52 protein-coding genes and 2 tRNA genes (2 of these 54 only partly in view) are annotated in these 57193 nt (G+C 58.1%); 30 read left to right on the forward strand and 24 right to left on the reverse strand.

Annotation, left to right across the window (positions count from 1 at the left end; all coding sequences use genetic code 11):
- From GOW09_RS15375 to GOW09_RS15415, 9 genes are all read left to right on the forward strand, one after another.
- Positions 1-742: the 3' portion of an aldehyde dehydrogenase family protein gene (locus GOW09_RS15375; protein WP_171119488.1), read on the forward strand. 638 nt of this gene lie to the left of the window's left edge; the window shows 742 of its 1380 coding nt (coding positions 639-1380); its start codon lies beyond the left edge, outside the window; the stop codon is at positions 740-742.
- A complete protein-coding gene (locus tag GOW09_RS15380; RefSeq protein WP_171119489.1) occupies positions 739-1362 on the forward strand; it encodes a BMC domain-containing protein in 624 nt (207 codons plus the stop codon). Before GOW09_RS15375 ends, GOW09_RS15380 begins: the two co-directional genes overlap by 4 nt.
- Positions 1362-2543, forward strand: a complete 1182-nt coding sequence (locus tag GOW09_RS15385; RefSeq protein ID WP_171119490.1) for a malate dehydrogenase — start codon at positions 1362-1364, stop codon at positions 2541-2543. Before GOW09_RS15380 ends, GOW09_RS15385 begins: the two co-directional genes overlap by 1 nt.
- Positions 2540-2950 (forward strand): Rid family hydrolase, encoded by a 411-nt coding sequence (locus GOW09_RS15390; protein ID WP_171119491.1) that lies wholly within the window; start codon positions 2540-2542, stop codon positions 2948-2950. The genes GOW09_RS15385 and GOW09_RS15390 overlap by 4 nt, the downstream gene beginning before the upstream one ends.
- 95 nt (positions 2951-3045) lie before the next feature.
- Entirely contained in the window at positions 3046-4326 is a 1281-nt protein-coding gene (locus GOW09_RS15395; RefSeq protein WP_171119492.1) for an ABC transporter substrate-binding protein, read from the forward strand.
- A gap of 65 nt (positions 4327-4391) precedes the next feature.
- On the forward strand, positions 4392-5243 hold the full coding sequence (locus GOW09_RS15400; protein WP_171119493.1) for a branched-chain amino acid ABC transporter permease: 852 nt from the start codon (positions 4392-4394) through the stop codon (positions 5241-5243).
- A gap of 1 nt (position 5244) precedes the next feature.
- On the forward strand, positions 5245-6192 hold the full coding sequence (locus tag GOW09_RS15405) for a branched-chain amino acid ABC transporter permease (protein WP_171119494.1): 948 nt from the start codon (positions 5245-5247) through the stop codon (positions 6190-6192).
- Positions 6189-6920, forward strand: coding sequence for an ABC transporter ATP-binding protein (locus tag GOW09_RS15410; protein ID WP_171119617.1), 732 nt, complete (start codon positions 6189-6191; stop codon positions 6918-6920). The genes GOW09_RS15405 and GOW09_RS15410 overlap by 4 nt, the downstream gene beginning before the upstream one ends.
- On the forward strand, positions 6920-7627 hold the full coding sequence (locus GOW09_RS15415) for an ABC transporter ATP-binding protein (protein WP_171119495.1): 708 nt from the start codon (positions 6920-6922) through the stop codon (positions 7625-7627). The genes GOW09_RS15410 and GOW09_RS15415 overlap by 1 nt, the downstream gene beginning before the upstream one ends.
- A gap of 62 nt (positions 7628-7689) precedes the next feature.
- Here the strand turns inward: GOW09_RS15415 and GOW09_RS15420 are convergent, their stop codons facing one another.
- Together GOW09_RS15420 and GOW09_RS15425 are read right to left on the reverse strand one after the other, a co-directional pair.
- Positions 7690-8694 (reverse strand): Ldh family oxidoreductase, encoded by a 1005-nt coding sequence (locus tag GOW09_RS15420; protein WP_171119496.1) that lies wholly within the window; start codon positions 8692-8694, stop codon positions 7690-7692.
- 31 nt (positions 8695-8725) lie between these two features.
- Positions 8726-11155, reverse strand: a complete 2430-nt coding sequence (locus tag GOW09_RS15425; protein WP_171119497.1) for an FAD-dependent oxidoreductase — start codon at positions 11153-11155, stop codon at positions 8726-8728.
- Positions 11156-11473: 318 nt separating this feature from the next.
- Between GOW09_RS15425 and xylB the strand changes: the two genes are divergently transcribed.
- From xylB to GOW09_RS15440, 3 genes are read left to right on the forward strand one after another with little or no spacing between them, the layout of a single operon-like run.
- Positions 11474-12931 carry a xylulokinase gene (xylB, locus tag GOW09_RS15430; protein ID WP_171119498.1) on the forward strand — a complete coding sequence of 486 codons (1458 nt, stop codon included), beginning with the start codon at positions 11474-11476 and terminating at the stop codon, positions 12929-12931.
- On the forward strand, positions 12931-13878 hold the full coding sequence (locus GOW09_RS15435; RefSeq protein ID WP_171119499.1) for an aldose epimerase family protein: 948 nt from the start codon (positions 12931-12933) through the stop codon (positions 13876-13878). The genes xylB and GOW09_RS15435 overlap by 1 nt, the downstream gene beginning before the upstream one ends.
- Complete coding sequence (locus GOW09_RS15440; protein WP_171119500.1) at positions 13875-15173, forward strand: cytochrome-c peroxidase; 1299 nt, start codon at positions 13875-13877, stop codon at positions 15171-15173. Before GOW09_RS15435 ends, GOW09_RS15440 begins: the two co-directional genes overlap by 4 nt.
- On the opposite strand, the gene GOW09_RS15445 is transcribed toward GOW09_RS15440, so the two are convergent.
- Together GOW09_RS15445 and GOW09_RS15450 are read right to left on the reverse strand one after the other, a co-directional pair.
- Complete coding sequence (locus GOW09_RS15445) at positions 15174-16673, reverse strand: CRTAC1 family protein (protein ID WP_253284284.1); 1500 nt, start codon at positions 16671-16673, stop codon at positions 15174-15176.
- Between the two features lies 1 nt (position 16674).
- Positions 16675-17892 carry an ROK family transcriptional regulator gene (locus tag GOW09_RS15450; RefSeq protein ID WP_171119502.1) on the reverse strand — a complete coding sequence of 406 codons (1218 nt, stop codon included), beginning with the start codon at positions 17890-17892 and terminating at the stop codon, positions 16675-16677.
- 153 nt (positions 17893-18045) lie between these two features.
- Here GOW09_RS15450 and xylF point away from each other — a divergent pair, with 153 nt between their 5' ends.
- The 5 genes from xylF to GOW09_RS15475 all read left to right on the forward strand — a co-directional run bounded on the left by xylF (position 18046) and on the right by GOW09_RS15475 (position 24108).
- Entirely contained in the window at positions 18046-19065 is a 1020-nt protein-coding gene (gene xylF / locus GOW09_RS15455) for a D-xylose ABC transporter substrate-binding protein (RefSeq protein ID WP_152457515.1), read from the forward strand.
- Between the two features lie 74 nt (positions 19066-19139).
- Complete coding sequence (locus GOW09_RS15460) at positions 19140-20438, forward strand: sugar ABC transporter permease (protein ID WP_171119503.1); 1299 nt, start codon at positions 19140-19142, stop codon at positions 20436-20438.
- Entirely contained in the window at positions 20438-21235 is a 798-nt protein-coding gene (locus tag GOW09_RS15465) for an ATP-binding cassette domain-containing protein (RefSeq protein WP_171119504.1), read from the forward strand. The genes GOW09_RS15460 and GOW09_RS15465 overlap by 1 nt, the downstream gene beginning before the upstream one ends.
- A gap of 10 nt (positions 21236-21245) precedes the next feature.
- Positions 21246-22553, forward strand: a complete 1308-nt coding sequence (xylA, locus tag GOW09_RS15470) for a xylose isomerase (RefSeq protein ID WP_171119505.1) — start codon at positions 21246-21248, stop codon at positions 22551-22553.
- 199 nt (positions 22554-22752) lie between these two features.
- Complete coding sequence (locus tag GOW09_RS15475; protein WP_171119618.1) at positions 22753-24108, forward strand: MATE family efflux transporter; 1356 nt, start codon at positions 22753-22755, stop codon at positions 24106-24108.
- Between the two features lie 10 nt (positions 24109-24118).
- Here the strand turns inward: GOW09_RS15475 and GOW09_RS15480 are convergent, their stop codons facing one another.
- The 8 genes from GOW09_RS15480 to GOW09_RS15515 all read right to left on the reverse strand — a co-directional run bounded on the left by GOW09_RS15480 (position 24119) and on the right by GOW09_RS15515 (position 31677).
- Positions 24119-25216, reverse strand: coding sequence for a M56 family metallopeptidase (locus GOW09_RS15480; protein ID WP_171119506.1), 1098 nt, complete (start codon positions 25214-25216; stop codon positions 24119-24121).
- On the reverse strand, positions 25203-25598 hold the full coding sequence (locus tag GOW09_RS15485; RefSeq protein WP_170346648.1) for a BlaI/MecI/CopY family transcriptional regulator: 396 nt from the start codon (positions 25596-25598) through the stop codon (positions 25203-25205). The genes GOW09_RS15480 and GOW09_RS15485 overlap by 14 nt, the downstream gene beginning before the upstream one ends.
- Before the next feature lie 65 nt (positions 25599-25663).
- Positions 25664-26065 carry a DUF2160 domain-containing protein gene (locus GOW09_RS15490; protein ID WP_171119507.1) on the reverse strand — a complete coding sequence of 134 codons (402 nt, stop codon included), beginning with the start codon at positions 26063-26065 and terminating at the stop codon, positions 25664-25666.
- 8 nt (positions 26066-26073) lie between these two features.
- Complete coding sequence (locus GOW09_RS15495; protein WP_152457520.1) at positions 26074-26871, reverse strand: carbohydrate ABC transporter permease; 798 nt, start codon at positions 26869-26871, stop codon at positions 26074-26076.
- A complete protein-coding gene (locus GOW09_RS15500) occupies positions 26868-27731 on the reverse strand; it encodes a carbohydrate ABC transporter permease (protein WP_152457521.1) in 864 nt (287 codons plus the stop codon). The genes GOW09_RS15495 and GOW09_RS15500 overlap by 4 nt, the downstream gene beginning before the upstream one ends.
- A complete protein-coding gene (locus GOW09_RS15505) occupies positions 27728-28804 on the reverse strand; it encodes an ABC transporter ATP-binding protein (protein WP_171119508.1) in 1077 nt (358 codons plus the stop codon). The genes GOW09_RS15500 and GOW09_RS15505 overlap by 4 nt, the downstream gene beginning before the upstream one ends.
- Before the next feature lies 1 nt (position 28805).
- Positions 28806-29855, reverse strand: a complete 1050-nt coding sequence (locus GOW09_RS15510) for an ABC transporter ATP-binding protein (RefSeq protein WP_171119509.1) — start codon at positions 29853-29855, stop codon at positions 28806-28808.
- 82 nt (positions 29856-29937) lie between these two features.
- Positions 29938-31677 carry an ABC transporter substrate-binding protein gene (locus GOW09_RS15515; protein WP_152457524.1) on the reverse strand — a complete coding sequence of 580 codons (1740 nt, stop codon included), beginning with the start codon at positions 31675-31677 and terminating at the stop codon, positions 29938-29940.
- Between the two features lie 244 nt (positions 31678-31921).
- Here GOW09_RS15515 and GOW09_RS15520 point away from each other — a divergent pair, with 244 nt between their 5' ends.
- From GOW09_RS15520 to GOW09_RS15550, 7 genes are read left to right on the forward strand one after another with little or no spacing between them, the layout of a single operon-like run.
- Positions 31922-33283 (forward strand): V-type ATP synthase subunit B, encoded by a 1362-nt coding sequence (locus tag GOW09_RS15520; RefSeq protein WP_171119510.1) that lies wholly within the window; start codon positions 31922-31924, stop codon positions 33281-33283.
- Positions 33261-33866: a V-type ATP synthase subunit D gene (locus GOW09_RS15525; RefSeq protein WP_171119511.1), complete on the forward strand. Its 606-nt coding sequence runs from the start codon at positions 33261-33263 to the stop codon at positions 33864-33866. Before GOW09_RS15520 ends, GOW09_RS15525 begins: the two co-directional genes overlap by 23 nt.
- Positions 33863-35659: a V-type ATP synthase subunit I gene (locus GOW09_RS15530; protein ID WP_171119512.1), complete on the forward strand. Its 1797-nt coding sequence runs from the start codon at positions 33863-33865 to the stop codon at positions 35657-35659. The genes GOW09_RS15525 and GOW09_RS15530 overlap by 4 nt, the downstream gene beginning before the upstream one ends.
- Complete coding sequence (locus GOW09_RS15535; protein ID WP_152457528.1) at positions 35656-36099, forward strand: ATP synthase subunit C; 444 nt, start codon at positions 35656-35658, stop codon at positions 36097-36099. The genes GOW09_RS15530 and GOW09_RS15535 overlap by 4 nt, the downstream gene beginning before the upstream one ends.
- Positions 36099-36776, forward strand: a complete 678-nt coding sequence (locus GOW09_RS15540) for a hypothetical protein (protein WP_171119513.1) — start codon at positions 36099-36101, stop codon at positions 36774-36776. Before GOW09_RS15535 ends, GOW09_RS15540 begins: the two co-directional genes overlap by 1 nt.
- 1 nt (position 36777) lies before the next feature.
- Positions 36778-37470 carry a hypothetical protein gene (locus tag GOW09_RS15545; RefSeq protein WP_171119514.1) on the forward strand — a complete coding sequence of 231 codons (693 nt, stop codon included), beginning with the start codon at positions 36778-36780 and terminating at the stop codon, positions 37468-37470.
- Entirely contained in the window at positions 37467-39308 is a 1842-nt protein-coding gene (locus GOW09_RS15550) for a V-type ATP synthase subunit A (protein ID WP_171119515.1), read from the forward strand. The genes GOW09_RS15545 and GOW09_RS15550 overlap by 4 nt, the downstream gene beginning before the upstream one ends.
- A 100-nt stretch (positions 39309-39408) precedes the next feature.
- On the opposite strand, the gene GOW09_RS15555 is transcribed toward GOW09_RS15550, so the two are convergent.
- The 7 genes from GOW09_RS15555 to GOW09_RS15585 all read right to left on the reverse strand — a co-directional run bounded on the left by GOW09_RS15555 (position 39409) and on the right by GOW09_RS15585 (position 45171).
- The gene (locus tag GOW09_RS15555; RefSeq protein WP_171119516.1) at positions 39409-39792 is read right to left on the reverse strand and encodes a hypothetical protein; all 384 of its coding nucleotides are present in this window, start codon (positions 39790-39792) and stop codon (positions 39409-39411) included.
- A 555-nt stretch (positions 39793-40347) separates the two neighbouring features.
- Positions 40348-40422: transfer RNA gene (locus GOW09_RS15560), tRNA-Glu, on the reverse strand.
- A 24-nt stretch (positions 40423-40446) separates the two neighbouring features.
- Positions 40447-40521 (reverse strand) — tRNA-Glu (locus tag GOW09_RS15565).
- 98 nt (positions 40522-40619) lie between these two features.
- Complete coding sequence (gene recJ, locus GOW09_RS15570) at positions 40620-42362, reverse strand: single-stranded-DNA-specific exonuclease RecJ (RefSeq protein ID WP_171119517.1); 1743 nt, start codon at positions 42360-42362, stop codon at positions 40620-40622.
- A gap of 93 nt (positions 42363-42455) precedes the next feature.
- A complete protein-coding gene (glpX, locus tag GOW09_RS15575; protein WP_171119518.1) occupies positions 42456-43439 on the reverse strand; it encodes a class II fructose-bisphosphatase in 984 nt (327 codons plus the stop codon).
- Positions 43440-43508: 69 nt separating this feature from the next.
- Positions 43509-44795, reverse strand: a complete 1287-nt coding sequence (locus tag GOW09_RS15580; protein ID WP_171119519.1) for a homoserine dehydrogenase — start codon at positions 44793-44795, stop codon at positions 43509-43511.
- A 127-nt stretch (positions 44796-44922) separates the two neighbouring features.
- Positions 44923-45171 (reverse strand): hypothetical protein, encoded by a 249-nt coding sequence (locus GOW09_RS15585; protein WP_171119520.1) that lies wholly within the window; start codon positions 45169-45171, stop codon positions 44923-44925.
- 102 nt (positions 45172-45273) lie between these two features.
- On the opposite strand from GOW09_RS15585, the gene GOW09_RS15590 reads away from it, so the two are divergent.
- Entirely contained in the window at positions 45274-45861 is a 588-nt protein-coding gene (locus tag GOW09_RS15590; protein ID WP_171119521.1) for a TetR/AcrR family transcriptional regulator, read from the forward strand.
- Between the two features lie 21 nt (positions 45862-45882).
- Here GOW09_RS15590 and GOW09_RS15595 read toward each other — a convergent pair whose 3' ends face one another.
- Positions 45883-46794 (reverse strand): pirin family protein, encoded by a 912-nt coding sequence (locus GOW09_RS15595; RefSeq protein ID WP_171119522.1) that lies wholly within the window; start codon positions 46792-46794, stop codon positions 45883-45885.
- Between the two features lie 157 nt (positions 46795-46951).
- Between GOW09_RS15595 and GOW09_RS15600 the strand changes: the two genes are divergently transcribed.
- The gene (locus GOW09_RS15600) at positions 46952-47434 is read left to right on the forward strand and encodes a hypothetical protein (protein ID WP_152457539.1); all 483 of its coding nucleotides are present in this window, start codon (positions 46952-46954) and stop codon (positions 47432-47434) included.
- Here GOW09_RS15600 and GOW09_RS15605 read toward each other — a convergent pair.
- Genes GOW09_RS15605 through GOW09_RS15615 form a run of 3 tightly spaced genes read right to left on the reverse strand, consistent with a single transcriptional unit; the run spans position 47393 to position 50152 of the window.
- Complete coding sequence (locus GOW09_RS15605; RefSeq protein WP_152457540.1) at positions 47393-47992, reverse strand: TadE/TadG family type IV pilus assembly protein; 600 nt, start codon at positions 47990-47992, stop codon at positions 47393-47395. The genes GOW09_RS15600 and GOW09_RS15605 overlap by 42 nt on opposite strands.
- Before the next feature lie 4 nt (positions 47993-47996).
- Positions 47997-48527 (reverse strand): TadE/TadG family type IV pilus assembly protein, encoded by a 531-nt coding sequence (locus GOW09_RS15610; protein ID WP_171119523.1) that lies wholly within the window; start codon positions 48525-48527, stop codon positions 47997-47999.
- Positions 48524-50152 carry a Tad domain-containing protein gene (locus GOW09_RS15615; RefSeq protein ID WP_253282461.1) on the reverse strand — a complete coding sequence of 543 codons (1629 nt, stop codon included), beginning with the start codon at positions 50150-50152 and terminating at the stop codon, positions 48524-48526. Before GOW09_RS15615 ends, GOW09_RS15610 begins: the two co-directional genes overlap by 4 nt.
- 390 nt (positions 50153-50542) lie before the next feature.
- On the opposite strand from GOW09_RS15615, the gene GOW09_RS15620 reads away from it, so the two are divergent.
- The 4 genes from GOW09_RS15620 to rpoD all read left to right on the forward strand — a co-directional run bounded on the left by GOW09_RS15620 (position 50543) and on the right by rpoD (position 56518).
- On the forward strand, positions 50543-51973 hold the full coding sequence (locus tag GOW09_RS15620; RefSeq protein WP_152457543.1) for a Glu/Leu/Phe/Val dehydrogenase: 1431 nt from the start codon (positions 50543-50545) through the stop codon (positions 51971-51973).
- A gap of 119 nt (positions 51974-52092) precedes the next feature.
- Entirely contained in the window at positions 52093-52389 is a 297-nt protein-coding gene (locus GOW09_RS15625; RefSeq protein WP_152457544.1) for a hypothetical protein, read from the forward strand.
- Between the two features lie 80 nt (positions 52390-52469).
- The gene (gene dnaG, locus GOW09_RS15630) at positions 52470-54416 is read left to right on the forward strand and encodes a DNA primase (RefSeq protein ID WP_171119525.1); all 1947 of its coding nucleotides are present in this window, start codon (positions 52470-52472) and stop codon (positions 54414-54416) included.
- Between the two features lie 113 nt (positions 54417-54529).
- Positions 54530-56518, forward strand: a complete 1989-nt coding sequence (gene rpoD / locus GOW09_RS15635) for an RNA polymerase sigma factor RpoD (protein ID WP_171119526.1) — start codon at positions 54530-54532, stop codon at positions 56516-56518.
- Positions 56519-56678: 160 nt separating this feature from the next.
- Here rpoD and GOW09_RS15640 read toward each other — a convergent pair whose 3' ends face one another.
- Positions 56679-57193 carry the 3' end of an AraC family transcriptional regulator gene (locus tag GOW09_RS15640; RefSeq protein ID WP_171119527.1) on the reverse strand. 526 nt of this gene lie beyond the right edge of the window, so the window shows 515 of its 1041 coding nt (coding positions 527-1041); its start codon lies beyond the right edge, outside the window; the stop codon is at positions 56679-56681.

Raw genomic sequence — 57193 nt, forward strand, 5'->3', positions numbered from 1 at the left:
AGTCGGGGCGGGGAACGTGCCGTGTTACGTGCACAAGTCCAAGGCGCGCGATCTGTCCGAAGTTGCCGAGATGATCGTGACGTCAAAAAGCTTCGACTATGGCACGGCCTGTGTCAGTGAGCAGGCCGTGGTCGCCGATCCTGAAATTGTACGCGATCTGCGCCATGAACTGAAACTCAAAGGCGCCTATTTCTGCACCCCGGCCGAGGCTGATCGGCTGGCTCGGGTCATCTTCAAGGGTGTTCAGGCAATGGATCCCGAACGCGTCGGCCAAAGCCCTCAGGCGCTGGCCGATGCTGCGGGGTTCTCGATTCCGCCGCGCACGCGCTGTCTGGTGTCGGAAGAAACCGAAGTGGGGTGGCAACGCCCGCTTTCGGCCGAAAAGCTGAACCCGGTGCTGGCCTTTTACGAGGCGAAGTCCACCGATCACGGCATCGAACTGGCGCAATCCATTGCCAAATTCGAAGGTTGGGGACATTCCTCGGTCATCCATTCCGATGATCCCGAGGTGGTCGCTCGGTTTTCCACAGTGCCCACTGGGCGGGTCCTGGTGAATACGCCGGGGATCATGGGCGGCATGGGGTATTCCACCGACCTTGAACCATCCTTCATGCTGGGTACCGGTACGTGGTCGGGGTCGATCACCTCGGACAATGTCACCGCCTTGCATCTCATCAACATCAAGCGGGTCGCGTATGAAAGCAGACCCTGGCGCGACATTTACGAGGAGTATGGCGCATGAGCGAGATCACGATCCGGGCGCTGATGCAGATCGACAACCTGCAACCGAAATTCGCTGCCTACAACGGCGCGACGGTGCAAGGGTCAGTGCCTTTGTCCGGTGACACCGTGCTGATCGGAGAGTTCGCGCCGGGCAATGGCGTGTTCTCGCTGATCGACCGGGCGCTCAAGGCGTCTTCGGTCGAAGCGACGACGCAGATGGTCGAGCGCGAATTCGGCTTCTTCATCCTCCGCTCACCTTCAAACGCCGAAGTATCCACTGCACGGGACGCGATGCTGGCCGAACTTGGGGCTTCCATGACAGACCGGTTGAAGCCTGCCATCAGTTCCACGCAGATCATCACAAGTGTCGAACCCTATCAGGCGCAGCTTTTGAACAAATGGCGCAAGGGCGCGTTGATCGTGCCGGGGCAGACGTTGGGGATCGTGGAATGCGCGCCGGCCGCCTATATCTCGATTGCCGCGAACGAGGCCGAAAAGGCCGCCGAGATTGACATCGTCGAAGTGCGCGCGGTGGGGCGGTTTGGTCGCTTGTTCATCTCGGGGTCTGAAAATTCGGTCAAAACCGCCGTCGAGGCCGCGACGCGTGCAATCGAGGCGGTGGACGGGCAGGACGGCTGATGGCAACCCCTCGCGTCATAGGCTCGGATGCGGTCGAGGATGCGCGCCGCCGTGGCAGGATCGTGTTCGAGGTTTTGCCGGGTGACATCGTGACGGCCCTTGCGCGTGAAACCGCAGAGCGTGTTGGTATCGCCTTGGTGGATGGCCCGCTGGAGAGACCGAAACCGCCGCGTACGGATGGTGCTGTTTCCATGCGCCGGGTGCTGTACCGCCGTTCACCCAAATGGGTTGCCCCTTCGCGTGTGCCGCGCAAAGCCCGCAGGCTGGGCAAACTTGCCTTGATCGGGGCAGGGGGTGTTGGCGGCAATGTCGCGCATCTGGCGGCGATGGCGGACATGGCGGATGAAATCGCGCTGATCGACATCACTCCGGGATTGGCGGCTTCGACTGCGCTGGATCTCAATCATACGTCCGGGATCACCGGTGCGCGGGCCCGATGTGTCGGTGGCGAAGCGATGGATCTGGTGGCCGGGGCGGATGTGGTCGTCGTTACTGCCGGACGAGCCCGCCGTCCGGGCATGACACGTGCCGATCTGATCGATGTGAATGCCCGCGTGATCCGACAGTCGGCCGAAGCGATCCGGTCGGCCGCGCCAAATGCCATCGTGATCGTGGTGACCAACCCGCTGGACGAAATGACGGTCGAGATGCTGCGTGCAACAGGTTTCCCCCGCGAACAGGTTTTGGGTATGGCAGGAACTTTGGACAGCAGCCGGTTTCGCAACGCGCTGGCGATGGCCGCGGGTGTCACGCCTGCGGACGTCGAAGCCTTCACGCTTGGCAGCCATGGGGACGAAATGGCCCCGATCCCCAGCCGTGCCAGGATCAAAGGCCGTCCGCTGGATGTATTTCTGTCCCGCGAACAGATCGAAGCCTGTGTTCAGGATGCGATCACCGGGGGCGGTCAGGTGGTTGCGCTTCGGAAGTCAGGCTCTGCAACGATAGCTCCGGCTCATGCCTCGATCGAATTGATTGATCACATTCGGGGCGCGCGCACGGGCCCGGTTCCGGTTTCGGTCATGCTGCACGGGGAATACGGCATCGACGGTGTCGTGCTGGGCGTGCCAGCCCATCTGGGTGCAGGCGGATTGGTTGAGGTCGAGGAGTTGCGGCTGACCGCCGAAGAAAACGCGGCATTGCAAAACGCGGCTGAAGCGATCCGGGTGAGGCTGGGCCTGTGACCCTGCGTTTTTGGAAATCCGGCGGACGGTTTGAAGAGGTGGCCTCGTACTCTCGGGCCAAGCGCATCGGCGCCTTTGTCTGGGTTGCGGGAACAACGGCCATCGAGCCGACGGGCCGCATCCACGCACCCGGGGACGTTGGTGCGCAGACCTTTTACATCCTGTCACGCATCGAGGACGCACTGAAAGAGGTTGGCGCCGAACTGCGACACGTGGGGCGGGTGCGCGCCTACCTGACCGATCTGTCCCAAGCAGGCGCGTTTGCGCAGGCGCATGGCGAAGTTTTCAAGGGGATCGATCCGGTTCTGACCGCCGTTCAGGCTGGGCTGACGCAGCCGGGGCTGATGGTGGAAATCGACGTGGATGCCGTGATCCACGATGAAAACGGCGAAATCAGCGGATTCTGAACATGAGTCTTCAAGAAAGGAATTGATCGAACCATCTTCTTGTGTACTGTATACAGAATACAAGAAGGCATAATGAGACACAGGGAGCTAATGTAATGATCAAGACAGCGCTGCTCAGCGGAACATGCATCGCGCTCATGGCCTCGGCGGCCGGAGCGGAAATCAAGGTAGGATTCATTGGGTCGCTTTCCTCGGACACCGGATTGTCGACGCTGCGCGGGGCCGAGATTGCGATTGAAGAGCTCAACGCAAATGGCGGCGTGATGGGCGAACAGATCACCCTGGTCTCGGCGGATACCGGACAGGACCCGACCGAGGGCATCCGGGCCTATGAATATCTTGCGGAAACGGAAGAGGTTGATTTCATCATCTCGGGCTCGATTGACGATGTGTCTCTGGGATGGCTGCCCCGAATGCAGGAGTACCGGATTCCGACGCTGGACACCTGGACATCCTATATCGGCATCATCGACATGGTGGTCGAAGACCCTGAAAGCATGGCGCCCTATTTCATGAACATCGCCTCGGATGAGGCGCTGGCCACGTTGTACATCAACTTTGGCGCGGATGTTCTGAAGGAGAAAATGGGGTGGGATTCTGTCGTCATTCTGGCGGAAGATACGGCCTTTGGCGAGGCGATCACCGGCCTTGTCACCGAAGCGCTTGCGCCGGTTGCGGGTATCGAGGTCAAGGACATCATCACTTATGACGTCGCCACCGTCGATTTCGCTCCGATCTTCAGCCGCGCGCAGGATACCGGGGCGGACTTCATCTATCAGGTCTCGTCGGTGAATTCGCAGGTTGTGTCATCGCAATACGTGAAACTTCAGGTGCCGATGGCGATGACGGGCGTGAACGTCGCTGCACTGGGTATGGAGTATTGGGAAGATACGGGCGGTGCCGGTGGCGGTATCTCGACCCTGTCTCCGATCCCTTCGGTCGGGTTTCGGCTCGATCCGGCCAGCAAGGAGTTTGTCGATACCTATCAGGCGAAGTATGACAGCCGCCCGCTGCTGCCGCATTTCAACGGGTTCAATGCCTATCATGGGCTGAAACAGGCGATGGCCGCAGCCGAAGAGGCCGGCGGTTTCGACAATGTCGAAGGCTGGGCCGATGCGATGAAGAAACAGGATCTGGTTCTGGAACTGGATGGCCAGCTGTGGCTGCGTTACGCCTTCTGGGGCGATGACGAGGTAGAGCCCGTGACAGGCCGGACTTATCCGCACAATATCCGTTTTGATCTGTCCGAGCCGTTCGACGATGCCGCGCCGTCAATGGTCGTGGTCCAATGGTACGAGGACGGCACCGCCGCCGTTGTCTATCCCGAGAAATACGCGACGGGTGAATTCACCTTGCCAAGCTGGGTCAAACAGTAACCTGTCCGTTCGCTTAGCTTGAAATGGGTGCGCGGGTGCGCGCACCCGCAGCCAGGGATCCTTACATGTTGCAAATACTGATCCAGGGGCTTTTGCTCAGCGGTCTCTATGCGCTTATCGCAATGGGTTTCACGCTGATCTTCAGCATCGGTCGGGTCCTGAACCTGGCCTACGGTGCCTATCTGATGGTCGGCGGGTACATGTATTTCTGGGTGTCCCAGACGCTGGGAATGCCAAAGCTGATGGGCGTTGCGGTGGCCGTGGTTCTGGGCGTTCTGATGGGGGTTCTGAAATACCGCCTGGTCGTCAAGACCCTGAAAGGAGATCACGTAGCCGTCGAAATATCGACGCTGATCCTGGCGGTCGTGATTCAGGCCGGGATCGTTCTTGTCTTTGGCGACAGCAGCAAGATCCTGCTGCCGATCGTGCCGGGCGTGATCAACGTGGCCGGAGCGTCCGTCACCTATAATATCCTGATCGCAACGATGATCAGTTGGGCCGTTTTGCTGGGCCTGTATGCTTTTGTCCGCCTGACACATACAGGGCGGGCGATGCAGGCGGTGTCGATGGACGCCAAGGGGGCCGCGATTTCAGGGATCGACCCGGATCGGATCAACCTGATCACATGGGGTATCTCAGGGGCACTGGGTGCGCTGGGCGGCGTGTTTTTCGCCAGCTATACGCAGCTTTCGCCGTCAATGTGGGTTGCACCTTTGATCATCTCGGTGGCCGTCGTCATTGTGGGCGGTATCGGATCGATCATCGGCACGCTGGTCGTTGCTCATATCGTCGGCTTTCTCGAAGTCATCGTTGTCGCCACCCTGGCGCCGGAACTGCGCGGTGTCTTCACCATGCTGCTGATCATCGGCGTGCTGGTGACGCGACCGCAGGGCCTGTTCGGCCGCGAGGAGTTGTAACATGGGTCTGCGCTGGTTTCACTTTGTCCTTTGGGGCGGCCTGATTGCGGGGATGCTGCTGCTGCCCCAGGTCGTTTCGAACGGGACGCTGCGCACGATGATCTTTGCCAACTATCTGGCCATCTTCGCCATCAGCTGGGATGTGCTGTCGGGCAGGACCGGGTATGTGAGTTTCGGGCATCCCTTCCTGATCGGTATCGGGGCCTATACGACTGCCATCCTGACCAAACGGTTTGACGTGCCGGTCGAAATCTCAATCCCTGTGGCCGTATTGGTCACAATGATCGCAGGCCTAATTGTGTTGTTGCCCGCTCTGCGCATTCGCGGTAGCTACTTCGCGCTGGTCACACTGGCTTTCATGGAACTGCTCTATCAGCTGGTTCAGGTGATCCGCCCGGATCTGACCGGCGGCACACGCGGGATGTCGGGAATTCAAACTCTGACACGCGGCGCTGCAAACGGCTACTACCTGTCCACGGCCCTGATGCTCAGCGTGGCGGTCAGCATGTGGCTGCTGATGAAAACCCGGCTGGGCACTGCACTGGCCGCCATTGGAATGAATGAAGAAAGCGTGCGCGGTTCGGGGCTCAGCACCACGCGGTTGAAGGCCTTTGCGTTTCTGACCAGCGCGTTCATCGCCGGTCTTGGCGGGGCGTTCTATGTCCATTATCTGGGCTCACTCGCGCCCCGCGCGCTGTTTGACATCAACTTTCTTTTCACCATCATCGTAGCGGCATTGCTGGGCGGAACATCGACCATCATCGGCCCCATGATCGGTGCGTTCTTCATGACGTTCCTTCTGGAATACCTGCGCCCCGTGCTTCCCGGGGCTGAACGGTATTTCGTCTACGGTGCCATCGCACTGCTTCTCTACATGTATCAGCCAAAGGGATTGGTTGAACTTGTGCAACGCGGCTTTCAAAGACTGCGGAAAGGGGGGCTGGCATGACCGTTGCGCTGAAAGTTTCCGGTCTCGTCAAACGGTTCGGCGGGCTGGTGGCCACGAATGATCTGTCCTTTTCCCTGCAAGAAGGAGAGTCGCTGGGCCTGATCGGTCCGAATGGCGCGGGAAAGACGACGGTATTCAGCCAGATCATGGGCGAATTGCGGCAGAACAGCGGTACGATCGAGCTGTTCGGCAATGAGATTTCGGCACTGTCGACGCCTCAGCGTATCCGGGCCGGGGTCAGTAGAACCTATCAGATACCTCGGCCGTTCGGCGACATGAGTGTTGCAGAAAACATCAGAGTGGGTCTGATGCCGGACGACATATGGCGCATGATCGTTTCGCCGCCGGATACGGACAGGGAAAAAGAGCTCGCGCTGAGTGTCGGGTTCACGGAAACGGATCTGAGCCGCTCACCCGCCGAACTGGCAATGGGTGATCTGCGCAAGCTCGAAATGGCCCGAACCATGGCCACGGCACCGCGAGTCATGTTGCTGGACGAGGTGTTTGCAGGTTTGACAGTCGGTGAAATCGCGCAGATTTCCGATCTCATACAATCCATGCGCAAGGACGGGATGACCTTTTTGATCGTCAGCCATGATTTGCCGGCGCTGGAACCGCTGATCGACCGCGCCATCGCCATCGAGCGGGGCACTATGATTGCCGAAGGCGCGTTCAGCGACGTGATGAACGACACGGCCGTTCAGGCCTCGTATCTGGGGAGCGTTTGATGTCCTATCTGGAAATCGAGAAGCTGTCCGCGTTTTACGGCAAGGCCCGGGCGTTGACCGATATTTCGATCACGGTGCAGCCCGGTGAGATTGTCGCCGTGGTCGGCCCGAACGGTGCAGGTAAATCCACCCTGTTGGACAGCATCATGGGTCTTGTGAAAATCGAAGGCGACATCCGCTTGCGCGGGCACAGCCTTGCCGGTCGAAGCCCTTCGGAAATCGTGCGTCACGGGGTGGGCTATGCGCCCGAGCGGTTCAACCTGTTTCCCTATATGTCCGTGCGCGACAACCTGATGGTGGGGGCCTTCACCGCACGAGACGATATCGAAAACAACCTTGAGATGGTGCACAGTCTTTTCCCGCGTCTGCAAGAACGGGAAGGGCAGGAGACGTCGACCCAATCCGGCGGGGAAAGGCAGATGGTGTCCTTTGGCAGGGCTTTGATGACCAGCCCGGAACTGCTGCTTGTCGATGAGCCGACGATCGGTCTTGCCCCGAAGATCTGTCACGAGATTGCCGAAGTCGTCCGTCAGCTGAACAAGGAATACGGGCTGACCGTCGTCATCACGGAACAGAATGCCAATTTTGCCCTGTCGCTTGCCAGCCGCATCTATGTGCTGGAGTCCGGGCGGATGCAGACGTCGGGTACAGCTGACGAACTGAGAAATGACAAACGCTTGCTCGAGGCCTATTTCGGCGGCCATTGAGTGGCTTGGTTGGCAAGCCGGGCAGGTGCTGTCCGGCCATTCGATGGCGGGTGATTTCAGTTTCAGCCAAGTGCGGCCAGAACCTCGGTGCTCACGTCGATGCCATGGGCTTCGGCGGCTGCCCGTTTTGCAAGGCGACCGTCCCCCGGAACCCGGGCGGATCCGTTGCCGGAAATCTCGGCGCAGATGCGGGCGACATATTCGTTGAAGGCCGCGTTGCCGAACCGGGTGGGATCGATGGCAATCAGGGTCGCACCACCTTTGATGTTCAGGGCGCCGAAGGATTCGCGTTCTTCGTTGTCCATGGACAGGGTCCCACCGGCCAGCGCGGCGCCCACCACCTCAACCATGAAGGCGATCGCGGCTCCCTTATGCTCTCCGAACGGCAATAGGCTGCGGGTTTCAAGGATGGCATTCGGGTCTGTTGAGGGCTCGCCTTGGGGATCAAGACCGGCAGGGCGGGGCAGGTCGTGCCCCTCGGCAGCGGCCATGCGGATATCCATGAGGGCCACCATGGACGAGGCCTGATCCCAGACCACGGGCGCGTCGCCGTCACGCGGGCAGGCAAAAGACATGGGGTTGGTGCCAAAAACCGGGCGAACCCCACCTTGCGGAACCACCATGGACAACGAGTTGATCACGGCAAAGGCCACCAATCCGGCTTCGGCCAAAGGTTCGGTGTCAAACCGTAACGCACCCAGATGGTGGCAGTTCGCACAGGTGAACGCGGCAATCCCGTTCTCCCGGGCCATCGCGATCAGATCCTCGCGGGCTTCTGCCGCTGCAACCTGATAATACCCGTTGTCGGCGTCATAGCGCAAAACGCCCGGGGCAACCTTTTCGGTCTTGGGCTTCGCGTGCCCGTTGGCATAGCCGGACGTGAAGCTTTGGACATAGACCGGCAACATGCGCAACCCGTGACTGCGCGGGCCGTCCCGTTCAGACCGGGTGACGATATCGGCAAGTACATCACTGCTGCGCGAGTCCGCTCCGGCAGAAACAAGAACCGATTTGGCCAAGTCCCGAACTTCGGCAAGAGAAAGCGTTTTTGTCGGTTGTTCGGTCATCCGTTCGAGTCCAGTCTTTCTGTTTTCGCACTCATGCGCGCGGGCGTGTGTTTGCGGGATCGACAGCACATGTGTCGATGACCACGGCGTCGCGCATCTCATTGTGGACCAGCACCTGCATTTTCGTTCCGGGCGCCGTCATGTTCTGTGGCACTAGTGCCATCGCAATGTCGTGGTTGCAATAATAAGAGAACCCGCCCGAGGTGACACGGCCGATCAGCTTGCCCCGAGCGTAGACACCCTCGTCAAACATCACCGATGTTTCGCCAAAGGGCAGTTTCAGCGTGACCAGCCGCCGGTACGTGCCTTCCTTTTTCTGTTTCAAAAGAGCGGCCTTGCCTGTGAAGTCGCGACCTTCGGTTACCACGAACCGATCAAGGCCGGCCTCGTATGGGGTCATGTCCTTGCAAATCTCGCGATTGATGGCACGATATGATTTTTCAAGGCGCATGGATTCCAGTGCCTCAAGCCCGAAAGGTTTTACACCGGCCTTCAACAGCAGGTCGACAAGATGGCGGTTGTAACCGACCGGGTGATGAAGTTCCCACCCCAGCTCGCCGGTATAGGACACTCGAAGCAGATGAACGCCCTTGGCGTACCCCACTTCACCCATTTGCGCAGAAAGCCAGGGGAAGGTTCCGTTCGACAGATCATTGTCGGTCAGCGGTTGCAGGATCTCTCGTGCCATGGGGCCTGCCAGAGCGATCACGCCCAGTTGTTCTGAAACATCTTCAAGTATGACAGAGCTGTCATCGGGCAGCAAACGTCGCAGTTGATCCCAGTTGTAGGCGCGCCAGTTCGGGGTGGAGACCAGGTAAAAATCATTCTCGGCATAGCGGACGACCGTGTATTCAGCATCCATGCCGCCCTTTGGGTTCAACAAAAGCGACAGGGTCATTCGCCCCACTTTGGGCAGCCTGTTCGCCATAAGGCCATCCAGCCATTTGGCGGCCCCCGGTCCGCGCACGGTGAACTTGGTCATCGGCGACATCTCGATGAACCCGGCCACGTCACGGGTGGTGCGCACCTCTTCCTGAACGCGTTCCATGTGGTTGGTGCGTCGGAAGGAATGTTCCGGAACAGCTTCCTTGCGCGATTTGGCGAACCAGCGCGGAAACTCATATCCGTTGAAGCTGGTCCAGACGGCGCCATGCGCGCTCAGCAGATCGTAGGACCCCATCGTTTTCATCGGGCGCGCGCCGGGAAAATCTTCTCCGGGGATGTGCGCGTTCATGTGGGTGCCCCACGTTTCGCGCACCTTGTCCATGGTCCACCGCTTGGACGCGTAATCCGAAAAACGGCGGGGGTCGAGTTCGGACATGTCCATGCCCGGATCCCCATCGACAATCCAGCGGGCCAGACGTTCACCAACGGTTCCACCCCACAATATGCCGCCGGGCATGCCTTCGGCCAGCCACAGGTTTTCATGCCCCGGTGCGGGTCCCGCAAGCGGCAACTCGTCCGGTGTCATCTGGAACGGACCTCGGGTGTTGGCCTTGATACCCACCTCACCAAGTGTTGGAACCCGCTCGATGGCACGCTCCCACTGCGTTTGGACCGCGTCGAAATCTTCGGGCAAGAGGTCGGCACCAAAGTCAGGCGGCACGTGATCTTCGGCGAATAGCTTGAGGTCTTTGGTGAACTCATAAGGGCCGAACTGAATGCCGCCCACATCTTCGCGCAGATAGGCGCCGTAATCTTCATCCCGCAGGATCGGGAACTCGGGCAACCCTTGTGCACGGCGTTCTTTCAGCAGCGGAACGGTGTCCGTTGTCCAGTATTGGTGAACGATTGGAATGCAAGGCAGATCCAGGCCAACACGGCGCGCGTTTTCGCGGGCATAGTTTCCGGTCGCGAAGGCAAGATGTTCGCAAGTGATCTCACCCTGATTGGTTGTCACCTTCCAAAGACCGTTTTCCAGTTTTTCATAGGCCAGCGCTTCGGTGTTCTGAAACACTTTGGCGCCTTTCTCGCGCGCCAGCCTGGCCATTGCCATGGTAATGTCGGCAGGGTTCACATAGCCGTCCTCGGTATGCAGGATGCCGCCGCGAATATGTTCCGATTGGTTGAGCAGAGGGTGCAGTTCGGCGATTTCCTCTGGTGTCAGCAGTTTGCAGGGTACACCGGCAGCTTCGGCAATCGAGACATAGGACAGGAACTCGTCCCAGCGTTCCTGCGTATTGGCGACGCGCAACTGACCCACCTGGCGCAGCCCGACCGAAGCGCCGATCTTCTTTTCGACTTCGGAATAGATGCGGATGGTCTCCATCGTCATCTTCGAAACGTTGTGGGACCGCACAAAGGTGACCAGCAGACCTGCCGCATGCCAGGTGGAACCGGAGGTCAACGTGGTTCTCTCAAGCATGACCGCATCGGTGCAGCCGTGCTGCGTCAATCCATAAAGAACCGAAGCCCCGACGCATCCGCCGCCAACGACAACAACTCTGGCATGTGACTGCATTCGCTGAATTCCTTCTTGCGACTGATTTCGTTTTCAGACGGATCGTCAGCATGAAATCAGTAAACCCAGAACTGCTTGAACTGTTTACGTGAAGTCAGCGTCAGACAATTCGAAAAATTTTCGGGCCCAGCTTAGTTCAATTAAACCTTGGTCGTGTGTGCTGATGATTCCACGCGTTCTGTGAGGGTTTTCATAAAATTAAGTGCCATCTCTTGCTTGGCCTTGTTATGTTAGCGCAAACTGTGCTGATAAGGTCTGACATGGGTTCAAAGTGCTTGGTGGCACCATCAGCCTGTGCTGCATTTAGGGGGAAAACGCGTGTATCTCGGTCTGGATTTGGGGACGTCAGGTCTTCGGGGAATTGTGGTCAGCGAAGAGGGCAACGTCGTTGCCGAAGCCGAAGCAGGTGTCGTGACATCCACGCCACGCCCCGGTTGGTCAGAACAAGATCCGTCCGATTGGGTAGAAGCCTGTCAAAACGTCGTTGCCCAATTGCGTGCGTTGAACGGTTCCGCATTTTCCGCGGTGCGTGGCGTCGGTCTGAGCGGCCACATGCATGGTGCCACGTTGCTGGATCGGGATGGCAATGTGCTGAGGCCCTGTATCCTTTGGAACGACACGAGGTCAGCGCAGGAAGCTGCCGAGCTGGATGGTCTGCCATCGATGCGCGCGATCACCGGGAACATCGTTTTTCCGGGCTTCACCGCACCCAAGCTGGAATGGGTGCGCAGACACGAGCGCGACGTGTTTAAAAAGACATCCAAAGTGTTGCTTCCGAAGGATTATCTGCGTTTCTGGCTCACCGGTTCCTATGTCAGCGACATGTCCGACAGCGCCGGTACGGCGTGGCTGGACGTTGGAAAACGTGAATGGTCAGACACCGCGCTGGATCTAAGCCACATGCGCTGGGACCAAATGCCAGAGCTGGTAGAAGGCAGTGCGGCAGGCGGAGAACTGCGGTCAGAGATCCTTAGGCAATGGGGCCTGACCGGGCCCGTCGTGGTTGCCGGTGGGGCCGGTGACAATGCGGCGGCGGCCTGCGGTATCGGAAGTATTGGCGAGGGCAGCGGATTTCTATCCTTGGGCACTTCGGGGGTGTTGCTGGTCGCAAAGGAAAGCTATGCGCCCGCGCCGGAAACAGCCGTTCATTGTTTTTGTCACGCGGTTCCGGATCGCTGGATTCAAATGGGTGTGATCCTGTCGGCCACCAACAGTCTCAACTGGCTGTCGCGCCATCTCGGTCAACCCGTCGGTGCGCTGGCGTCGACCCTGCCGGATTCGGTGAAGGGGCCTTCAAAGATTACATTCCTTCCGTACCTGTCCGGTGAACGGACGCCTCACAACGACAGCGACATACGCGGGGCATTCCTGGGGCTGGATATCGCATCGGAACCCGCTGATCTGACGCAATCCGTGACAGAAGGGGTTTCCTTTGCCATGCGCGATTGTTTGGAGGCGCTCAAAAGCACGGGCACCAATCCCGAAAGTCTGCTGGTCGTCGGTGGCGGGGCGCGGTCGCGGTTTTGGCTGGAAACGCTGGCCACGGTTCTGAACACGCCGCTTGCTGTGCCCGATGGAAGTGGGTTCGGCGCAGCCATAGGCGCAGCGCGTCTTGCTGCATGTGCGGTGGACGGCACCGACCCCAGGGATGTCATGCTGGCCCCGGAAGTCGCTGAGCGTGTTGAACCACGTGTCGAGCTGTCCGGCGCATATGAGGCGGAATATCAGCGGTATCGCGAATACTATGCTGCTTTGTCCCCTTTGGCCGCGCGCTGATGGCTGATCCCAAACCCAGGCCTGTCGAGCAGGTCCTTCTGGAAGACGGCAACATGTCCGTTTCCCTGTTGAACTATGGCGCAATCACGCGAGGCTGGTGGCTTGGCAAAACGCCTTTGATATTGGGCTACGATAATCCGCAGGATTACCTGTCGGACCCGTTTTACCTTGGCGCGATAGTTGGGCGAGTGGCCAACCGCATCGGCGGGGCGCAGTTTGCATTGCAAGGGCACGTTCATCATCTGACAGCAAATGAAGGACCAACCACGCTGCATGGTGGTCCGGGCGGGCTGTCGCGCAAACACTGGGAAATCGTGAAAACCACTCTGAATCAGGCGGTTCTGTCTTTGACTTCGCCTGACGGTGAAGGTGGGTTTCCCGGAGAAGTCGAATTCGAGGTGCACGTCAAACTGACCTATCCGCGCCTGACTTACACGATCACGGCGCGACCGGATCGCCCCACGCCGATCAGCATCGCACAGCACAATTATTACTCTCTGGGCTGTCCAGGGGATATCCTGGGCTGCCGGCTCAAGCTAAGATCGAACCGGGTGCTGGAGTTGGACGCGCGTTCCGTTCCTTCCGGAGATATCTCCGCTGCCGGCGAAAATGTGCCAAATTTCGCGTTGTCCCGCACCGTCGGGGCAGAGGGGCGCGAGCTGGACCATTATTTTGTATTTGAGGAAAGTGGAAACCATGATCATCCGGTCGCAGAGGTCAGGGCACCTTCGGGATTGAGGATGAATGTGAATTCAGATCAACCCGGGGCGCAGGTCTATACCGGGGCACATCTGTCAGGCCGATTTAGCCCGGGTGCGGGGCTGTGTATTGAACCGTCAGGATATCCAAACGCCGTGAATATCCCTGCGTTCCCATCCGTCATCCATACGCCGGACAGCCCGTATCGACAAACACTGACACTTGAGATTTCCGAGGGACGATCATGAGATTTCAGATCGCAGCAACTGCCGTGGGCATCTGGATGTCTCTTTCAGTTGCTCAGGCGCAAGACCTTGGTCCGCGCCCTGAATTCATCGAACCTGACCTTTCCAGCGTAGAGTTGGGGCAACTGCTGTTTTATGATCCGATCCTGTCGGGGAACAGGAACATCAGTTGCGCAACCTGTCATCATCCGAAACTGGGAACGTCCGACGGTCTTTCGCTGGGTATCGGCGAAGGTGGGGTCGGGCTGGGTGGTCAGCGCAAGGTCACACAAGACAACGGGCCCGAGCAGCGCATTCCCCGGAACTCGCCCGCGATGTGGAACCTCGGGGCGCTGGAATTCACGACGTTTTTCCATGACGGCCGCCTCGAGGCGGACCCGTCACAGCCCAATGGCATCAGAACCCCGTTGGGGACGCATATGAGGCCGGGGTTCAAATCGGCTTTGGCGGCGCAGGCGATGTTTCCGGTGCTGTCACCTGACGAAATGGCGGGGCACTATTCCGAAAACGAGGTGAGCAAGGCCGTACGTCTCGGCCTGCTGACCCAAGTGGGTGGCGCCTGGGATCTGATCGCCGCGCGTGTGGCGGCGATACCAGAGTATCAAAGGCGATTTGATGACATCGCGCCCGGAGAAGGCATCTCCTTTACCGCAATCGCCAATGTCATTGCCGATTTCATCGCGTTTGAGTGGCGGGCTGACAACAGCCTGTTTGATCGTGCGATGAGAGGCGAAGACAGGCTGCCCGAACAAGCGCAGCTGGGGATGGAGCTGTTCTACGGAAAGGCTGGATGCAGCGCCTGCCATTCCGGCTGGTTCCAGACCGATCACGGGTTCCATTCCATCGCCATGCCTCAGATCGGCCCCGGAAAATCAGCCCGTTTCGAAAATCATGTGCGGGATGACGGGCGATTGCGCGTCACGGGCGACAAGGATGATGCGTTCGCATTCCGCACGCCGTCGCTGCGCAACGTGACCCTGACGGCGCCATATGGCCACAGCGGTGCCTACACACGGCTTGAGGATGTCGTGCGTCATCATCTGGATCCGGTTTCCGCCTTGCGGAACTACGCCATCGAAATGGCTGATCTGCCAGAGTTTTTCGGGGCAGAGGATCAAAAAGCTTTGCTTGATCCCCGGCATGTCGAAGCCATAGCTGCGTCAAACGATCTGGCGCCCATCGACCTGAGTGATGACGAGGTCGATGCCATCCTGAGTTTTCTGGGCACGCTGGAAGATCCGGCAGTTCGGCTGGGTGTTCCCCAAACGGTTCCCAGCGGATTGCCCGTCGATCAGTGATCAACGGCCGAGGCGGATCACCTGATTGGCATCTACCTTCTGCCAATCTCCATGTTCACCATCAGGCCAGATCACCCGTACTTCTGCGGTTTCGAGGTCTCCTAAACCAAAGTGGTGGAACCCGGCAATTCCGCTGGCGTGCCCCCCGCCAATGGTCACTTCACGGGTTTGAATGCCCTCGGGCGTCCTGACCTCGATAAAACTGCCGACTGCCTGTCTGTTGGGGTGGCTCTGGCCGAGATCAATCATGAGCCAGTTGCCGGTCGTCGGTTCATTCTGAAAAACCTCTAGGTCCGAGCCACGATTGACCACCACCAAATCCAGCCACCCATCCCCGTTGAAATCCGCCAGGGCCCCGCCGCGGGACTTTGCCATGGACGCGACACCAGCCTCTGATGCTGTTTCGACAAACTGACCGGTGAAGGTCTGCATCAACAGATTGTTGGGGTCGTTCTGCGCCGCGTCGGGCATCTGCTCGACATTGCCTTTGGCGACGAAAATGTCGTCCAGCCCATCATTGTTGACGTCCCCGAACTGTGCATGCCAGCCGGTCGAGGGGCGGCCGTCTCCTCCTGCATGTGGCCTGTGTGCCGTTGTTCCACGGTCGTAAGTCGCATCCCGCCATGTCGGCCCATCTGATGCAGGGTCAAAAACCTGGTATTTCTGGTCCCCCATGGACGTCAGATAAACATCGGAAAACCCGTCACCGGTCAGATCCCGCGAGGCGATCCCCATGCCCCAGATCGAATAGGGTAGCCATCCATCGGCCTCGCTGTACAGGCGCGGGGTGTCTTCCATGGCCCACAATTGCTCTTGCCCGCCACGCACATAGTAGTGGCGGTCATTGCTGACACGCAGATCCGCGCGACCCGTGCGCGCCCAGTCGGAAAACAGGATCGACAGGGAACAGTGACCGGGTTCCAAACGGACAGGATCGCCGTACTTTTCGCCTTGGGGTCGGTACAGAAGCGTCGGCCCGCAAGCCTCAAAAGGTCCATCCGGATTGCTTCGGTCGACATAGGTTCCAAAGGCCAGCGTTGGCAGGGTTTCCCCGCGTTCCCAAGTGGCGGAAAAGCCGGTTGTCCAATGGTCCTGAGATTGAAAACCCAGTGCCGTGAACGGTTCGAACGCACAGTTCGGTTTGCCGCGCAGCAACAGGTCTTTGCCTACGCGCAAAACCGCAAGATCCAGGAACCCATCGCCGTCAATGTCCACCGGATATGCGCCGGTCACACGGGTCAAGGATAGCTGGTCAGGTGTTTCTGAGCGAAAACTGACCTTTGTGTCGGATGTGTTGATGAACAATTGCGCTGGGTTTGATCCGCCTGCCACATAAAATTCAGGGCGGTCGTCATCATTGCAGTCGAAGACCGCGACACCCCCGCCGACGAAATGTTCCCAGCCGCCATCGTAAACATGGCCGGGGGTTTCCACCTTTTGAAAGCGGGGTGGAACGGTGTCCGCAGCGGCAGCGGAACCTGCCGCAAGCAAGATTGCCATCTTAGTTCGCATGAGCCGCCAGTTCCCTGACCTTCAGGATAGAAACTTGTTCAATTCCATAAGCCGCTGCCCCTTTTGCCCACATTGAATCGCCCCAGTGGTTGACCTTGATTTCCGGCAACGGCGCGTCGACGCTGACGACGCCGTTTTGGACACGTGCCATCACCTCGTCTGAATGCAGATAATCAAATCGGCCTCTGGCGCCGGACAGGATAATGCACTCGGGGTCGAACAGATTGATCAGGTTCGAAACTCCCATCCCGAACATTTGGCCCGCGCGAGCCAGAACGGAGATGGATCGGGCGTCGCCGGCTTTTGCTGCTGCAACTATATCGACAAGAGTGCGGGGATCCGTTGCTTCACTGGCGATCGTGGCTTCGCGGATCAGGGCGTATTCCCCCACATAGGCCTCGAGGCATCCGCGCTGGCCGCACTGGCACAAGGCACCGTCCAACTGAACTTTGAGGTGCCCAAATTCTGCGCCGCATCCGCGTTCACCGCGATAAAGCTTGCCATCTAGAACGATGCCCAGGCCGATGCCGTGTTCGATCGTAACAACCAAAAAATTCTTCAGCCCTTTTCCCAATCCAAAAAGCTGTTCCGCCTTTGCGACCAGGTTGGCGTCGTTTTCGATGAAGGCGGGGCAGGGGAGCACCTTGGACAACAGCGGGCTCAAATCCACATTTCGTTCTGTCAGCGAAGATGACCAATGCACGAAGTTCCGATTTGCATCGATAAGGCCAGCGATGCCGATGCAGACACCTGACAAATCGGCAAGGGATCGGTTTGCCGAGGCGCAGGCCTGATCAAGCACGGCGCGGATCTTCTTGGCAAACGCATCCGGGGCCATGCGGGCTTGGTCCAGCGGATGCGTATACGAAGTGATTTCGGTTCCTTCAAAATCCACGAGTATGACTGAAACCTGCTGGCGGGCGACTTTCACGCCCGCGATCAGATGTGACGCGCCATTTAGTTTCAGCTGTACCCGCGGTCTGCCGCGGCGCGCTGATTTGGAAGGTGTTTCGCTTTCTATTTCCGCAATCAGACCGGCAGACAGCAGATCGGCAGTGGCGGACGTGATGGTCGCTGGGCTGGTCTCCAACGCGGTGGCGATGTCGATTCGCGAAATGGTTCCTGTGGCCCGGATTTTTTCCAGAACGCGCAGGCGAGTGACGTTCCTTTGGTCCGTGGCATTTGAAGAAGCTTTGCTTTTCAGCATCTTGCCCTCGCGAATCTGATCCCTGTTTCAACCTAGGTGGTTTTTTCAGTTACCGATAGCATAAATATTTTACCGACTGAAATAAATATGCTACTCAGAATTATCGGGGCCACGAATCATGAAACGATGGCTCAATGAAACCGGGAGGAAATCATGAAACGAATTCTCAGCGCCTCTGTCGTGGCGGTCCTGATGGGGACAGCTGCATTCGCAGAGCCCACGGTCGGCGTAAGCTGGTCGAATTTCCAGGAAGAGCGTTGGAAGACCGACGAAGCGGCGATCAAGGCTGCACTGGAAGCGGGCGGTGCGGAATACATCTCGTCGGATGCCCAATCTTCTTCTGCCAAGCAATTGTCGGATATTGAAAGTCTGATCGCCCAGGGCGTTGATGCGCTGATCATCCTGGCGCAGGATTCCCAGGCCATCGGCCCGGCAGTGCAGGCGGCGGCTGACGAAGGCATTCCGGTCATCGCGTATGACCGTCTGATCGAAGATGACCGTGCCTTCTATCTGACATTCGATAACGTTGAAGTCGGCCGCATGCAGGCCCGCGCGGTGTTCGAGGCGATGCCGAAAGGCAACTATGTGATGATCAAGGGCTCGCCCACGGATCCGAACGCGGATTTCCTGCGCGGCGGTCAGCAAGAGATCATCCAGGCCGCCGTTGACAGCGGCGATATCGTCATCGTGGGTGAAGCTTATACCGACGGTTGGTTGCCTGCGAACGCACAGCGCAACATGGAACAGATCCTGACCGCGAATGAAAACAACGTCGATGCCGTCGTGGCCTCGAATGACGGTACTGCCGGCGGCGTTGTTGCAGCACTGACCGCGCAGGGCATGGAAGGCATTCCGGTCTCGGGTCAGGATGGCGATCACGCGGCGCTGAACCGGGTTGCCAAGGGTACGCAGACCGTTTCTGTCTGGAAAGATGCGCGTGAGCTTGGCAAAGCTGCCGGTGAAATTGCAGTTGCGTTGAGCAATGGAACAAGCCCCGAGGACATTGAAGGTGCCATCAAATGGACTTCGCCCGGCGGAACCGAGATGAACTCGGTCTTCCTTGCGCCTGTACCGATCACCAAAGACAACCTGTCCGTCGTGGTCGATGCTGGCTGGATTCCGTTGGAAGACCTGTGTCAGGGCGTCGAAAACGGCCCTGCACCCTGTAACTAAACCAAGTTCCAACCAAAATATCTCTGGCCCGCAAGGGTGGGCCAGAGATCATAGCTGAACATGAAAGATCGGATATGACCGAAACTTCGTCTCAGCCGGTACCCCAAAAAGCGAAGGCCAACCTGTTTCAGCAACTGGAACTGGATATGCGGCTATTGGGCATGATCGGCGCCTTCATCATCCTGTGCATTGGCTTCAACATCGTGACAGATGGCCGCTTTCTGACGCCCAGAAACCTGTTCAACCTGTCGATCCAGACCGTCTCGGTTGCGATCATGGCCTGCGGCATGGTGTTCATTATCGTCATGCGCCACATTGACCTGTCGGTTGGGGCGCTGCTGGCGACCACATCTGCCGTGATGGCGATGACCCAGACCGAGCTGTTGCCCAACGTACTGGGAATGGGTTTGAACCACCCGGCGACCTGGGCGATCACATTGGTGGTTGGCCTTGTGGTGGGCACATTGATCGGTGCATTCCACGGTTGGATGGTAGGGTATCTGACCATCCCAGCTTTTATCGTGACGCTTGGCGGTTTTCTGGTCTGGCGCAACGTTGCCTGGTACATGACCGACGGACAGACGATCGGCCCGCTGGACAGCACGTTTCTGATGTTTGGGGGGACAAACGGAACCTTGGGAACAACCGTCAGCCTCCTGTTCGGCCTTGCCGCCACGGCTGTTGCGATCTGGGCGTTGTGGAGCGGCCGCCGGTCCAAAGCCGCTCATGGATTCCCTGTAAAGCCGGTCTGGGCTGAAACAACGCTGGCCGGGATCATTGGCACCGCCATTATGGGTTATGTCTTGATCGTCAACAGCTATGCCATCCCGACGCGCCGTCTGGAACGTATGTTCGAAGCGCGCGGCGAGACCATGCCGGAAGGGCTGGTTGTGGGATACGGTATCCCGATTTCGGTCCTGATCCTGATCATTGTGGCGGTGACGCTGACCGTCGTGGCCCGCAAAACCCGCTTTGGACGCTATATCTTTGCAACTGGCGGCAACCCGGATGCAGCCGAATTGTCTGGCATCAACACCCGTTTGATGACCGTCAAGATCTTTGCCCTGATGGGGTTTCTCTGTGCACTGTCGGCGGTTGTGGCCTCGGCCCGTCTGGCCAACCACTCGAACGATATCGGAACGCTGGATGAACTGCGCGTGATTGCCGCCGCCGTGATCGGTGGAACGGCGCTGTCCGGCGGCATCGGAACGATCTACGGCGCAATCCTCGGCGCGCTGATCATGCAGGCGCTGCAATCGGGCATGGCCATGGTCGGCGTTGACGCGCCGTTTCAGAACATCGTCGTCGGCACCGTCCTGGTTCTGGCCGTCTATATCGACATCGTCTATCGCAAACGTCTGGGGGCGAAATGATGCAAGCACAAGAAACACAAAACCGGGCTTCGGGTCGCGGATCGGGCCAGCCTCCGCTGGTGGAAATGCGCGATATCTCGATTTCTTTCGGGGGTATCAAGGCGGTAGACCATGTGTCGGTCGATCTCTACCCGGGCGAGGTCGTGGGCCTTCTGGGCCACAACGGGGCCGGCAAATCCACCCTGATCAAGGTTCTTTCGGGCGCCTATCAGATGGACCATGGCGAAATCCTGATCGACGGCAAGAAGGTCGAGATCAACAACCCCCGCGACGCGCGCGCCAACAATATCGAGACGATCTATCAGACGCTGGCACTGGCGGACAACCTGGATGCAAGTTCGAACCTGTTTCTGGGCCGCGAAATGGTGACGCCCTTTGGCCTGGTCAACGACGCCGCGATGGAGGCGGAATGCCGCAAGATCATGGCGCAACTGAACCCGAACTTTCAGAAGTTCAATGATCCGGTCTCGGCCCTGTCGGGCGGTCAGCGGCAATCGGTGGCCATTGCACGGGCGGTGTATTTCAACGCGCGTATCCTGATCATGGACGAGCCCACGGCCGCACTTGGCCCGCACGAGACACAGATGGTGGCGGACCTGATCCAACAGCTCAAGGCGCAGGGGATCGGGATTTTCCTGATCGACCATGATGTACACGCGGTGATGGAGCTGTGTGATCGGGCCTCGGTCATGAAGAACGGGCAATTGGTTGGAACAGTCGATATCGCAGACGTCACCGATGACGATCTGTTGTCGATGATCATTCTGGGCAAAAAGCCCGGCGAAAAGACGGAATGAGGTAAGCGAAATGACGAGCGGTTTTTTTCAGGGAATTGAAGAAGTCCAATTTGAAGGCGAGGACAGCAAGAACCCGCTCGCATTCCGTCACTACAACCCGGACGAGATTATCTTGGGCAAGCGCATGGAGGATCACCTGCGTTTTGCCGTGGCGTGGTGGCATTCCTTCGCGTGGGAGGGCGGAGATCCGTTTGGCGGCCCCACTTTCGAGCGCCCCTGGCACCCACAGGATGACATGGGCCGCGCCAAGATGAAGGCCGATATCGCGTTCGAGATGTTCCAGATTCTGGGACAGCCCTATTTCTGCTGGCATGATGCCGATATCCGTCCAGAGCAGGGGAACTTCGCCGACAATCTGCGCACGTTGAACGAGATCACCGACTATATTGGTGAAAAGATGCAGGCATCCGGCACCAAGCTGTTGTGGGGTACGGCCAACATGTTCAGCCATCGCCGCTGGATGGGCGGTGCCAGCACCAACTCCGACCCCGACGTCTTTGCCTTTGCTGCCGCCACGGTGAAATCCTGCATGGATGCCACCCACAAGCTGGGCGGAGAAAACTATGTGCTGTGGGGTGGGCGCGAAGGGTACGAGACGCTGCTCAACACCGACATGAAAACCGAGCTGGATCATATGGGCCGGTTTCTGAACATGGTGGTCGAGTACAAGCACAAGATCGGGTTCAAAGGTGCGATCCTCGTCGAACCCAAACCGCAGGAGCCATCAAAGCACCAATATGATTTCGATGCCGCGACCTGCATTGGTTTCCTGCGCAAATATGGGCTTGAGAATGAGGTCAAACTGAACCTCGAACAGGGGCACGCGATCCTGGCGGGGCACAGTTTTGAACATGAGATTGCCGTAGCCGCGGCCGAGGGGATGCTGGGCTCCATCGACATGAACCGAAACGATTATCAATCGGGTTGGGATACGGATCAGTTCCCCAACAACACCCCCGAGGTTGCGCTGGCCTATTACCACATCCTGAAGGCGGGTGGGTTTACCACTGGCGGCACCAATTTCGACGCCAAGCTGCGCAGGCAGTCGATCGATGCCGAAGATCTGATCGCCGCGCATGTGGGCGGTATGGATATCTGTGCCCGGGGCCTGAAAGCAGCGGCAGCGATGATCGAAGATGGTGGATTGGAACAGGCGCTGGCTGATCGGTACGCGGGCTGGAATACGCCCGAGGCGCAGGCAATGCTGACCTCTGGTCTTGATGAGATTGCAGCGCGGGTGCTGGCCGAGGGTCTCAATCCAGATCCGCGCTCGGGGCGTCAGGAAATCCTCGAGAACTACGTGAACCGTTTTGTCTGATCCCCGTGGGTTCTAGCCGGTCCTGAAAATAACTTGTGTAAAATGCCCCGGAAACGCGTGAGTTTGCTTCAGCGTTGGCCGGGGCTTTCCTTTGCTGGGCGCAACGGCATCAAAGGCCCGTCGGGGTCGAACAAGTGGGGCGAGCAGGGTTTTGGCGGATCAATCGGCAAGCAAAGCGGTGTTTCTGAGCGGCAGTCTGATGCTGCATGTGACACGCATGTCATTGACCACCAGCATTGGCCTGATGGCCATTTTTGCCGTCGACTTTGTCGATATGATCTTCATCTCGATGTTGGGCAACGATGCGCTTGCGGCGGCGGTGGGCTATGCCGGTACGCTGCTGTTTTTCACCAACGCGATTAATATCGGATTGTCGATTTCCGCCGGGGCGCTGGTTGCGCGCGAACTCGGGGCCGGGCGGGCTGAACAGGCAAGACACTACGCGTCCAGCGTGGCCGTTATTGGTCTGATTGCCGGGCTGACGACCTCGGGACTGGTCTTGTTTAACCTCAGCTACCTGCTGTCCTTGCTTGGTGCGGAAGGAGAGGTTCTGAGGCTGGCGACGCGTTATGTGTCGATCATCCTTCCCACCATGTGCGTGATGTCGATTGCGATGGCGGCAATGGCGGTGCTGCGCGCCCACGGCGATGCGCGACGGTCGATGATGGCAACGATTTATGGCGGTGTGGTGAATGCTGTTCTGGATCCGATCTTGATCTTTGCTGTCGGGTTGGGGCTGGATGGGGCCGCAATCGCCTCGGTCCTGGCGCGGCTGTGCATGTTGGGGGCGGCATTGTGGCCCGCGCTGCGGGTGCATCGGGGATTTGCACGCCCTTCACTGAAGCAAGTGGGACAGGATTTGCGCCCCGTGCGGGCAATAGCAATTCCTGCTGTTCTGACGAATGTCGCCACGCCGATCGGGAATGCCATCGTGGTGCGGGAAATCGCGCAATATGGAACGGACGCGGTTGCGGGCATGGCGGTGATCGGGCGCCTTTTGCCGGTGGCGTTTTCGGTTATCTTCGCTCTGTCCGGCGCGATAGGGCCAATCATCGGGCAGAATTTCGGGGCCGAAAAGTTCGATCGCGTGCGTGCTGCCTTTCTGGCAGGGATCAAGTTCACGGCCCTTTATGTCGTTTGCATGTCGGCCATTTTGTTTTTGCTGCGCGCACCGATTGCGGATCTGTTTGCTGCCGAGGGCGAAACCCGCAGTCTGATCTATCTGTTCTGCGGCCCGTTGGCTTTGGCTTCGTTCTTCAATGGCGTGATCTTCGTGACAAATGCCAGCTTCAACAATCTGGGGCATCCGGTCTATTCCACATGGATAAACTGGGGTCGTCACACTATCGGCACTTGGGTTTTCGCGACGATTGGTTCACAGATCGCCGGCGCATCCGGCGTTCTGCTTGGGCAGGCGTTTGGAGGCGTCATCTTTGCAGTCATAGGCTGGGTTATGGTCGCGCGGGTCGTGGCGCGGTTGGAGCGCTCGCAAGCGCTCGAGCCTTTTTCAGATCAGGGTCGGCTTCATTCGCTGTTCGGGCGTCGCGGCTGGTGATCAGGTCGGATCAGTTCCCCTGATTGCGCGCTTCCAGCCGTTCCAGATTGACCACGGTTGACAGCATCAGGCGGTCATGGCTCCAATCTTGCGTTTGCTGGATCGACGCAGACCCCAACGCAAGAAGGGTGGCGAAGGTCAATGCCATCCCCAGGAACAGAGCGGGCAGGGTAGGCACCGCCGGCTGTGCATCGGTCAATGCAAGCACGCGCTGACGCAGCACGCGCTTGGCCTTGCCGCCCGTCACAAACGCAACATTCAGAACGCGAGGATTGTTTGCCGAGATCGTACGCGCGCAATAATCCAGCAGGCAAGCCGTGTATTCGCGCGCATCGATCCGTTTGCGGGCCACCACGGACTGGTCACATGCCAGTTCACGCAAGCGGCCGAACTGATATTTGAGCATCAAATAGGCTGGGTTCCAGAACAACAGCGGGCGCAGCATTTCAAAGCCCAGTTCCCATTCCACGTCACCCGCGCGAACATGCTGAAGCTCGTGCGCCAACGCAAAGCGCAGTTCGTGCGGGGTATCCAGCAGGTGGCTTGGCAGAACGACATGGCGACGGCGCAATCCGCGCACGGCGAACGGAACGGTGATGCGATCCGAAAGACGGATGTCAACCTTGGCCGACTGCCGCCAAAGAAAGCTGGATTTGACTGTCTGACGGATCATCGCCGCGTCCCGCAGAGCACGGGCCGCAAACACGGCGGCGACCAAAACAAGCAGCGTCACAAGGGCAGTGATCACCGGCTGTTGCCCCGACAACGCAAGATCCACCCACCGTTCACGGGTGTTCAGCAAGGCCTCGAACTGGGTGGCGGGCATGGCGATATCGCCGCGCAGATAGGCGGCAACGGCGATGTCGCCAAGCGCCATGGCGCTGCCCGGCCATGCATAAGAGGCGAATGATGACACGCCGAACGCAAGAAACGGGCTGATCAGTACGCACACGCACAGCGCCTTGAGCGCACGCAACTGCGCGACATAGCTGTGGCGCAGGGCTGTTCGGGTCAGGGCTGCGCGGGCCGCCAGCCAGATGACGGCTGACAAGGCCAGCACGATGTTGAGTTCGATAAATGTGTCGAGAACCGGTCTAACCGCTGTCATTTTGCAGTCTCCTTTCTACCAGTGCTCGAATTTCCTCCAGGTCGGCTTCGCTCAGCCCCGCATCATCGACAAGCCGGGCCACCAGTGTGGCGGGTGTGTCGTCAAACAGAGTGCGGGACAGGTTTTGCAGAGACCGGGCCTGATACCTGTCCTTTTCCAGAAGCGGCGTATAGATCAGGGTCTTTCCTGTCTTGCGGCTTTCCACAAAACCTTTCTCGTCTAGGATACGCAGGATCGTGGCACCGGATGTATAGGCCAGATTGCGTTCCGAAGGCAGGCGGTCCAGGACATCTCGCACCGAGCCTTGCCCGAGGGCCCAGAGCTCGTTCATGAACTCCAGTTCAACCTCGGTCAGCAGATTTGTTGTCTTTTTCTTTCGCATCGATCTCGGTGTTGTCATGTTTAGTATGCCTGCCAGACAAGCATCCTTTCGCGATTTCTCAAAGTCTAAACTTTCCAGAACACAAAAACGCCCCAGCCGATAGACAGGAAAAGAGGTGTCCATACCGGCTGCCCGACAATGCCCAGCCATGCGAGGAAGATATAGGCGGACCCCAGAAGGGTGATGAAAAGCCGATCGCCCAATGTGGTTGTCAGCCCCAGTACACCGCGCCGTTCTATGCCATCGCGATACTTGAAGCCCTCAAGAACGCCAATCAGCGCGATGGCCGAAAAGATGCCGACAAATACGGCAAGTGTCGCCGGGGTCCAGGCCATCCAGAAATCGGGCCAGAGTGGCGCAGTCCAGGAAAAACCTTTTTCCTCTTGCTGGCCGACACTGCCCCATCCGGCCTGCTGGGCAAAGGTCGTGGAAGGCAGGAAAAGAAGGGTGAGAAGAAGTTTACGCATATCGAACCTCACACACGTCCCATCGCGAAACCACGCGCGATGTAGTTGCGGACAAACCAGATGACGATGGCGCCGGGGATGATGGTCAGGGTGCCGGCGGCGGCCAGCAGGCCCAATTCATAGCCCGCGCTGGATGCGGTGCGGGTCATCACGGCGGCGATGGGTTTGGCCTCGACCGCGGTCAGGGTCTTGGCCAGCAGCATTTCCACCCACGAGAACATGAAGCAGAAGAAAGCCGCCACGCCGACGCCCGCTTTGATATTGGGCAGGAAGATCGTCACGAAGAAACGCGGGAAGGAATAGCCGTCGACATAGGCGGTTTCATCCAGCTCTTTTGGAATGCCGCGCATGAAGCCTTCCAAAATCCAAACTGCCAGCGGCACGTTGAACAATGTATGCGCCAGTGCCACAGCCAGATGCGTGTCGAACAGGCCGATCGAAGAATACAGCTGAAAGAACGGCAAGGCGAAGACCGCTGCCGGGGCCATCCGGTTGGTCAGCAGCCAGAAGAACAGCTGCTTGTCGCCCAAAAACCGATAGCGAGAGAACGCATAGGCAGCGGGCAAGGCGACGCTGACCGACAGCACCGTGTTCAACGTCACATAGGTGATCGAGTTGATATAGCCCCAATACCACGTCGGGTCCGTGAAGATGGTGATGTAATTCTCCAGCGTAAAAGTCTGGGGGAACAGGGAAAAACCCGACAGGATCTCGTTCGTTGTCTTGAAGGACATCGCCACCAGCCAATAGATCGGCAGCATCAGGAACGCGATATAGAGGATCGGGATGAGAGACCGCTTCTTCATTGCGCGTCATCCTTTGTCATGAGGGTGTAGAAGAGCCACGAAACCAGCAGCGTGATGGCGAAATAGATCAGGCTCATCGCAGCCGCAGGGCCAAGGTCGAACTGCCCCAGCGCGATTTTCACAAGGTCGATCGACAGCAGGGTGGTCGAGTTGCCGGGCCCACCGCCGGTCAGCACGAACGGCTCGGTATAGATGTTGAAACTGTCCATGAACCGCAGCAGGACCGCGATCGTCAGAACCGTCTTCATCTTGGGCAGCTGGATGTAGCGGAACACCGACCATGGGCTTGCGCCGTCGATCTTGGCCGCCTGATAGTAGGCGTCCGGGATCGACACGAGGCCTGCATAGCACAGCAACACGACCAGCGACGTCCAGTGCCAGACATCCATAACGATGACGGTGATCCAGGCCGAAAGCGGCTGTTGCGTCATGTCATAGTTGATGCCCAGAACGTCATTCAGGAAATATCCCAACAGACCGATTTTGGGCAGGGTGAAGATGTTCCACATGGACCCAACGACGTTCCACGGGATCAGCATCGGCAGGGCCATCAGCACCAGGCAGACAGGCACCCAGAAACCTTTGCGCGGCATCGACAGGGCCACGATGATGCCAAGAGGCACTTCGATGATCAGGATCAGGAAAGTAAACAGGAACTGTCGTCCAAGTGCGGCCTGAAACCGGTCCGACCGCAGGATCTGTTCGAACCAACCCAGGCCTTCCCAGAAAAACTGGTTGTTGCCAAAGGTTTCCTGCACCGAATAGTTGACTACCGTCATCATCGGCACCAGCGCGTTGAACGCGACCAGTGCCAGCACGGGCAGGACAAAGAACCACGCTTTTTGATTTTCTGTTCTCATTGGGCCCGCTCCTCGGTTGCGATCCAGCCGTCGCGGTAGACGCGGGATTGTTCGGGTTTGAATTGCAGGAAAACCTGTGATCCGGGTTCGGGCACGCTGTGTTCGGTCACGGCCTTGAGGGCGGTATTGCCGACCATCGCGCTGACCACAAAGTGGCGACCGATGTCGGAAACCTTGGTCACATGCGCCGGGATGCCGGTCTCGCCCAAGCCGACATATTCCGGGCGAATGCCCAGATCGGTACGGCCGCCATCACCGTGAATGGGACCTTCCAGCATGATTTCGTGCCCTTCGAACAGGGCGCGGTCGCCGCGCGCCTCGCAAGGCAGCACGTTCATACCGGGCGAGCCGATGAAATGGCCCACGAACGTGTGCTGCGGGCGCTCGAATAATTCGACCGGGGTGCCGATCTGCACCACTTCGCCCTCTTGCATCACCACGACCTCGTCCGCGAAGGTCAGGGCCTCGGTCTGGTCGTGGGTGACGTAGATCATCGTCGCCTTGACGCGCTGGTGCAGTTCTTTCAGCTTGGACCGCAGCTTCCATTTCAGATGCGGGTCAATCACGGTCAGAGGTTCATCGAACATCACCGCGTTTACGTCGTCGCGGACCAGGCCGCGACCCATCGAGATTTTCTGCTTGTTGTCCGGGCTGAGGCCGCTGGCACGGGTGTTCAGCATGTCGGTGACATCCAGCATCTCGGCGATCGCATCGACGCGGCGCTTGATCGTCGCCGGATCGACGCCGCGGTTCTTCAACGGAAAGGCCAGGTTTTCGCCCACGGTCATCGTGTCGTAAATCACCGGAAACTGGAACACCTGTGCGATGTTGCGCTGATCAGGGGGCAGAGCGGTCACGTCACGGTCGTCGAACAGGATCTGCCCTTCGGACGGGGTCAGCAGGCCCGAGATGATGTTCAGCAGCGTGGACTTGCCGCAGCCCGACGGGCCCAGCAGGGCATAGGCCCCGCCATCACGCCAGGTCACGTCGATTTCCTTCAGCGCATAATCCTCGGGGCCTTTTGGCGACGGCATGTAGCTGTGGCGGAGGTTCGAAAGTTTGATCTGTGCCATGTCAGGCCACCCTTTTGCCGTCTTGGCCGAAATACCGGCAATGGACCGGGTTCATGAAGAATGTGTGGTCCTCGCCCACCTGATAGGGATGGACTCCGGCGGCCAGCGACACCCAGGCGTCCTCGCCATGCTGGAAATGCGCGCTGGAATCCGAACCCGAAAGCTCGGTCACGATCACGCGGCCGGTCAGTTCCACGTCCGCGTCAGACGTACGGAACGGCGTCACACGATGCGGCCGCACCGCGACCATGTAATCTCCGTCGGCCATGTCGGTGACGGCCCAGCCACCTCCACCGGCCAGTTGCGCCTGGGCAGCGGAAACGGTGATGCGTGCGACATTGATCGGGGGGTCTGAAAAGACCCGCGCGGCGGCGATGTTCTCGGGGTTGCGATAGATGTCAGCGGTTGGCCCGAACTGGGTCACGCGGCCATCTTCCATCAGGGCGGTGTAGCCGCCCAGCAGCAGCGCCTCTTCAGGCTCGGACGTGGCATAGACCACCACGGCCCCGCGACCTGCGAACAGGTCGGGCAGCTGCTCGCGCAGTTCTTCACGCAGTTTGTAGTCGAGGTTGGCCAGCGGTTCGTCAAGGAACACGGCGCGGCTTTCTTTGGCAATGGCACGCGCCAGCGCGGTACGTTGTTGTTGCCCCCCCGACAGTTCGTGCGGGCGGCGGTGCAGCATCGGGCGCAGTTGCAGCAGGTCGGCGGCCTCTTCTACGCGGCCTTCGATCTCGGATTGCGCCATGCCTGCCACGCGCAGGGGCGAGGCGATGTTGTCGAATACGGTCATATGCGGGTAGTTCACGAAGAACTGGTGCACGAGGCTGATTTTTCGCTTCTGCGTATTCAGCCGCGTGACGTCCTGCCCATCCATCAGGACCTTGCCCGAGGCGATCGGGTCCAGCCCGGCCATTATCTTGATCAGAGAGGTCTTGCCCGAGCCCGTCGCGCCCAGCAGCACGTTGAAGTGGCCTGTCTGAAGGGTCAGGTTTGTGGGCTTGATATGGATGACGTTGCCGACCCTTTTAGTCGCGTCTTGAAGTTCGATCATGTCCGTGGGTTCCGGTCCTTCAGTGCAATGCACTGGTCTTGAGGTGGGGGTGCCTGACGCGGCACCCCCGGGTTTCAACGGCTTACTTTGACTGCCAGCGCTGAACCAGTTCGTCATAGTTGACGGTCTGGCCCTGCGGCTTTTCGTTCTCAAGCTTGGCCTTGGGCGAGCCCGGCTTTTCCAGCCAGAAAGATGGGTCCTGCGGCTCGTTCAGGCGCGGACCACAGCCGCCGTAGACACCGGCGCTTTCATCAGCGGCCTGCATCCGGGCCATAGTGATGTCCATCTCTTCGGCCAGACGATCCATCGCCTCTTGTGGGGTGAAGGCGCCCGAGTTCACGTCACCGATCTGCTGCCACCAGATCTGGGCCAGCTTCGGATAGTCCGGCACGTTGATGCCGGTCGGCGACCATGCCACGCGGTCAGGTGAGCGGTAGAACTCGACCAGACCACCCAGCTTGGGCGCGCGTTCGGTGAACGACTCGTGGTTGACCGAGCTGTCGCGGATGAAGGTCAGACCCACATGGGACTTCTTCACGTCGACAGTTTTGGAGGTCACGAACTGGGCATAAAGCCAGGCTGCCTGGGCACGATCCGAGGGGGTCGATTTGAGGAACGTCCAGGAGCCCACGTCTTGGTAGCCAACCTTCTGGCCTTCTTCCCAATAGGGGCCGTGCGGGCTGGGCGCCATCCGCCACAGCGGCGTGCCTTCGTCATCCACGGTGTTGTTGCCTTCGGACTTCGGCTTGACCATGTCGGCGGTGAAGGCCGTGTACCAGAAGATCTGCTGGGCCACGTTGCCCTGGCTAAGTGCCGGCAGTGACTGGTAGAAGTCATAAGACGCGGCACCCGGAGGCGCATAGGCCCGCAGCCATTCGTCCCATTTCCGGATCGCATAGACCGCGGCCGGACCGTTTGCAGCACCACCGCGCGACACCGAAGCGCCAACAGGGTTACAGGTGCCCGCTTCCATGCGGATGCCCCATTCGTCGACAGGCACACCGTTCGGTTCGCCCTTGTCGCCGGCACCGGCCATCGACAGCCAGGCATCGGTCATGCGCCATCCGAGGTCGGGCGCGCGCTTGCCGTAATCCATGTGGCCGTAGATCGTGGTACCATCGACTTCTTTCACATCATTGGTGAAGAACTCGGCGATATCTTCATACGCGGACCAGTTGACCGGAACGCCCAGATCATAGCCGTACTTTTCTTTGAACGCGGCTTTGTTCGCCTCATCATCAAACCAGTCCTTGCGGAACCAGTAAAGGTTCGCAAACTGCTGATCGGGCAGCTGATACAGCTTGCCGTCCGGTCCGGTGGTGAACTGAATGCCCATGAAGTCATCCAGATCCAGCGTCGGCGAAGTCGTCGCGGCCCAGTCACCGCCCATCATGTCCGTCAGCGGATAGGCCAGCTGCAAACGCGAATGGGTGCCGATCAGGTCACTGTCGTTGACATAGCCGTCATACAGGTTCCGACCCGTTTGCATTTGGGTTTGAACGGCCTGAACCACCTCACCTTCACCCAGAATCTGGTGGTTGACCTTGATGCCGGTGATTTCCTCGAACGCCTTGGTCAGCACCTCGGATTCGTAGGAATGTGTCGGGATACCTTCGGACAGGACGTTGATTTCCATACCTGCGTAAGGCTGTGCAGCTTCGATGAACCACTGCATCTCGGCCATCTGTTCGTCTTTCGACAAGGTCGATGGCTGGAATTCGTCGTCGATCCAACGTTGTGCTGCGGCTTCGTCGGCCCAAGCAGGACCGTGCCCCGCAATGACGGCAGCCGCCGCCACTGCGGAAAGTAGATGTCTCCGCATCTGTCTCCTCCCAAAAATTATGGTTCTCCGGCGGAAACCGGATGACGGACAGCATCAGCGATTTCTTGCGTATGTGTCAAACTAAAAATTTAGTAATTGACGTTCAGGCATCCCGGAAGAGGTGGCGCTGAACTCGTTTGCCAATTTGTGAATTCGTTGTAAGCTAGGATTGTCATTGCAAAAATTACCGCTGAGACGTGCGGCGCGAATTACGAAAAACGACTTGGAACAGTGAGGATAGGCAATGTCCCGAAGTCTGTTGAAGTACACGCGTGTTCTGGAAATCGTCGGGGACACAATCAAGGTTCGGGTTCCGATCCAGAACAAAGGAGAGCCGGCTGTCCGGTTCAACGACCTCGCCGTGATCGAGACGGTGGATGGCCGAAAAACACTGGCCCAGACGATCTTCATCGACCGGGATGTCGTCACGTTGCAGGTGTTTTCCGGCACCAAGGGCATATCGACCGAAGCAACGGCAACCTTTCTCGGTCACCCGATGCAGACACCTTATTCGGCCAACATTCTGGGCCGCGTTTTTGATGGTGCCGGTGTGGCCATTGATGGAGGCCCCGACCTGTCTGCGGAACCGCATATCGATATTGGCGGACCCACTGTCAATCCGGCGGAACGCGCGGTTCCAAACAGAATGATCCGCACGGATGTGCCGATGATCGACGTGTTCAACACATTGGTCGAGAGCCAGAAAATTCCGATCTTCTCGGTTTCAGGCGAGCCATTCAACGCTTTCCTCAGCCGAATCGGTATTCAGGCCGATGCAGATATCGTGATCTTTGGCGGGCTGGGGCTGATTTTTGACGACTACCACACGTTTCGCACCTCGTTCGAAGATGCGGGTGTGTTTTCGCGTACCGTCATGTTCGTCAATCAGGCGATGGATCCTTTGGTGGAACGTCTTCTGGTGCCGGACATGGCATTGGCAGTGGCCGAGAAGTTTGCTGTGGAAGAGGGCAAACGCGTGCTGGTCCTGCTGACGGACATGACCGCCTATGCTGACGCGATGAAAGAGGTTGGCATCAGTCAGGAGAGGGTGCCATCTCAGCGCGGCTATATGGGGGACCTGTATTCGCAGCTTGCGCGCCGATACGAAAAAGCCTGTGACTATGCCAAAGGCGGGTCGGTCACGGTTCTGACCGTCACGACCATGCCCGGAAACGACGTGACCCACCCGGTGCCTGACAACACCGGCTATATCACTGAAGGGCAGTTCTATCTGCATTCCGGCGTGATCGATCCGTTCGGCAGCCTGTCGCGCCTCAAGCAGAACGTGATCGGCAAGACCACCCGCGAAGATCATGGGCAGATCATGAACACGATGATCCGTTTCTATTCTGAAAGCCGCGATGCCGCGCAAAAACAGGCGATGGCCTTCGACCTGTCAGACTATGATCACCAATTGCTGAAATTCGGCGGCCTGTTCCGCTCGCGGTTCATGGACATCAATGTTTCGATCCCGCTGGAAGAGGCGCTGGATCTGGGTTGGAAGACACTTGCAGAGTGCTTTGCGCCGGAACAGTTGCTGATGAAGCAGGCATTGATCGACAAGTATTTCCCGAAGGATGCCAATGGCGCGGTTGCAGCTGAATAAATCGTCGCTTGCGCGCGAGCAGACACAGCTGAAAAGCTACGAGCGGTTCCTGCCGTCGCTGGACCTGAAGCGACAACAGTTGATGGCTGAACGGGTCCGGGCCCGGGAAGAGGTCGACCGCCTCGAGCAAAAGGTGCAGGCGCTGGTGCGGCAGGTTGGTGAAAAGCTGCCGATGCTGGCCCAGCAGGGTGTCGCTCTGGATGGGCTGGTCACGCTCAAGGACTACAAGGTCAAAGAGGTCAATGTGGTGGGGGTCAAACTGCCTGACCTTGATCGGATCGAAGTGGCGGTGCGCCCATATTCCGTTTTGGCCAAGCCCCATTGGGTCGATGCCGCTGCGCTTTTGCTGCACGACGTCATCGAAGCGCGGGTGCGGGTGAAGATTGCCGAAGAACGCGTTCGCATCTTCGACAAGGCGGTGGCCACCATCACCCAGCGGGTCAACTTGTTCGAAAAGGTTCTGATCCCGCGCGCCAAGGCCAACATCAAGAAGATCCGCATCTACCTGAGCGACGAACAGATGCAGGCCGTCGTGCGGTCGAAGATCTCGAAACGCAAACACGCGCAGGAGGCTTTGACATGAGCGTTGCGCGACTGAAAAAGATGTCTCTGATCGGGCCTGCTGCCCGAAAGGCGGAATCGCTTGAGGCGCTTCAGGCCCTAGGCTGCATGCATGTTTTGCCGCTTGTTCCCACACCGAAAGAGCCGGAAAAGATCAGTGAGCGCGGTGCAAGAGAGGCGTATAAGGCATTGCGTTTCCTTGCAGAAGTGCCTGACCCGCGTCGCCAGGTCCAGCGTGCGTCTGATTTCGACATGGATCGTTTCGTGCGCGAGGTGACCGACCTCATGCAGCGCGTTCGGGATACAATGGACCGGCGTGACTTTCTGGCGCATCGCATCGCCCAGGTGCGACCTTGGGGGGATTTGGATTTTCCGCCGACCGATGCGCTGGCTGGCAACAGGCTGTGGTTCTATCAGCTGCCGCTGAAGCACCGGGATGCATTGTCCGAGGTCAGATTCCCCTGGGCGATATTGGAGGAAGACCACCGGTACCTGTATGCCGTTCTGATTTCACCTGACGAACCCGATGATGGTGTTCTTCCTGTTCCGCGAACCCATGTCGGTTCGCTGCCGGTACACGAGCTTGTGGCCCAGTTGGAAGAGGCCGAGATCGCCCTCGAGGCGTTGGAAGCCGAACGCGTGGCGCTGACGCGCTATCTGACATTGATGCGCCGGAACCTGTCCGTCGCCGAAAGTGCCGCCGAGCTTGCCCATGCAACGCAGAAAGTGCGCGACGAAGAGGCAGTGTTTGCTTTGCAGGGGTGGGTTCCCGTGGATCAGGTGGATGCTGTTCTTGCCATGGCAAACGCCAAGGGTTCAGCCGTCCTGATTGAAGATCCGGGGTCGGGCGACGCGCCTCCGACCTTGCTGGAGCAGCCCGAGAACCGCAGGGCCGCTGTCGATCTGGCGCTGTTCTATCAGGTGCCCGGATATCAGGACTGGGACCCCAGCGTCATCGTCTCGGCGTCCTTCGCAATCTTCTTTGCCATGATCGTGGCGGATGCCGGGTACGGCGCCGTCATCCTGCTGGCGGTGCTGGCCTTTTGGAGACGGATGGACCGCACCGCTGGTCAAAGATCCTGGCGTCTGTTCGGCCTGATCATCTCGGCTGTTACGATATTTTACGGGGTCATGGTGGGCAGCTATTTTGGGGTATCACCGGCTGCGGGCTCGATTTGGGCAAGGCTCAAGGTGCTGGATTTGAACGATTTCGGCGCGATGATGATGGTCTCGATCGTCGTTGGCGTTATACACCTTGTCCTGGCCAACGCACTTGCGGCTCGCGCAGCGTGGGGGCAACGCATGGCGGTTGCCAATTTGGGCTGGATTGCGGCCCTGATCGGCGGGTTTGCCCTTTGGCTCGGCTACATGAACGGCAAGTCGCCGGTGCCGGGCGCAGCTATCCTGAGCGCCGGCATCGTGCCGATTGTCCTGTTTTCCAGCGAGCGGGTCATCCAGCGGCCGATGGACTGGATCTGGCGTTTGCTCGAAGGGTTTCAAAGCCTTGCCGGGGCGATGGGCGCGTTTGGGGATGTTCTCAGCTACATGCGTCTTTTCGCGTTGGGCCTTGCTTCGGCCTCGCTGGCGATCACGTTCAATGATCTGGCGGTGTCGGTCATGCAGGCCCTTAGGGGGCCGGGCATTCTGTTTGGGCTGCTGATATTGATCATAGGTCATGTTTTGAACTTCGCGCTCGCGATGATGAGCGGCGTCGTGCACGGCTTGCGTCTCAATTACATCGAATTCTTTAAATGGGGTCTGCCGGATGAAGGCATCATCTTTCGTCCATTTGCCCGCAAGGAGGTTCAGGAATGAATGAGCTTGTTCTTACACTGGGTTGGCTGGGTATTTATGCGCCAATGGCGTTGGGGGCTGCAGCCAGCGCTATTGGGTGTTCGATCGCCGGTATGGCCAGTATCGGGGCCATGACGGAAACCGAGGGCGGCTATGGCCGTTTCGTGGGTGTATCCGCGTTTCCCTCAACGATGGTCATCTATGGGATCGTCATCATGTTTACCCTGAACCGCGACGTGACACCTGAAAACGCGGGCGGTCTGTTCGGGATCGGCATCCTGTCGGGTATCGCGCTGATGTATTGCGGCATCTGGCAGGGTCGGGCCTGTGCGGCTGCGATCAATGCGACCAAGGAAAAGCCCGAGATTTTTGGCCTTGCTCTGGCCCCTGCCGCAATCATCGAAGGGTTTGGTGTTTTTGCCTTCGTGTTTGCGTTGGTCATCAGTGCGGGGATCAGCTGATGGCACAAGACAGAACGATTGCGCATGGGGTTGACGCGCTGATCGACAAATTGCGCAACGATGGGGTTGCCGCTGGTCAGGCCGAAGCCGAGAAGTTGCGCGCAGAAGCAAAAACCGAAGCCGCGCGCATCGTGGCAGAGGCAAAGCGCGAAGCCGAGGAGTTGAAAAAGAAAGCCCGCACGGAGACAGACAATTACAGGGCTGCCGGCGAAGAAGCATTGAACACCGCGATGCGGGATGCCGTGCTGACCATGAAGGCGGGTCTGACGGATCGCTTCAAGGCAGATGTCGAACGCCTTGTAACCAAAGAGATGTCCGATCCCGAGCTTCTGAGGCAGATGATCCTCGAGGTGGTAGGCCGGGCCGGGGAAGGTGCAAATTTGAATGGCAGGGTTTCCGTCGTTCTTCCTGCCCGGGTCGCCACGCAGGAAGACATCAAGCAAAACGCCGATGACATTCAATCCGGCAAGCTGACAAAATATGTTCTTGGGCTGACTGCGAAGATGCTGCGCGAGAATGTCGAGTTGCACGCAGCCGATGACGTGCAGGAAGGCATCCGCGTTCGCGCAGAAGATCAGGGTGTTGTTCTGGACCTTACGGATAAGGCGGTGGCATCGCTGTTGATGGAGCATTTGCAGCCCCGGTTCCGTGCCGTTCTGGAAGGGGTCATCCGCTGAGATGTCAAAGCAGGACGCCTATATCGCGTTGATGTGCAGCCTTCCGGGTTCGGAACGGTTGTTCGTTGCCAAGCAGCCGCCCCTGTCACGTATCAGGCTGGACCGTCGATTGACGGCTTTGACACCTGAGGACAGCAAAGTTCTGAAGATCCTCGAGCACACGTTGAGCTGGAGCGCCTACGACATGGATGTCTCCGACGCTCAGGCGATCCAGCGCTGCAAACAAGCGATGGAGGACATCCCTCAGCCCACCTTGCGCAAACTCTTCATGGAACGCATGGAACTGCGCTCGGTGGTTGCGGCATTGCGATTGAGAAAACGCGGAGAACCAGCGCCTTCAGGCCCATTCGGAGTCGGACGATGGAGCCGCCACATCCCCGCCAATTGGGGTGATCCCAGCTTTCGGTTGGAACGGCTCATGCCCTGGATCAAAGAGGCAACCCAATTGCTGGAAAACGAAGATCCGCTGGGTCTGGAACGTCTGCTTTTGTCGATAAGCCACAAGCAGCTCAAGCGGCACGCGGCTCGTCACATGTTCGATTTCGAGGCGGTCGCCATCTACGTTCTGATCTGGAACATCTTCGACCGCTGGGCGCAAAGCAGCGCTGCGGAAGCCGCCAAGAGATTTGAGAAACTGGCACAACAGGCCATGGCCGACTTCGCTGATGTCGATTTTGAGGGAGCAAGCGCATGACAGCCCCAATCTCAGCCAAACACTCATCGACCGCACGTGTCGTCCTGGTTCAGGAAGGGCTTGTGCGGATACAAGCCAATTCGGACACGACCGGCCACCCCGGTCAACTGGTCAAAAACGAAGTGGTTTACATATTGCCTTCGCGTTCCGGCCCCGGTGGGCGTCAGGAAAGGCTCAAAGGCGAAGTGCTGCGCGTACGTGGGGATATGGCGGACGTTCAGGTCTATGAAAGCACTGATGGGGTGGCGGTTGACGACCCGGTGGAGCAATCAGGTCAGCTTTTGTCGGTAGAGCTTGGTCCGGGGCTGCTGGGGCAGGTGTTTGACGGGTTGCAATCGCCTTTGCCCAAGGTGGCCGCCGAATTTGGAACCTTCTTGCCGCGCGGCGCAGATGTCGCGCCCTTGGATGAACATGCGAAATGGTCCTTTACGCCGTCGGTGAAGGTGGGCGATACGGTCACTGCCGGGGACAGCATCGGAACGGTGCCCGAAGGCCATTTCAGCCACAAGATCATGCTGCCGTTCAACTGGACCGGTGCGTACAAGGTGGTCTGGGTGCAAAAAGGCGCGGCCACGATCCATGACATCGTGGCCCGACTGGAAGACGAAGACGGTGGCGAGCATACGCTAACGCTTTCGCAGAAATGGCCGGTTCGGCGACCATTGCCGGAAAACATCCTGAAGCGCGCACTGTCCGAGCGGTTGTATCCCACGGAACCGGTTCTGACGTCGCAACGGCTGATCGACACGTTCTTTCCGATTGCACGCGGCGGCACCGCCTGTATTCCCGGGCCGTTCGGTGCGGGCAAGACCGTGCTGCAAAACCTGATCGCACGGAATGCGAAGGTTGATATCGTGATCGTCGTGGCCTGCGGCGAACGTGCAGGTGAGGTGGTCGAGACCATCGAGGAATTTCCGAAGATGACCGATCCAACCACCGGTGGCAGCCTGATGGATCGGACGATCATCATCTGCAACACGTCCTCCATGCCGGTTGCCGCGCGCGAGGCGTCGATCTTCACCGGGATCACGTTGGGGGAATACTACCGCCAGATGGGCAATGATGTCTTGTTGATCGCCGACAGCACCAGCCGGTGGGCGCAAGCCATGCGCGAGACCTCTGGCAAGCTCGAAGAGATCCCGGGCGAAGAGGGGTTCCCGGCCTATCTGGAAAGCTCGATCAAGGGTTTGTACGAACGCGCCGGGGCGCTGAAAACGAATGACGGCGATCTTGGCAGCCTGACGCTGATCGGAACGGTTTCGCCTGCTGGCGGCAATTTTGACGAGCCGGTAACCCAGTCAACCTTGTCGACGGTCAAGTGTTTCCTCGGGTTGTCATCCGAACGCGCCTACAAGCGGTTTTATCCAGCGGTCGATCCAATGCTCAGCTGGTCTCGGTATACCGACCAATTGTCCGACTGGTATGACAGGAACGCCGAGCAGGGTTGGACAGCCAAAGTGCGCACCCTGTTGGCCCTGATCGAAAAAGGCGAACAGGTCGATCAGATGATGCAGGTCACTGGGGAAGAGGGCGTCACAATTGACGACTTTGTAACCCAACAGAAAGCCTTGTTCGTCGATATGGTCTACTTGCAACAGGACGCATTTGACACAGTCGATGCGACAGTGCCGCTTGAACGGCAGATAAAGACGTTCAAGCTTGTGTACGATGTGACGCAATCCAAAGCGGTCTTCTCGGACAAAGCCGAAGTGAGGCAGGTGTTCACGCAGCTGACCGGGCTGATGAAAAACTTTCACTACGCGGCAGAAAACACACCCGAATACAAATCCACCTGGCAAAAGATCGAAAACCTGTGCCGAGAAAAGTTCGGAGTGTGATCAGGTGAAATGATAGCCCGAAGGGGGTAGCGTAGTTTTTTAGTAGTTCCCAAGGCTGACCAATTGCAAAATGCTCTGCTTGCAGCTTTTTTGTGAGAGCCTAACCCTTACCGCTTCCCAGACTTAAACGAAATGCGTGGGACAACGCGGTTGATGTCCTTAGTAAGTTTTGTGATCCAACTTGAGTTTGGTTTCGCACGGGAGAAACCAGATGCTGTACTGCTGACGCGTTCGATTTAGTCGTTTTAACCTGAGAACTATTGTTGGCGGTGAACGAGACATACTTGAGGTTTCGAGAAACAAACGCTTCATGCAGTTGGATAGCTTCTCTCAAGATTAAGTCTGCGTCTTCTAGAGCGGCTTCTATAGCGCGATCTCCGAACCTCTCTGAAACATAACGCAGTTCTTTGGCCTTGTTGATGAAATAATGCTCAATTTCCATTTGGCCTGAAGCATGAAGTTTCCATGCGCCGTGGGCAGCCATGTTTCGGTTTGGCAATCCTGAATGAATACGCTCAGCTAACAGAAGTAGTCGTATCCCTAACGGAGCGTAGCACTTAACGGCCGATTGCCTGAGTCTGGCAACTATGTTTCTGGTGTTTAGCTTTAGGCGAACAAATTCCTCAATTTGAGCGCGGGACGAAGGGTCAATTCCATCGACCATCTGAACAATTCGCCACGTGCACAACTCGATGTGAGCACAAGTTTGAAGGTAAACCCCCTGCTTCAACAATACCTCAGAGGGAACAAGCTGCTCGACAAAGTATCTCATTATTTTTTAACTGACTAATTTAGCTCTTCAGTAGATAACACTTCGTGAGAGCAGAAAGCGAAACTGCCTTAGATCAAAAAGAACCCCCGGTGGGGCCTGAGAAGCTTACACTGAGGGTTCCCTGCGTGTATACGGATCTCTTAGGACCAGATGCACGGCTGACAAGCAGGACGGTATTTCCTCTAGGCTGCACCATCAAGGCATAATCAATCCGAAATCGCGCGCAGGGAGACTTTTCCGGTAGCTTGTTGATGTTGAATAAGAAAATGGTAGCCCGTAGGGGAATCGAACCCCTCTTTCCAGGTTGAAAACCTGGCGTCCTAACCGATAGACGAACGGGCCACTTGGTAGTGACGCAAGCACAAATGGTAGCCCGTAGGGGAATCGAACCCCTCTTTCCAGGTTGAAAACCTGGCGTCCTAACCGATAGACGAACGGGCCACGCTGGCTTGTGGAGGGCCTTTTACGGTTTCACCGTGACCCCCGCAAGCCGAAAAACGCAGGGATGAGAAAGTTTTTTACGCCTTCCGAGCGAGACGTCAATTTGCCTCTGCCGCGTCCTCGAGCCTGAGCTGCACGGATTGCCGCCCGCCCCAGTTGTTCACCTCAAGCCGGCCTGCAAAATGAAAGCGTGCGCCACCATGATTTGATAGTCTCTCGCCCATCGGACTGTCAAAGGCACCAAAGGCAATCGCATCCAGCCCTCCACCCATGCCATCGGACAATGACAACTTCAGGTGCGTTTCCCCGACACGTTTGGCAAAACGCACCTGAAGATCCGGAAGCGCGTATCGCGGGGCAGGGGCTCCGGCGCCAAACGGTCCGGCCTGTTCGATCTGTTCGACAAGGTCCACTGTCGCGGCACCCGGCATAAGGGCGCCTTCCAGCTTCATATCGGCAGGGCCGCCCTGACCTGCGCCTTGTTTTGCCAGCAACTCGCTGAGGCGTTCCATCGCAGGTTCCAGTTTGTCGCGCATGACGGTAAGTCCAGCGGCCATCTTGTGCCCGCCACCCTTGACCAGCAACCCTTCGGCCGCGAGCCGCTGGATCGACGCCCCCAGATCCACGCCCGAGACCGAACGCCCCGAGCCTTTGCCCTCATCACCGTCAAAGCCGATCACGACGGCCGGACGGTTGGCGGTTTCCTTCAAACGAGACGCCACGATGCCCACCACACCCGGATGCCAGCCTTCACCGGCGGCCCAGACCAGCGGTGCGTCGAGTCCGCGACCCTCGGCCTGCTCCATCGCGGCGGCGCGCACGGCGTTTTCAATGTCCCGGCGTTCTGTGTTCAGCGCGTCCAGACGTTCGGACAGGGCCTGTGCCTCGTGCAGGGAATCCGTGCTCAGCAGGCGGGCGCCCAGATCGGCCTGCCCGATGCGACCACCCGCGTTCACGCGGGGGCCAAGCAGAAAACCCAGGTGATAGCTGTTGGGCGCCGTATCCATGCGCGAGACATCGGACAGCGCGACAAGTCCGGGGCGCTGCCTTTGGGCCATCACTTTCAGGCCTTGTCGAACCAGGGCGCGATTGGCGCCGATCAATGGCGCTACGTCAGCCACGGTTGCCAGGGCCACCAGGTCCAGCATCGATATCAGGTCAGGCCCCTTTGCGCCTGCCGCGCGCAGCTGGCGCCCTGCTTCGACCAGCATCAGAAACACGACACCCGCCGCGCAGAAATAGCCTAGATCACCGCTTTCATCCTGCCGGTTGGGATTCACGACTGCGACGCAATCCGGCAGGGTTTCGCCGCCGAGGTGGTGATCCAGAACAATCACGTCGGCCCCCGTGGCTGCGGCAATCGGTTCATGGCTGAGCGTGCCGCAATCGACGCAAATGATCAGGTCGTGGCTGGTTGCCAGTTCCCGCATTGCCGGAACATTCGGACCATATCCCTCATCAATCCGATCCGGCACATAAAGCGTCGCCTGCAACCCCATCTGCCGAAGCCAAACCAGCAGCAGAGCGGCAGAGCAGCCGCCGTCAACATCGTAATCCGCGAACACCGCGATTTTCTGGCGATGGCGTACGGCGTCCAGAAAACGCGCCGCCGCCGTTTCCATGTCCTTCATGTCGCGGGGATCTGGCAGCAGCTCCTTTAGCTTGGGGTCCAGAAAGCCGCGCGCCTCCATGACCGGCACGCCACGACGGGCCAGAACCTGACATACCGCACGCGGCAGGTCGGTCTGTTGAGTCATCATCTCGGCAGCCCGCTCCAGCTCGGCTTCCGGGCCAACCCAGCGCCGCCCGGTCAGTGATTGTTCTACGCCAAGAAAACCCATTGCCTGCCCCTTGTGAACCAAGGCCGGATCCTTTCGGACCCGGCCTTTTCATCTTTTCCCAAATACTCCCGCCGGAGGCAACGGCGCAAGCCGTTAGGCGTTATCGTGCGGCCAGGTGGGGGTGCGATACGACATGCGGCGTACGGACCCGGTCTTTGAACGCATCAGCAGCGTCGTGGTTTCCACCCAACCCGGCTCGCGCTTGATGCGCGGCAACAGAGAACCGCCGGTTACACCCGTTGCGGCAAAGATCACATCTGCGGTCACCATCTCATCGCGCGAATAGACCCGGTCCAGATCGGTGATACCCGCCTTGGCAGCACGGCCCCGCTCGTCATCGTTGCGGAACAACAGGCGACCAAAGATCTGACCGCCCATGCATTTCAGCGCAGCGGCAGCCAAAACCCCCTCGGGGGCGCCACCCTGGCCCATATACATGTCGATGCCGGTCACTTCGCTTTCTGCGCAATGCATGACACCTGCCACGTCACCATCGGTGATCAGGCGGATCGATGCTCCGGTTTCGCGCACTTCGGCGATCATCGCCTCGTGACGGGGACGTTCCAGAATACAGACGGTGATGTCCGCAGGCTTGCAGTTCTTGGCTTTTGCCAAGGATTCCACCCGTTCACGTGGAGACATGTCCAGATTGACGACGCCCTCGGGCAGGCCCGGACCAACAGCAAGCTTGTCCATGTAAACGTCGGGCGCATGCAGCATCGAGCCGCGCGGGCCCATGGCAATCACGGTCAGCGCGTTGGGCATGTCCTTTGCGGTCAGCGTTGTGCCTTCCAGCGGATCCAGCGCGATGTCCACGCCGGGGCCGTTTCCGGTGCCGACTTCTTCGCCAATATAAAGCATCGGAGCTTCGTCGCGTTCACCTTCACCGATCACCACGACGCCAGCAATGTCCAGCATGTTCAGCTGTTCTCGCATCGCATTCACGGCGGCCTGGTCGGCGGCTTTCTCGTCACCACGCCCCACCAGCGAAGCCGAGGCCAGCGCAGCCTGTTCCGCCACCCTTGCCAGCCCCAGAGACAGCAGGCGGTCGTTGAAATCGGTTTTGGCAGCACTCATTGTCATGTATCCTCTGGTCATTTAAGCCGTTTCTATCGGCATAGCTTGCGTTTCATGCAGGCCGCAAGTTCAAACCTCTTCAATCCGCAATGCGACGGGGGCACCGGCAACCACATCCGTTTCCCGGAACCGGTCCAGCGCAACGTCCAGCGCGGCGCGGGTGGTTTTGTGGGTAACGATCAGCACAGGCGCCGTGCTTTCTGCATGGGCATACTGGCGCATCCTGTCTATCGAAACGCCGGCATCGCCCAGAATGGCTGCAACCTTGGCCAGTGCGCCCGGTTTATCCAGCAGACCCAGCCGCAGATAATAAGGCGCAGGCAGGCCCGTGACGGCCGGGGCCGCGGCCTCAAGCGAATTGGCCGGTCGGCCAAAGGTCGGGATTTGCAGCCCACGTGCCAGATCGCACACGTCGCCCATCACGGCGCTGGCCGTCGGGCCTTCACCCGCACCGGGGCCACGCAGAACAACCTGTTCAACCGCGTCGCCTTCGATCACCACCATGTTGGTGCCGCCTTCCAATTGCCCCAAGGGCGAGTCGCTGGGCACAAGGCAAGGCTGCATGCGTTGTTCCAGCCCGCGCGCGGTGCGCTGTGCCACGCCCAGCAGTTTGATGCGAAAGCCCATATCCTCGGCCTGGTCGATATCGTCGAGGCTGATTTGCTGAATGCCTTCGATCTCAATCCCGTCGAAATTTGGCTTGGTGCCAAAAGCGATCGAGGCCAGCAAAGCCAGTTTGTGCGCGGCGTCGATGCCACCGACATCCAGATTGGGGTCAGCCTCAAGATACCCAAGTTCGGCGCATTCGTCGAAAAGGGCGTTATAGCCCTGACGCTGCGATTGCATCCGGGTCAGAATGTAGTTGCAGGTGCCGTTCATCACGCCCATCACGCGCGTGATCTCGTTTCCGGCCAGCCCCTCGGTCAGGGACTTGATTACGGGGATACCGCCCGCGACTGCGGCCTCAAACCGGATGACGCGGCCAGCAGCTTCGGCCTGTTCGGCCAGTTCCTGCCCGTGAATGGCCAGCAAAGCCTTGTTGGCGGTCACGACGTCTTTGCCGCTGGCCAGCGCGGCTTCGACCGAGGCCTTGGCCGGACCGTTTTCGCCGCCCATCAGTTCGACATAGACATCGATATCGTCACGTTTCGCCAGCGCAACCGGGTCGGTTTCCCAGGCATAATCCGACAGGTTCACACCGCGGTCCTTGTTCGTATCCCGCGCCGATACGGCCACGATTTCAATCGACCGGCCCGTGCGCGCCTTCAGCAAATCTGCGTGGCGGCGAACAATCTTGACGACACCCACGCCGACAGTTCCCAAGCCCGCAATTCCCAGCCGCAGTGCCTGTGTCATGTCGTGGGTTCCTTTCCGCTCGAAACTTGTCTGAATTCGGACGCCTGCCCGATCAGCGCTGCCTTATCGGGTTCAGGCCAAGGGTGCAATCCGTCACCGGGGGATTGTCGAGGTCAAATGTCACGCTTTAGTTGGTTTGCGCGTTTTGCAGCGCCTGGGCCTTTTTCGCAAGCGCCTCGCTGCGCTGCGTCAGGTCTTCCTCCACCTCTGCGGCCTGGCTTACGGGATCAATCGAAGGCCCCAACGTTTCCTGCACCGGAACAAGGCGCGGGTAGGGGGCCGATTTGACCGAGGCCGGTTCACTGCCTTCAAGTTCGGGAAAGTCTGAACACCCGGCAAACACAAGAATAAGAGGCAGAACAGGCAGCAGTTTCATGTGGCACGCTTTTCGGTTTCGTTCGTCCTTTCGTGATGCACCTTTTACCGGCGCCGATCAAGCGGGGTTCTATATGAACATTTGTTCAGATACTGTGGGTGCATGGCACGTACTCAAGGCTCCCACTCTGACATCACAGGCCCGCGCATCCGAAAGGCGGCCCTGAACCTGTTTGCCCGCCACGGCTATGCCGCGGTTTCGATGCGGCAGATCGCGAAAGAGGTCGGCGTTCAGGCGGGGGCGCTATACAATTACACACCGGACAAGCAGAGTTTGCTGTATCGGTTGATGCGAGAGCATATGCAGGATCTGCTTTCGGCGCTCAACGCGCTGGAGCGCTGCGATGACTGCCGGCAAGCGTTGCGCCGATTCGTCGGTTTTCACATTCGTTTCCACCTGCAACGCCCAGACGAGGTGTTCATCGCCTATATGGAACTGCGCAACCTCTCGCCCGAAAACTTCGCTGAAATCGAAGACCTTCGGCGCCAATACGAAAACGCGCTGGAGGACATTCTTCACTCTGGCCAGCAGGCTGGTCAGTTTGCGATACCGGACACCAAGATCGCGACGCTGGCGGTGATTGCCATGTTGAACGGAGTGATGACCTGGTACAGGTCCGGAGGGCGGCTGTCACTGGACGAGGTCGAACGGATTTATTGGAACATGGTGCATAAGGCGGTGACGGCCTGACAGGGCCAGACCGTCACTGTGTCAGTGCGCAGGGCGAATGAAGGTCCCGTTTCGCAGTTCGCGAAACGCTTGTTCCAATTCGGCCCGCGTGTTCATCACAATGGGCCCGTGCCATGCGACGGGCTCATTGATCGGAGCCCCCGAGATCAACAGAAACCGAACGCCTTCGGGGCCAGCCTGAACGGTGATTTCGTCCCCCGTCCCGAAACGGACAAGCGTGCGGTCACCCGACATATCCCGGATATTCACCTCTTGCCCGGCGACCTCTTTTTCCAACAGCACACCGGACGGGCGTGACGCATCTGCAAAAGCTGCCTGACCTTGAAAGACATAGGCGAAGGCTCGGCGATAAGTGTCGATGCGAAAGGTCTTCTTCACACCCGCCGGAACCGAGATGTCCAGATATTGTGGATCTGCCGCAATGCCGTCCACGGGGCCGGTTTTGCCCCAGAACTCTCCGACAATCACACGAACGGTGGTGCCGTCGTCATCAGTGACTTCGGGGATATCCTTGCTTTGAACATCCTGATAGCGCGGGGCAGTCATCTTCTGATCCGAAGGCAGGTTACCCCACAGCTGAAACCCATGCATCTGCCCCGAGGTGTTTCCCTGCGGCATTTCCTGATGCAGGATGCCGGACCCCGCCGTCATCCACTGCACGTCGCCCGCGACCAAAGTGCCGGTGTTGCCCAGCGAATCCGAATGCTCGACCGATCCGGCCAGAACATAGGTGATCGTCTCGATTCCGCGATGCGGATGCCAGGGAAAACCAGCCTTATAGTCCTGCGGGCGTTCGTTCCTGAAGTCGTCGAACAGCAGGAAAGGATCAAGTTCGGACGGGTCCTGAAACCCGAATGCGCGGTGAAGTTTCACGCCAGCCCCTTCCATCGTCGGGGTGGCCCTGCGTGTTTCCAGTGTTGGTCTAAGGGACATATTCGCCTCCGGTTCGTTTGATCAGCATGTAACCCCTGCGTGATTGCGGTCAATCAGCGTTAATTAACCGGAGCTGTGCAAATTTGCTAAGCAACCAAAGCCCTGTTGTTTCCCCTGGAAAGTCGCTAAGTCGAAGCGGAACGGACAGGAGACATCCATGCAGGACGAAGTGCTGGCAACGATTCAGGCATCATCCCCCAGACGGTGGATCGGGGTAGGGATGCTGTCGACGGTTGGGGTGCTGGTCACATACGTCGCTTTGGCATCGCCGCCCGAACCGGCGTGGCAAGTATTTCTTTTTGCTGTAGGGGGCGCGTCGCTTTGGCTGGCCTATCGTGTATGGCACGCGACCCAGGACCATATTGAACTGACACAGTCGGAATTGCGTACCGGGTCAGGTCAAATGATCGCAAAGGTGGCTGATATTGAGTCGGTGGATCGCGGCGTATTCGCGTTCAAGCCGTCAAACGGCTTTCTGGTTCGCACCAAGCACAAAGATACGTACCAATGGGCCCCCGGATTGTGGTGGCGGATTGGTCGCCGGGTAGGCGTTGGCGGCATGACGTCTGCCGCCGAAGCCAAGTTCATGTCAGAAGTCTTAAGCGCTATTATCCACGCAGACGACCGGAGGGCGCACTAGGTTGCAAGCGACCTTGGTGGAAAAGCGGGGACGGGTGAAGATGAAGTTTTGAAAGTTAATGCCGGTCGCCAGATCCCAGCCAGGTTTAAACTGAGGAATATACTCGTTGGATGTTTCCACCAGAATGACCGTGTCCTGATCCGGCATCGGCGGCAGACGGTTTTCGATTTCCTGGATGTTGTTGTCGTTCCATTCCGTGTCATAGCCGCGCACGGTCGACCAATCCACGTAGTGGCGGTTGTCGTTCTCGTCAAAACGGATCAGCGAGACACGCATGCGCACTTCAGACCGGTTGTTGACCATTTCGCCCATAAGTTCGTGAAGCGAGTCGATGTAAACATCAGTCACGGCGGCCGATTCACGTGAGATCAGATCGCTGACCGTATAGGCAGCTTTCAGGTTCGACGCGCTTTGACGAAATCCCTCGAATGCGGTGAACGTAAACGTAATCGTCCACAACAACAGCGGGAAGATCATGATGGCCTCGACGGTCAGAATACCACTTTCGTCCTGCTTGAAGGCCTTGATGCGGTTTTTCACGTTTCTGAATACAAACATAGCTTTACCGTGGCTCCTGCACGAATGCGGTCGTTGCGGTCACTGCATAGTGGCCGCTTTCGTCGACCACTGTGTTTGCGATGATCGAGCTTTCCAGAACAGGATCGATACGCAGGCAGGCCCGCAAAATCATCAACTCGTTTGAGGCCCCGCTTTTGAAGTCGAGCACTGGTTTGGGGTCTTCCGAACTGTCGGTGCAGGGTATTTCGTCCGAAAGTACGATACCATTGAATGCGTTCTGGCGGAGCATTTGCAGCCGCAGGTTGGTTTTACAATTCTTGATACCGGAAATGTCGCAAATCCGGTCCTTGATTACATCGTGGCTCCAGTTGGTGCCTGTGCCCAGACGGATATCCCGAACGACCAGATCAACTCCCCGTTCCAGCGCGGCGTGCTTGGTGGTGATTATAGACATCTCTCCACCAATACCAATGAATGCCAGGAAAAACGGAATGATCATGACAAATTCGATCGTCGCGTTCCCGGACTCGGATCGCTTGAAAGTACGGAGTTTTGACAGTGATTTGCGGATCATTGCGTCAGCCTCAATTTGCGGATGGACGAAGCAATCGCAGTAAACGCCTTGTCCAGATCCAATCCAGCTACATTGTGAACATGGCTGTCCGAGCTTGCGCAGGACTTGATGGTATTCAAGCCGCTGGTGGGGGCCTCGAAAGCGATGCCATAGATGATGACACCCTTGTCTTTGGCCGCGCCGCAGATGCTGGTCGTGCGCGCGTTCTTTGTGGAAGATCCCACTGATTTTCTGAGGCCGTAGTACCAGTTATTCTCGTGGTTGCTTTGCCAATAGAAGTTGTTCTTGGCGTTCCACCACAGCGAAGCTCGGGCAAAAAGCTCAGGATAGGTCAGGCGAGTGGCGGTGCCGATCTCTTCGTTAGAAGAGTTTTCATTGGGTGGGTTCCCAAAAGGATGGCCTGCCGTGACATAGCTGCCGTTTTCTTCTGTATGTTGCATCCAGACCCAACGATCTGGGTTGGTCGAATAGCGGATACTATATTCACCCTTTTTCCCGTCGGGTCTTTGATAGTCAGGGTTGAACCAAACTTCAGTCAGGCCACTACGCGCGGACGAGTCCAACATGTACTGCGAAGTGTTTTGCCCGTCGGTCATTACGATTACGACCTTAAGCACGTCCGAGTCATAAGATTCCGGGCGCAGAGCGAATTTTGCAGGAACCTTGTTTTCGGTGGCCAAGGCATTGATCACAGGCTGGAATGACGGATCCAGCATGCCGACACCCCATTTCATGCCTACGTCGATAGATGTGTTGCCACTTGCGGTCAGGGCATCGATGCGGTTGTGCAGATATTGGACATTGTCGGTGACAGCTGTAATTTCACTGCCGCTGCGAACAGGGCATACGAAATAGGCCGGGGGCTGTTCTCCATCGGTTGAAACGCCGTTGACGTTTGCCGAATTGTATCGCCAAGGATCGAAATGCCCAGTACGCTGATAGAAGGTATTCGGGCTAAGCGTCGCAGATCCGAATTGTCCGGAAGTAAAGTTCACGCAATGGGAATAGTTGTGCTCTGAGGTCACGTTGGTGAATTTACCCAGAATGTCCTGCCCGGCATTGACTTGAGTGGCATAGGGGACAATCGACATCGAAATCTTCGTTTCACCAGATTCCTCAAGCATTTTGGTGACAAAGCCCTTCGCCGCAGTTCTCAAGACTTCGATCTTCGACTTTCCGGCGGTCGCAGAAGACCTTGTCATGGAACCGGACATGTCCAGAACCAGCGAGATTTCAACAGAACCGATGGACTCTATGGCAGTGCTTGCCGCTTTCATATTCAGTTCGGTAACTTTTCCGAACCTCATGAAGCGCGTCGGAACGACTGCATTGGCGGTCGCGGCCACTTTTCTGGAGCCAAACCCTTCGGTGACGGTCACGGTTTTCTCAAGATGGCCCAGCCCGGCCTTTTCCATATAGGCGTCGACAACATCCTTGGGTGGCAGCTTTTGGTCAAGATCTGCTGCAGCAAGCACCGCGCGGTCCAGCGTGGATTGCAGGCTGGCGCGGTCGCGCTCGTACGTCATCAGATCCATCGCCATGCCGGTAATGGCCAGCATCAGGATTAAAATGAGCAGGGTGAATATCGTAAAAGTGCCGTCTTCTTTTCGGGCAAACAGCCGCAACTGGGAAATCTTGTGTTTCGGCTTCGAGCCGTCGTTCTGAAGCGAGAAAATTATCATTTGATGACTCCGCCTCGCACATAGAAGTCGTGCGCCAAAGAAAGGAAATTCCGGTTAAATTTAATTTTCAAACGTGGCGTGAATTGGGCGAAAAAGGCTTGGTTTTGGCCTTTTTGCGCACTCAAGGGGTATAATTTTCACGTTTTCCCCTGGTCTGTCGATGAAATGAAGACAATCAGTTAAGCGATTGACTGGATTGGGCGACTCACCATCAGGTCCTCAAGTCTCTGTTAAGAAGGTGATGAAAAAAAGTGCATTGTTTGATTGCAGCCAGACTTGAGTGGTGCGACAAAACGTCATGACGTTTCGTCATCCAGCGGTACGGAGGATTTTATGACCGGCATCCAAGAACCAAGCTTTCGCGAGAGTGTTGACCTGATGTTCAACAGGGCGGCCGCCCTGATGGAACTGCCGCCGGGGCTGGAGCAGAAAATCCGGGTTTGCAACGCGACCTATACAGTTCGGTTCGGTGTGCGTCTGCGTGGTGAGATCCATACGTTCACCGGATACAGGTCTGTCCATTCTGAACATATGGAGCCGGTCAAAGGCGGCATTCGCTATGCCACTGCTGTGAACCAGGATGAGGTCGAAGCGCTAGCTGCGTTGATGACGTACAAATGCGCTCTTGTCGAAACGCCTTTTGGCGGATCGAAAGGCGGGCTTTGCATTGATCCGCGGAAATACGAAGAACACGAGCTGGAGCAAATCACACGACGCTTTGCCTATGAACTTGCAAAGCGGGATCTTATAAACCCGTCGCAAAACGTTCCCGCGCCCGACATGGGAACGGGCGAACGCGAAATGGCCTGGATGGCTGACCAATACGCCCGGATGAACACCACCGACATCAATGCACGGGCCTGTGTGACCGGCAAGCCATTGAACGCAGGTGGTATCGCTGGGCGGGTTGAAGCCACCGGACGTGGCATTCAGTACGCTCTGCGCGAATTTTTCCGTCACCCCGAAGACGTCAGGGCGGCAGGCCTGTCGGGCAAGCTGGACGGCAAGCGTGTTGTGGTGCAGGGGCTCGGCAATGTGGGCTATCACGCTGCGAAGTTTCTGAGCGAGGAGGACGGTTCACGCGTTGTAGGTATCATTGAATGGGACGGAGCGCTTTATAACCCGGATGGTATCGACGTCGAAGCCGTCCGCCAGTGGATCGTCAAGCATGGCGGCGTCAAGGATTATCCGGACGCGACTCATTCAGCGGAAGGCACAAGCGTTCTGGAGGCTGAGTGTGATATTTTGATCCCGGCTGCCCTTGAGGGTGTCATCAACCTTTCCAACGCCGAGCGGATCAAGGCACCTTTGATCATCGAGGCAGCGAACGGCCCGGTCACCGCTGGCGCGGATGAGATTCTTCGCAAGAAAGGTACCGTTATCATCCCGGATATGTATGCCAACGCGGGTGGTGTGACGGTGTCTTATTTTGAATGGGTCAAGAACCTTAGCCACATTCGTTTCGGCCGGATGCAGCGTCGGCAGGAAGAGGCGCGACATGAACTGATCGTCAGCGAACTGGAGCGGCTGGACCGTTATCTGGGTGACGCGTGGTCGATGTCTCCGGACTTCAAGGCAAAATACCTCAAGGGTGCCGATGAGCTTGAACTGGTGCGTTCAGGCCTCGACGATACGATGCGTATTGCCTACCAGTCGATGCGTGAAGTGTGGCACAGCCGCGACGATGTCGAAGACCTGCGTACTGCGGCCTATATCGTGGCGATCGACCGCGTGGCCAAAAGCTATCGCGCCAAGGGGCTCTGAAGCAGGCGGGCGGGGTGATCATTTCGCCCCGCCGGTACGCGCCGCGGCTTGAATGTCGATGGCGGCCCGTTAGTTTGACGGATAGTAGACACTCAGAGAAACGAATCCCGGAGACCTCCATGTTGCGTATAGCCATTGTCGCGGCTCTGCTGGCCACCCCTTTGGCCGCTCAGGAAACTAAGGAACAAAGCTGCAAGTATCAGGCGGATGTGGTGGCAGCGATCCAAAAGGCGCGGCTGGACCGCGTGAAAGAACGAGATGTGGCGCAAGCCGTGGCTGATAGTGGCCCGACATGGCCCGAGAACTACAACGCCGCGATTCCGCTGATCACGCCGTGGGTCTATGAACAAAAGATGCGCGACGTGCGCAAAAAGGATCTGGGCGCCGCTTGGCTTGAGCTGTGTTTGCAACAATAATCCACAGCCCGGACATTTCCCTGTGGACAAACGCGCGCCTTCCCCTTGGCGCGCTTTCCTGTTTCTGTCAGGTTTGACTCATGTCACTGCCCCCAGGATTTCTGGATGAACTGCGCACCCGCCTGAGCCTGTCTCAGGTCGTCGGGCGCAAGGTGATTTGGGATCAGCGCAAATCCAATCAAGGCAAAGGTGACATGTGGGCGCCTTGCCCTTTTCATCACGAAAAGACGGCCTCATTCCATGTCGATGATCAGAAGGGGTTTTATTACTGCTTCGGCTGTCACGCCAAGGGCGACGCAATCAGCTTTGTGAAAGAAACGGAAAATGTTTCGTTCATCGAAGCGGTGGAAATCCTCGCCCGCGAGGCTGGCATGCCGATGCCTGCGCGGGATCCGAAAGCACAGGAAAAGCAGGATCGCCGCAGTCAGCTTGCCGATGTGATGGAACAGGCGGTGCAGTTTTTCCGCTTGCAGCTGAAAACGGCGGCGGGGGCAGAGACACGGGATTACCTGTCGCGCCGGGGTTTGGATCAAAGCGCGCTGGATCGGTGGGAGATCGGGTTTGCGCCGGACAGTTGGCAGGCGCTTTGGGATCACCTGCGCGGCAAGAGCATCCCAGAGGAGCTGATCCTTGGCGCCGGGCTGGCCAAGCCTTCAAACAAAGGCAAAAAACCCTATGACACATTCCGCAACCGGATCATGTTCCCGATCCGGGATCCGCGTGGGCGCTGCATTGCATTCGGTGGCCGCGCGATGGATCCGAATGACAACGCGAAATACCTGAACTCGCCCGAGACCGAGTTGTTCGACAAGGGGCGCAGCCTTTACAATCAAGGTCCAGCGCGGCAGGCGGCGGGCAAAGGGCAGCCGCTGATCGTGGCCGAAGGGTATATGGACGTGATCGCGCTGGCCGAGGCGGGGTTTGGTGCGTCGGTTGCGCCTTTGGGAACGGCCATTACTGAACATCAGTTGCAACTGCTCTGGCGGATCGCGGATGAACCGATCATTGCACTGGACGGGGATGCCGCGGGTCTGCGGGCGGCCATGCGGGCGGTTGATCTGGCACTGCCGCTGCTGGAGGCCGGAAAATCCCTGCGTTTTGCCTTGATGCCCGAAGGCAAGGACCCGGACGATCTGTTGCGCGCCGAAGGCCCGGGCGCCGTTCAGGCCGTTCTGGAAGGGGCCGTGCCGATGGTCAAACTGCTGTGGCAGCGCGAGACCGAAGGAAAGGTATTCGACAGCCCGGAACGCAAGGCAGCACTGGACAAGGCACTGCGGGACAAGATCAAGCTGATCCGAGATCCCTCGATCCGCTCGCATTACGGTCAGGAAATCAAAGACCTGCGCTGGCAACTGTTCCGCCCCCGACGACAACCTCAAAACCGTCCGTGGCAACCGCGGGGAAAATGGCAGCCGCAGCAGACCGCGACGCCGGGCGCGCGCAGTTCGTTTCTGGCCTCTTCGGAAAACGCGGATATCCAGCTGCGTGAAGCCGCTATTCTGGCGATTTCAATTCTGAATCCCAAGGTTGTTGTCCAATTTGAGCAACAGTTGGAAGAAATGGAATGTCACAATCCTGACTACGCGGCGTTGCGCGATGCTGTTCTGCGTCACGCAATTGATGATCCGGACAACCTGAAAGACCACATTATCGCATCAATGGGGCCTGACGCCCTTGAAAACCTGCTGACCCTTCGCCATGTGGCAGTCATCCCCTGTGTGTCCAAGCCAGGCGACGTTGAAAAGGCCGAGATGACACTGGCCGAGGAACTCGCAAAGATCAAAGCGCTCCGGGGGTTGGATGCCGAGATTGCCGAAGCGGCGGAAGAACTGTCCGATCTGCCCGATGAGGCGCTGACATACCGGCTGGCGCAAGCCGCCGAAGAGCGCAACCGCACGAGTCGAAGCCAGAACGAGGATAGGGCCGTTTTCGACATTGCTGACAATGGGGCGCGAATCAATCGTGACGAGAAAGACGCGTTTGCGGCGATCATGTCTGGCATCAAATTCGAGCGGAAACGCCGATAAGTGGTGTTTTCGTAAGGCACTGGAAAAGAAAAACGGGTAAACGGGTGGCCGAATCACTTATACGCGCTAATGATTCGGCTGAGACGAATCACCCATCCCTGCAGGAGCATTGAATGGCCGCCAAGGATACGAACGAAGACCGCAAATCCGACGAGCAGGAACAGGAAATCTCGCTGGACATGAGCCAGGCGAACGTCAAGAAGATGATCGCCGAGGCTCGCGAGAAAGGTTACATTACCTACGACCAGCTCAATCAGGTGTTGCCGCCTGATCAGGTCAGTTCGGAACAGATCGAAGACGTAATGTCGATGCTGTCCGAGATGGGCATCAACATCATCGAAGATGAAGAGGCCGAAGAAGAAGAGAACAAAGGCTCGACCGAACTGGTTGCCGCGGAAAGCAACCGTGAGGTTGCACTGGCCGGTTCCGGCACTGAAAAGCTGGATCGCACCGACGACCCTGTGCGCATGTATCTGCGTGAGATGGGGTCGGTCGAACTGCTGAGCCGCGAGGGTGAGATCGCAATCGCCAAGCGGATCGAAGCCGGTCGCAACACGATGATTGCGGGCCTGTGTGAAAGCCCGCTGACCTTTCAGGCGATCACCATCTGGCATGACGAATTGTTGTCCGAAGACATTCTTCTGCGGGATGTCATTGATCTGGAAACCACATTCGGCAACCAGTTGGACGAGGACGGTGACGTTGAAGAGCCGGTCGTCGATACCTCGGCCGTGCAGGCGAACAAGCCAGCCAAGGATACCGGCCCCGAGCTGGATGCGGATGGCAACCCGCTGAACAACGATGACGATGACGACGAAGACGATCAGGCCAACATGTCACTGGCCGCGATGGAAGCGGCGCTGAAGGATCAGGTCCTGACCACGTTGGAGCGTATCTCGACCGACTTCTCGATGCTGTCAGAAATGCAGGACAGCCGGATTTCGGCCACGCTGAACGAAGACGGTACGTTCAGTGAAAAGGACGAAGAAACCTATCAGAAACTGCGGGCTGAGATCGTCGAGCTGGTGAATGGCCTTCACCTGCACAACAACCGGATCGAGGCGCTGATCGACCAGCTTTATGGCATCAACCGCCGCGTCATGTCTCTGGACAGCGCGATGGTCAAGCTGGCCGATCAGGCACGCATCAACCGCCGTGAGTTCATCGAAGCGTATCGGGGACGTGAGCTGGATCCGAACTGGCTGGCCGAGATGGCCGAAAAGCCGGGCCGGGGATGGCAGATGTTCATCGAACGCTCGACCGCGAAGGTCGAGGAACTGCGCAACGACATGGCTCAGGTCGGCCAGTATGTCGGTCTGGATATCTCGGAATTCCGCCGCATCGTGCAGCAGGTTCAGAAGGGCGAGAAAGAGGCGCGGCAGGCCAAGAAGGAAATGGTCGAAGCCAACCTGCGCCTGGTGATCTCGATCGCCAAAAAGTACACCAACCGCGGCCTGCAATTCCTTGATCTTATTCAGGAAGGCAACATCGGCCTGATGAAGGCGGTGGACAAGTTCGAATACCGTCGTGGCTACAAGTTCTCGACCTATGCGACCTGGTGGATCCGCCAGGCGATCACCCGCTCGATCGCAGATCAGGCCCGCACGATCCGTATTCCGGTTCATATGATCGAAACGATCAACAAGCTGGTGCGCACGGGCCGTCAGATGCTGCATGAAATCGGCCGCGAGCCGACGCCGGAAGAACTGGCCGAAAAGTTGCAGATGCCGCTCGAGAAAGTGCGCAAGGTGATGAAGATCGCCAAAGAGCCGATTTCTCTGGAGACGCCGATTGGCGACGAGGAAGACAGCCAATTGGGCGACTTCATCGAGGACAAGAATGCTGTGCTGCCCCTGGACAGCGCCATTCAGGAAAACCTCAAGGAAACCACCACAAGGGTTCTGGCCTCGCTCACCCCGCGCGAAGAACGGGTTCTGCGGATGCGTTTTGGCATCGGCATGAACACCGATCACACTTTGGAAGAAGTCGGCCAGCAGTTCAGCGTGACCCGCGAACGGATCCGTCAGATCGAGGCCAAGGCGCTGCGGAAGCTGAAGCATCCCAGCCGTTCACGAAAACTCCGGTCTTTCCTGGATCAATAAGAACAAAGATATATCAGAACAAAGGCGCCCCTCAGAGGCGCCTTTTTTCGTTCACATTGGCTGGTTCTCGCATCACGTTGGCGCGAATGCACAAGGCCGGGGCGGTGTGCCTTTCTATATCGGTCTTGTCCACTCATGGGACAGGCCGGGGCGAGGTTTTTCAGGCTGATGACCCCCGGCCAGCTGTCCGAATGGGATGTTCCACTCGGGTCTTGAAGGCGCTGGGCGGTTGACCTGTCCACCGTTTGAAGGCGGTCGAAAAAGCAGCCTGATCGGCATAGCCCAGCGCGTATGAGATTTCAGACAGAGTCATGCCATTTGTGATGAAAGTCTGGGCCAGATCACATCTTAGATCGTCCACAATATCGCGATAGCTTGTGCCTTCTTCCTTGAGACGTCGACTGAAGGTTCTGAGGCTCATCCCCAGATCAGCCGCCGCATCTTCGGCTTGCAGGATTGCGCCGGGCAGGGATCGGGTGATCAGACCTTCGACACGGGCGCGGGTCTGGTGCTTGGGAGGTGTTTTTTCGGCCAGCAGACGTTCACCGTATTCCAGCAAATGCTCCCGCAGCTTGGGATCATAGGTCGGCACTTTCAATTCCAGCGCAGATAGCGGCAGAATGATCTCAATCTTTTCAGCGCTGAAAACCACCGGGCAGCCTGCCAGCTTTTCGT

Origin of the sequence: Ruegeria sp. HKCCA5463, assembly GCF_013034175.1 — a bacterium.
Classification (GTDB): domain Bacteria; phylum Pseudomonadota; class Alphaproteobacteria; order Rhodobacterales; family Rhodobacteraceae; genus Ruegeria.

Excerpts from the sequence above, each read along its gene's own strand:
- GOW09_RS15385 (WP_171119490.1), top strand. The coding sequence starts at position 1,362 with ATGGCAACCCCTCGCGTCATAGGCTCGGATGCGGTCGAGGATGCGCGC.
- GOW09_RS15460 (WP_171119503.1), top strand. The coding sequence starts at position 19,140 with ATGACCGAAACTTCGTCTCAGCCGGTACCCCAAAAAGCGAAGGCCAAC.
- GOW09_RS15540 (WP_171119513.1), top strand. The coding sequence starts at position 36,099 with ATGGCACAAGACAGAACGATTGCGCATGGGGTTGACGCGCTGATCGAC.
- xylA (WP_171119505.1), top strand. The coding sequence starts at position 21,246 with ATGACGAGCGGTTTTTTTCAGGGAATTGAAGAAGTCCAATTTGAAGGC.
- GOW09_RS15495 (WP_152457520.1), bottom strand. The coding sequence starts at position 26,871 with ATGAAGAAGCGGTCTCTCATCCCGATCCTCTATATCGCGTTCCTGATG.
- GOW09_RS15605 (WP_152457540.1), bottom strand. The coding sequence starts at position 47,992 with ATGTTTGTATTCAGAAACGTGAAAAACCGCATCAAGGCCTTCAAGCAG.
- GOW09_RS15480 (WP_171119506.1), bottom strand. The coding sequence starts at position 25,216 with ATGACAGCGGTTAGACCGGTTCTCGACACATTTATCGAACTCAACATC.
- GOW09_RS15505 (WP_171119508.1), bottom strand. The coding sequence starts at position 28,804 with ATGGCACAGATCAAACTTTCGAACCTCCGCCACAGCTACATGCCGTCG.
- GOW09_RS15440 (WP_171119500.1), top strand. The coding sequence starts at position 13,875 with ATGAGATTTCAGATCGCAGCAACTGCCGTGGGCATCTGGATGTCTCTT.
- GOW09_RS15590 (WP_171119521.1), top strand. The coding sequence starts at position 45,274 with ATGGCACGTACTCAAGGCTCCCACTCTGACATCACAGGCCCGCGCATC.
- GOW09_RS15520 (WP_171119510.1), top strand. The coding sequence starts at position 31,922 with ATGTCCCGAAGTCTGTTGAAGTACACGCGTGTTCTGGAAATCGTCGGG.
- GOW09_RS15530 (WP_171119512.1), top strand. The coding sequence starts at position 33,863 with ATGAGCGTTGCGCGACTGAAAAAGATGTCTCTGATCGGGCCTGCTGCC.
- dnaG (WP_171119525.1), top strand. The coding sequence starts at position 52,470 with ATGTCACTGCCCCCAGGATTTCTGGATGAACTGCGCACCCGCCTGAGC.
- GOW09_RS15610 (WP_171119523.1), bottom strand. The coding sequence starts at position 48,527 with ATGATCCGCAAATCACTGTCAAAACTCCGTACTTTCAAGCGATCCGAG.
- GOW09_RS15420 (WP_171119496.1), bottom strand. The coding sequence starts at position 8,694 with ATGACCGAACAACCGACAAAAACGCTTTCTCTTGCCGAAGTTCGGGAC.
- GOW09_RS15490 (WP_171119507.1), bottom strand. The coding sequence starts at position 26,065 with ATGCGTAAACTTCTTCTCACCCTTCTTTTCCTGCCTTCCACGACCTTT.
- GOW09_RS15425 (WP_171119497.1), bottom strand. The coding sequence starts at position 11,155 with ATGCAGTCACATGCCAGAGTTGTTGTCGTTGGCGGCGGATGCGTCGGG.
- GOW09_RS15510 (WP_171119509.1), bottom strand. The coding sequence starts at position 29,855 with ATGATCGAACTTCAAGACGCGACTAAAAGGGTCGGCAACGTCATCCAT.
- glpX (WP_171119518.1), bottom strand. The coding sequence starts at position 43,439 with ATGAGTGCTGCCAAAACCGATTTCAACGACCGCCTGCTGTCTCTGGGG.
- GOW09_RS15410 (WP_171119617.1), top strand. The coding sequence starts at position 6,189 with ATGACCGTTGCGCTGAAAGTTTCCGGTCTCGTCAAACGGTTCGGCGGG.
- GOW09_RS15545 (WP_171119514.1), top strand. The coding sequence starts at position 36,778 with ATGTCAAAGCAGGACGCCTATATCGCGTTGATGTGCAGCCTTCCGGGT.
- GOW09_RS15625 (WP_152457544.1), top strand. The coding sequence starts at position 52,093 with ATGTTGCGTATAGCCATTGTCGCGGCTCTGCTGGCCACCCCTTTGGCC.
- GOW09_RS15620 (WP_152457543.1), top strand. The coding sequence starts at position 50,543 with ATGACCGGCATCCAAGAACCAAGCTTTCGCGAGAGTGTTGACCTGATG.
- GOW09_RS15580 (WP_171119519.1), bottom strand. The coding sequence starts at position 44,795 with ATGACACAGGCACTGCGGCTGGGAATTGCGGGCTTGGGAACTGTCGGC.
- xylF (WP_152457515.1), top strand. The coding sequence starts at position 18,046 with ATGAAACGAATTCTCAGCGCCTCTGTCGTGGCGGTCCTGATGGGGACA.
- GOW09_RS15585 (WP_171119520.1), bottom strand. The coding sequence starts at position 45,171 with ATGAAACTGCTGCCTGTTCTGCCTCTTATTCTTGTGTTTGCCGGGTGT.
- GOW09_RS15465 (WP_171119504.1), top strand. The coding sequence starts at position 20,438 with ATGCAAGCACAAGAAACACAAAACCGGGCTTCGGGTCGCGGATCGGGC.
- GOW09_RS15475 (WP_171119618.1), top strand. The coding sequence starts at position 22,753 with ATGCTGCATGTGACACGCATGTCATTGACCACCAGCATTGGCCTGATG.
- rpoD (WP_171119526.1), top strand. The coding sequence starts at position 54,530 with ATGGCCGCCAAGGATACGAACGAAGACCGCAAATCCGACGAGCAGGAA.
- GOW09_RS15380 (WP_171119489.1), top strand. The coding sequence starts at position 739 with ATGAGCGAGATCACGATCCGGGCGCTGATGCAGATCGACAACCTGCAA.
- GOW09_RS15450 (WP_171119502.1), bottom strand. The coding sequence starts at position 17,892 with ATGCTGAAAAGCAAAGCTTCTTCAAATGCCACGGACCAAAGGAACGTC.
- GOW09_RS15445 (WP_253284284.1), bottom strand. The coding sequence starts at position 16,673 with ATGGCAATCTTGCTTGCGGCAGGTTCCGCTGCCGCTGCGGACACCGTT.
- GOW09_RS15395 (WP_171119492.1), top strand. The coding sequence starts at position 3,046 with ATGATCAAGACAGCGCTGCTCAGCGGAACATGCATCGCGCTCATGGCC.
- GOW09_RS15515 (WP_152457524.1), bottom strand. The coding sequence starts at position 31,677 with ATGCGGAGACATCTACTTTCCGCAGTGGCGGCGGCTGCCGTCATTGCG.
- GOW09_RS15525 (WP_171119511.1), top strand. The coding sequence starts at position 33,261 with ATGGCGCGGTTGCAGCTGAATAAATCGTCGCTTGCGCGCGAGCAGACA.
- GOW09_RS15555 (WP_171119516.1), bottom strand. The coding sequence starts at position 39,792 with ATGGCTGCCCACGGCGCATGGAAACTTCATGCTTCAGGCCAAATGGAA.
- GOW09_RS15500 (WP_152457521.1), bottom strand. The coding sequence starts at position 27,731 with ATGAGAACAGAAAATCAAAAAGCGTGGTTCTTTGTCCTGCCCGTGCTG.
- GOW09_RS15405 (WP_171119494.1), top strand. The coding sequence starts at position 5,245 with ATGGGTCTGCGCTGGTTTCACTTTGTCCTTTGGGGCGGCCTGATTGCG.
- GOW09_RS15600 (WP_152457539.1), top strand. The coding sequence starts at position 46,952 with ATGCAGGACGAAGTGCTGGCAACGATTCAGGCATCATCCCCCAGACGG.
- GOW09_RS15415 (WP_171119495.1), top strand. The coding sequence starts at position 6,920 with ATGTCCTATCTGGAAATCGAGAAGCTGTCCGCGTTTTACGGCAAGGCC.
- GOW09_RS15485 (WP_170346648.1), bottom strand. The coding sequence starts at position 25,598 with ATGCGAAAGAAAAAGACAACAAATCTGCTGACCGAGGTTGAACTGGAG.
- recJ (WP_171119517.1), bottom strand. The coding sequence starts at position 42,362 with ATGGGTTTTCTTGGCGTAGAACAATCACTGACCGGGCGGCGCTGGGTT.
- GOW09_RS15435 (WP_171119499.1), top strand. The coding sequence starts at position 12,931 with ATGGCTGATCCCAAACCCAGGCCTGTCGAGCAGGTCCTTCTGGAAGAC.
- GOW09_RS15400 (WP_171119493.1), top strand. The coding sequence starts at position 4,392 with ATGTTGCAAATACTGATCCAGGGGCTTTTGCTCAGCGGTCTCTATGCG.
- GOW09_RS15595 (WP_171119522.1), bottom strand. The coding sequence starts at position 46,794 with ATGTCCCTTAGACCAACACTGGAAACACGCAGGGCCACCCCGACGATG.
- GOW09_RS15535 (WP_152457528.1), top strand. The coding sequence starts at position 35,656 with ATGAATGAGCTTGTTCTTACACTGGGTTGGCTGGGTATTTATGCGCCA.
- GOW09_RS15550 (WP_171119515.1), top strand. The coding sequence starts at position 37,467 with ATGACAGCCCCAATCTCAGCCAAACACTCATCGACCGCACGTGTCGTC.